General features: G+C 47.8%; 52 protein-coding genes (2 of these 52 running past the window's edge). 29 read left to right on the top strand and 23 right to left on the bottom strand.

Annotation, left to right across the window (positions count from 1 at the left end):
• Together G441_RS18165 and G441_RS19240 are read right to left on the bottom strand one after the other, a co-directional pair.
• Positions 1-372, bottom strand: the 5' portion of a protein-coding gene (locus G441_RS18165; protein WP_240485096.1) for an acyltransferase. The gene continues 285 nt to the left of window position 1, outside the view; only the first 372 of its 657 coding nucleotides appear in the window; its start codon is at positions 370-372; the stop codon falls past the left edge of the window.
• Between the two features lie 97 nt (positions 373-469).
• Complete coding sequence (locus tag G441_RS19240) at positions 470-4,960, bottom strand: glycosyltransferase (RefSeq protein ID WP_051275403.1); 4,491 nt, start codon at positions 4,958-4,960, stop codon at positions 470-472.
• Between the two features lie 187 nt (positions 4,961-5,147).
• Between G441_RS19240 and G441_RS0107165 the strand changes: the two genes are divergently transcribed.
• Complete coding sequence (locus tag G441_RS0107165; RefSeq protein ID WP_026375717.1) at positions 5,148-6,923, top strand: immunoglobulin-like domain-containing protein; 1,776 nt, start codon at positions 5,148-5,150, stop codon at positions 6,921-6,923.
• Positions 6,924-6,930: 7 nt separating this feature from the next.
• On the opposite strand, the gene G441_RS18155 is transcribed toward G441_RS0107165, so the two are convergent.
• The 6 genes from G441_RS18155 to G441_RS0107135 are packed head-to-tail and all read right to left on the bottom strand — an operon-like array spanning position 6,931 to position 13,821.
• A complete protein-coding gene (locus G441_RS18155) occupies positions 6,931-8,790 on the bottom strand; it encodes a glycosyltransferase family 2 protein (protein WP_084407293.1) in 1,860 nt (619 codons plus the stop codon).
• 18 nt (positions 8,791-8,808) lie between these two features.
• Entirely contained in the window at positions 8,809-10,215 is a 1,407-nt protein-coding gene (locus tag G441_RS0107155) for a KpsE/RkpR family capsule polysaccharide export protein (protein ID WP_240485095.1), read from the bottom strand.
• 17 nt (positions 10,216-10,232) lie between these two features.
• Positions 10,233-10,880 carry an ABC transporter ATP-binding protein gene (locus tag G441_RS0107150; protein WP_026375715.1) on the bottom strand — a complete coding sequence of 216 codons (648 nt, stop codon included), beginning with the start codon at positions 10,878-10,880 and terminating at the stop codon, positions 10,233-10,235.
• Entirely contained in the window at positions 10,877-11,662 is a 786-nt protein-coding gene (locus G441_RS0107145; RefSeq protein ID WP_026375714.1) for an ABC transporter permease, read from the bottom strand. Before G441_RS0107145 ends, G441_RS0107150 begins: the two co-directional genes overlap by 4 nt.
• A gap of 3 nt (positions 11,663-11,665) precedes the next feature.
• Complete coding sequence (locus G441_RS0107140; RefSeq protein WP_084407292.1) at positions 11,666-13,495, bottom strand: polysaccharide biosynthesis/export family protein; 1,830 nt, start codon at positions 13,493-13,495, stop codon at positions 11,666-11,668.
• The gene (locus G441_RS0107135; RefSeq protein ID WP_026375712.1) at positions 13,492-13,821 is read right to left on the bottom strand and encodes a hypothetical protein; all 330 of its coding nucleotides are present in this window, start codon (positions 13,819-13,821) and stop codon (positions 13,492-13,494) included. Before G441_RS0107135 ends, G441_RS0107140 begins: the two co-directional genes overlap by 4 nt.
• Positions 13,822-14,203: 382 nt before the next feature.
• On the opposite strand from G441_RS0107135, the gene wecA reads away from it, so the two are divergent.
• From wecA to galU, 5 genes are all read left to right on the top strand, one after another.
• Positions 14,204-15,274, top strand: a complete 1,071-nt coding sequence (gene wecA / locus G441_RS0107125; protein ID WP_026375711.1) for a UDP-N-acetylglucosamine--undecaprenyl-phosphate N-acetylglucosaminephosphotransferase — start codon at positions 14,204-14,206, stop codon at positions 15,272-15,274.
• A gap of 145 nt (positions 15,275-15,419) precedes the next feature.
• Positions 15,420-16,310 carry a glycosyltransferase gene (locus G441_RS0107120; protein ID WP_034474656.1) on the top strand — a complete coding sequence of 297 codons (891 nt, stop codon included), beginning with the start codon at positions 15,420-15,422 and terminating at the stop codon, positions 16,308-16,310.
• Positions 16,307-17,182, top strand: a complete 876-nt coding sequence (locus tag G441_RS0107115) for a glycosyltransferase family 2 protein (RefSeq protein ID WP_026375709.1) — start codon at positions 16,307-16,309, stop codon at positions 17,180-17,182. The genes G441_RS0107120 and G441_RS0107115 overlap by 4 nt, the downstream gene beginning before the upstream one ends.
• A gap of 51 nt (positions 17,183-17,233) precedes the next feature.
• Complete coding sequence (locus G441_RS0107110; RefSeq protein ID WP_026375708.1) at positions 17,234-18,574, top strand: UDP-glucose dehydrogenase family protein; 1,341 nt, start codon at positions 17,234-17,236, stop codon at positions 18,572-18,574.
• Position 18,575: 1 nt separating this feature from the next.
• Complete coding sequence (gene galU / locus G441_RS0107105; protein WP_026375707.1) at positions 18,576-19,466, top strand: UTP--glucose-1-phosphate uridylyltransferase GalU; 891 nt, start codon at positions 18,576-18,578, stop codon at positions 19,464-19,466.
• Between the two features lie 35 nt (positions 19,467-19,501).
• Here galU and G441_RS0107100 read toward each other — a convergent pair whose 3' ends face one another.
• The 7 genes from G441_RS0107100 to queF all read right to left on the bottom strand — a co-directional run bounded on the left by G441_RS0107100 (position 19,502) and on the right by queF (position 27,424).
• Positions 19,502-19,804, bottom strand: a complete 303-nt coding sequence (locus G441_RS0107100) for a ComEA family DNA-binding protein (RefSeq protein ID WP_026375706.1) — start codon at positions 19,802-19,804, stop codon at positions 19,502-19,504.
• Between the two features lie 173 nt (positions 19,805-19,977).
• Positions 19,978-20,985 (bottom strand): isocitrate dehydrogenase, encoded by a 1,008-nt coding sequence (locus tag G441_RS0107095; protein ID WP_026375705.1) that lies wholly within the window; start codon positions 20,983-20,985, stop codon positions 19,978-19,980.
• Positions 20,986-21,245: 260 nt separating this feature from the next.
• On the bottom strand, positions 21,246-23,009 hold the full coding sequence (locus tag G441_RS0107090) for a hypothetical protein (protein WP_026375704.1): 1,764 nt from the start codon (positions 23,007-23,009) through the stop codon (positions 21,246-21,248).
• A gap of 18 nt (positions 23,010-23,027) precedes the next feature.
• Positions 23,028-23,402: a DUF3192 domain-containing protein gene (locus G441_RS0107085; protein ID WP_026375703.1), complete on the bottom strand. Its 375-nt coding sequence runs from the start codon at positions 23,400-23,402 to the stop codon at positions 23,028-23,030.
• A gap of 103 nt (positions 23,403-23,505) precedes the next feature.
• On the bottom strand, positions 23,506-24,864 hold the full coding sequence (gene ppnN, locus G441_RS0107080; protein WP_026375702.1) for a nucleotide 5'-monophosphate nucleosidase PpnN: 1,359 nt from the start codon (positions 24,862-24,864) through the stop codon (positions 23,506-23,508).
• A gap of 7 nt (positions 24,865-24,871) precedes the next feature.
• Positions 24,872-26,482 carry a GGDEF domain-containing protein gene (locus G441_RS0107075; RefSeq protein WP_051275400.1) on the bottom strand — a complete coding sequence of 537 codons (1,611 nt, stop codon included), beginning with the start codon at positions 26,480-26,482 and terminating at the stop codon, positions 24,872-24,874.
• Between the two features lie 93 nt (positions 26,483-26,575).
• Positions 26,576-27,424 (bottom strand): NADPH-dependent 7-cyano-7-deazaguanine reductase QueF, encoded by an 849-nt coding sequence (gene queF / locus G441_RS0107070; protein ID WP_034474655.1) that lies wholly within the window; start codon positions 27,422-27,424, stop codon positions 26,576-26,578.
• Between the two features lie 53 nt (positions 27,425-27,477).
• On the opposite strand from queF, the gene syd reads away from it, so the two are divergent.
• Positions 27,478-28,044: a SecY-interacting protein gene (gene syd, locus G441_RS18150; RefSeq protein WP_051275417.1), complete on the top strand. Its 567-nt coding sequence runs from the start codon at positions 27,478-27,480 to the stop codon at positions 28,042-28,044.
• On the opposite strand, the gene G441_RS18145 is transcribed toward syd, so the two are convergent.
• A complete protein-coding gene (locus G441_RS18145) occupies positions 28,000-28,311 on the bottom strand; it encodes a hypothetical protein (RefSeq protein ID WP_156896300.1) in 312 nt (103 codons plus the stop codon). The genes syd and G441_RS18145 overlap by 45 nt on opposite strands.
• A 166-nt stretch (positions 28,312-28,477) precedes the next feature.
• Between G441_RS18145 and G441_RS0107055 the strand changes: the two genes are divergently transcribed.
• On the top strand, positions 28,478-28,840 hold the full coding sequence (locus G441_RS0107055; protein WP_026375699.1) for a DUF3192 domain-containing protein: 363 nt from the start codon (positions 28,478-28,480) through the stop codon (positions 28,838-28,840).
• 160 nt (positions 28,841-29,000) lie between these two features.
• Positions 29,001-29,642: a GNAT family N-acetyltransferase gene (locus tag G441_RS0107050; RefSeq protein WP_026375698.1), complete on the top strand. Its 642-nt coding sequence runs from the start codon at positions 29,001-29,003 to the stop codon at positions 29,640-29,642.
• A 576-nt stretch (positions 29,643-30,218) separates the two neighbouring features.
• Here the strand turns inward: G441_RS0107050 and G441_RS0107040 are convergent.
• Positions 30,219-30,521 carry a DUF3301 domain-containing protein gene (locus G441_RS0107040; RefSeq protein WP_051275399.1) on the bottom strand — a complete coding sequence of 101 codons (303 nt, stop codon included), beginning with the start codon at positions 30,519-30,521 and terminating at the stop codon, positions 30,219-30,221.
• Positions 30,521-31,570 carry a DUF3549 family protein gene (locus tag G441_RS0107035; RefSeq protein WP_026375695.1) on the bottom strand — a complete coding sequence of 350 codons (1,050 nt, stop codon included), beginning with the start codon at positions 31,568-31,570 and terminating at the stop codon, positions 30,521-30,523. Before G441_RS0107035 ends, G441_RS0107040 begins: the two co-directional genes overlap by 1 nt.
• 142 nt (positions 31,571-31,712) lie before the next feature.
• Between G441_RS0107035 and G441_RS0107030 the strand changes: the two genes are divergently transcribed.
• The 3 genes from G441_RS0107030 to G441_RS0107020 are packed head-to-tail and all read left to right on the top strand — an operon-like array spanning position 31,713 to position 33,253.
• Entirely contained in the window at positions 31,713-32,051 is a 339-nt protein-coding gene (locus tag G441_RS0107030) for a YqcC family protein (RefSeq protein ID WP_205622163.1), read from the top strand.
• A 2-nt stretch (positions 32,052-32,053) separates the two neighbouring features.
• The gene (truC, locus tag G441_RS0107025) at positions 32,054-32,800 is read left to right on the top strand and encodes a tRNA pseudouridine(65) synthase TruC (RefSeq protein ID WP_026375693.1); all 747 of its coding nucleotides are present in this window, start codon (positions 32,054-32,056) and stop codon (positions 32,798-32,800) included.
• Positions 32,801-33,253 (top strand): flavodoxin, encoded by a 453-nt coding sequence (locus G441_RS0107020; RefSeq protein WP_026375692.1) that lies wholly within the window; start codon positions 32,801-32,803, stop codon positions 33,251-33,253. It begins immediately after the preceding gene.
• A 26-nt stretch (positions 33,254-33,279) separates the two neighbouring features.
• Here the strand turns inward: G441_RS0107020 and dapD are convergent, their stop codons facing one another.
• Genes dapD through G441_RS20010 form a run of 4 tightly spaced genes read right to left on the bottom strand, consistent with a single transcriptional unit; the run spans position 33,280 to position 37,764 of the window.
• Positions 33,280-34,104 carry a 2,3,4,5-tetrahydropyridine-2,6-dicarboxylate N-succinyltransferase gene (gene dapD, locus G441_RS0107015; protein ID WP_026375691.1) on the bottom strand — a complete coding sequence of 275 codons (825 nt, stop codon included), beginning with the start codon at positions 34,102-34,104 and terminating at the stop codon, positions 33,280-33,282.
• Entirely contained in the window at positions 34,092-36,740 is a 2,649-nt protein-coding gene (glnD, locus tag G441_RS0107010) for a [protein-PII] uridylyltransferase (RefSeq protein WP_026375690.1), read from the bottom strand. The genes dapD and glnD overlap by 13 nt, the downstream gene beginning before the upstream one ends.
• A 57-nt stretch (positions 36,741-36,797) precedes the next feature.
• A complete protein-coding gene (gene map / locus G441_RS0107005; protein ID WP_026375689.1) occupies positions 36,798-37,592 on the bottom strand; it encodes a type I methionyl aminopeptidase in 795 nt (264 codons plus the stop codon).
• Positions 37,593-37,638: 46 nt separating this feature from the next.
• Positions 37,639-37,764: a hypothetical protein gene (locus tag G441_RS20010; protein WP_276201940.1), complete on the bottom strand. Its 126-nt coding sequence runs from the start codon at positions 37,762-37,764 to the stop codon at positions 37,639-37,641.
• A gap of 140 nt (positions 37,765-37,904) precedes the next feature.
• On the opposite strand from G441_RS20010, the gene rpsB reads away from it, so the two are divergent.
• From rpsB to tilS, 17 genes are all read left to right on the top strand, one after another.
• Entirely contained in the window at positions 37,905-38,636 is a 732-nt protein-coding gene (gene rpsB, locus G441_RS0106995) for a 30S ribosomal protein S2 (RefSeq protein WP_026375688.1), read from the top strand.
• 111 nt (positions 38,637-38,747) lie between these two features.
• Entirely contained in the window at positions 38,748-39,620 is an 873-nt protein-coding gene (gene tsf, locus G441_RS0106990) for a translation elongation factor Ts (RefSeq protein WP_026375687.1), read from the top strand.
• Positions 39,621-39,924: 304 nt separating this feature from the next.
• Positions 39,925-40,665, top strand: a complete 741-nt coding sequence (gene pyrH / locus G441_RS0106985) for a UMP kinase (protein ID WP_026375686.1) — start codon at positions 39,925-39,927, stop codon at positions 40,663-40,665.
• A 57-nt stretch (positions 40,666-40,722) separates the two neighbouring features.
• Positions 40,723-41,280: a ribosome recycling factor gene (gene frr / locus G441_RS0106980; protein ID WP_026375685.1), complete on the top strand. Its 558-nt coding sequence runs from the start codon at positions 40,723-40,725 to the stop codon at positions 41,278-41,280.
• A gap of 87 nt (positions 41,281-41,367) precedes the next feature.
• A complete protein-coding gene (gene uppS, locus G441_RS0106975; RefSeq protein WP_240485099.1) occupies positions 41,368-42,081 on the top strand; it encodes a polyprenyl diphosphate synthase in 714 nt (237 codons plus the stop codon).
• A gap of 50 nt (positions 42,082-42,131) precedes the next feature.
• Positions 42,132-42,995 carry a phosphatidate cytidylyltransferase gene (locus G441_RS0106970; protein ID WP_026375683.1) on the top strand — a complete coding sequence of 288 codons (864 nt, stop codon included), beginning with the start codon at positions 42,132-42,134 and terminating at the stop codon, positions 42,993-42,995.
• A complete protein-coding gene (gene ispC / locus G441_RS0106965; protein ID WP_026375682.1) occupies positions 42,995-44,179 on the top strand; it encodes a 1-deoxy-D-xylulose-5-phosphate reductoisomerase in 1,185 nt (394 codons plus the stop codon). Before G441_RS0106970 ends, ispC begins: the two co-directional genes overlap by 1 nt.
• Entirely contained in the window at positions 44,176-45,525 is a 1,350-nt protein-coding gene (rseP, locus tag G441_RS0106960; protein WP_026375681.1) for a sigma E protease regulator RseP, read from the top strand. The genes ispC and rseP overlap by 4 nt, the downstream gene beginning before the upstream one ends.
• A gap of 55 nt (positions 45,526-45,580) precedes the next feature.
• Positions 45,581-48,076: an outer membrane protein assembly factor BamA gene (gene bamA, locus G441_RS0106955; protein ID WP_026375680.1), complete on the top strand. Its 2,496-nt coding sequence runs from the start codon at positions 45,581-45,583 to the stop codon at positions 48,074-48,076.
• A 62-nt stretch (positions 48,077-48,138) separates the two neighbouring features.
• Positions 48,139-48,654 carry an OmpH/Skp family outer membrane protein gene (locus G441_RS0106950; RefSeq protein WP_026375679.1) on the top strand — a complete coding sequence of 172 codons (516 nt, stop codon included), beginning with the start codon at positions 48,139-48,141 and terminating at the stop codon, positions 48,652-48,654.
• A 136-nt stretch (positions 48,655-48,790) separates the two neighbouring features.
• Entirely contained in the window at positions 48,791-49,237 is a 447-nt protein-coding gene (gene fabZ / locus G441_RS0106945; RefSeq protein ID WP_026375678.1) for a 3-hydroxyacyl-ACP dehydratase FabZ, read from the top strand.
• Positions 49,238-49,240: 3 nt separating this feature from the next.
• Positions 49,241-50,011 carry an acyl-ACP--UDP-N-acetylglucosamine O-acyltransferase gene (gene lpxA, locus G441_RS0106940; protein WP_026375677.1) on the top strand — a complete coding sequence of 257 codons (771 nt, stop codon included), beginning with the start codon at positions 49,241-49,243 and terminating at the stop codon, positions 50,009-50,011.
• Positions 50,012-50,014: 3 nt separating this feature from the next.
• Complete coding sequence (lpxB, locus tag G441_RS0106935; protein ID WP_026375676.1) at positions 50,015-51,172, top strand: lipid-A-disaccharide synthase; 1,158 nt, start codon at positions 50,015-50,017, stop codon at positions 51,170-51,172.
• On the top strand, positions 51,166-51,747 hold the full coding sequence (gene rnhB / locus G441_RS0106930) for a ribonuclease HII (RefSeq protein ID WP_026375675.1): 582 nt from the start codon (positions 51,166-51,168) through the stop codon (positions 51,745-51,747). Before lpxB ends, rnhB begins: the two co-directional genes overlap by 7 nt.
• Positions 51,747-55,211, top strand: a complete 3,465-nt coding sequence (dnaE, locus tag G441_RS0106925; protein WP_026375674.1) for a DNA polymerase III subunit alpha — start codon at positions 51,747-51,749, stop codon at positions 55,209-55,211. The genes rnhB and dnaE overlap by 1 nt, the downstream gene beginning before the upstream one ends.
• Before the next feature lie 57 nt (positions 55,212-55,268).
• Positions 55,269-56,225 (top strand): acetyl-CoA carboxylase carboxyl transferase subunit alpha, encoded by a 957-nt coding sequence (accA, locus tag G441_RS0106920; RefSeq protein WP_026375673.1) that lies wholly within the window; start codon positions 55,269-55,271, stop codon positions 56,223-56,225.
• A 29-nt stretch (positions 56,226-56,254) separates the two neighbouring features.
• Positions 56,255-57,565, top strand: coding sequence for a tRNA lysidine(34) synthetase TilS (gene tilS, locus G441_RS18140; protein ID WP_051275398.1), 1,311 nt, complete (start codon positions 56,255-56,257; stop codon positions 57,563-57,565).
• 49 nt (positions 57,566-57,614) lie between these two features.
• On the opposite strand, the gene G441_RS0106910 is transcribed toward tilS, so the two are convergent.
• Positions 57,615-57,671 carry the final stretch of a GGDEF domain-containing protein gene (locus G441_RS0106910; RefSeq protein WP_026375672.1) on the bottom strand. 834 nt of this gene lie beyond the right edge of the window, so the window shows 57 of its 891 coding nt (coding positions 835-891); the start codon falls outside the window, past its right edge; the stop codon is at positions 57,615-57,617.

The raw sequence follows: 57,671 nt of genomic DNA, 5'->3' as shown, positions 1-57,671 counted from the left end.
CCCCCATGAAAACAGACAGTCTTTGCCGATAGTCAGTGATTCATTGCCATCATTCATTTGCACTTCCATACCACCACAACTCAGATTACGGCCGATAGTGATAATTTGATGGTTGCCTCGGATTGACACCAACTTCAGATTATTAATGTGCTTGTTGCTATTACCTATACTAATGCGTTTTTTATTGCCTTTAAGATTAATAACCAGTTGATTGTATGACAGTGTGGCGCCTAATGTGACTTTATTGTTATTGCCTGCAATGACAATCTTCGAACGATTGAATACGCACTCATCGTCGATGAGTATTTCATTATTTTCGCCCTGATCGTCAATTGTTAATCCCTTAAAATTGGGTATATTTTTATTTGTCATATCAACCAGTTTATACACACTTTGTCGTGCTTTTGAGAGTATTTTTTTCAATCAATTACAACCTGCTTCACACCTTGTTGAATGCGCATTTACCTGATTAGGATAAACGCTGCTGCAGTGTTTCCAAGTCTATGTGTTCTACATCATCAGTGACTTTTATTTCAGAATTTAATACTAAACGGCAGTTAAAACCGATTTGTGCATTTCTGTGGCATAAGTCAATGATTGACGAACGGGTATCACCCAGGTCGGTTGCAAATCCTTTGAGTTTATTAAACGCCGTTCGCTGAATTAACACACAGGCCTGGTGGACCGCAGAAACCGTGCCTGTGCCACCTAGTTTGCGCGAATTGTAAATATCAACAACCTCGCCTTCTTTGCGCTTGATGCGCACGCCAGATGCAACGAAGTCATATGCCGTATTGAGTACCGTAGGGCCTGCAATCGTGGCCAACTCGTCCTGATGCATACCGTCAACAAGCATATCTAGCCAGTCACTGTTAAAAAGCCTTACATCCTCAGACAGTAAACACACCAGCTCTGACGTACCGGCTTTAATAAAGGCGTTGAGGTTCTCTATCGACATTGCGCCTTTGTACGTATGAAATGACACTCGAGAATCATATTTTTCGATTAGTTCATTTCTGGTCGATTCGTTGATGCCCTGATCATCAGGAAGGAGCACTGACAGGCTAAATGGTGCATACCAGGTTTTCTCAAAAATGCGTGCCACGTATTCTGCAATCTGGGAGGCTTGCCTCTCTACAGGCAATACAATCTCTACAGGGGTAGACAGTTTGTTTTGTTCAGCATTGTGTTTGTACATATGGAAATAGGCATCCAGCCATTGATTACCCTCCATAAAGTGGTTACTAAACCCGTATTTCCAAAACACGTAGGGTAGGGAAACCTGGTCACGAATGCTGAATGCGTCGAGTTGCTGCCACCACAATGAATTTAAACGCTGTACCTCCTGGGAAGCCTGTATACGGGCAATTTCAGCCGTTTCGAACAGTCCTGCGTCAGCAGGCATGCCTTCTATACGATAAAACTCAACCTGTTTGGCAAGAATCTCAGCACCGTCTTTCTGGGCGAGGGCGCACGCTTCCTGCTCTTCATACACGCAGGCTCGCTTTACATGTCGATGCAGCGAGATGTAGTGCTCAGATAAATTATTCTCAATCAATTCATTGATATTACGTCCGCGTAATTTTACGCTTCCATCTATCCACAGCGATATGTCATAACCAATCAAAAACAGATGACTGAGAATTTTAATCATGCGCGCGTTTTTGGTTGTGTTTTCAAAGCGCGGTGAAACACACTTCACAGTGAAAACGTCGGACGTTATGTCAGGGTTGTCGGTGAAGCACACATAGTCCCAGTCAGGATTAATATACTCTGGTACTTTCAGGTGGTCGTAGTTACCGAATATGGCCGTGTATACCACTTTCCTGTTACCCGATGATACTTGCATAAAGCTTTGTATGTCCTTGCCAATCTGCGGCAGACATGGCTCAGCCTTCCAGGCGGCAATCAGATTCTCGATTTCCTCTTTGCCGTGCTTTTTATCCAGAGACTTTCGCCCACCTACTGTAAGTACTTTCCTCACTTCCTTGGTATAGCTTTTTGATTTAGCGTGGAAAATATAGGTGTCATCGGCGACGCGAATAGTGAAGCCAGCCTTTCTGGCCCGAATGGAGAAGTCGTCTTCCTCGCCATAGCCTGTTGGGAAGTACTCCTCGTCAAGCTGACCGATGGTATTGATAACATCCCGCTTTATGACATAGCAAAAGCCGTTCACTGAGGGCACACTCGGATATTGACGTGTAGAGACTGTCTCTACTAATTGTCCCATCAATTCAATGGAATAGCCGGCGGGGATTTCATTTACCAGCCAGCCGCCGTTCTCGGTATCTTCGCGAACGGGAACGGTCTGCCAGCTCGCCGCATTAGAGAGTGGCCCGACAATGCCTGTCTGTTTGTCAGAATTAAAGCAGCACAGGATCTTTTCTAGCCAGTAGGCTGTGACGATAGTGTCGCTGTTCAGTAATACGACATAGTCACCTTTACTTTCAGCGAGTCCACGATTTACGGTTTTGGTAAACCGTAAATTTTGCTCATTTCTGAGCAGCGTAAAGCCTTTTTCTTGCTGCTCGCTGATAAGCCAGTCTCGCGTGTCGGTTTCACTACAATCATCAATCACAATCAGATTGAATGGCACGGTTTGATTGCTATACAGAGAGCTAATGCAAGCCTTTACATCATCCAACGCATTATAGACGGGCAGGATGATATCAACGCTCGGCCATGTATCCGTGGCCTTAATGTAGTTCGGAGCCGGTCTGACAACGCCATTCGGCGATCCAGCTGGGACCGTAGCAGGCTCTTGTATATGGTCGCTGGAGCTGCTTTCAGTTTGTATCTGTGCTTTGCGTTGTTGAGTGATTTTCTCCGCCTTTCTGCGTGCCGCTATGGCGTCGTAAAAGTCTCTCAGGTGGACAACGTAGTCCTTTATGTCTCGCTCATGCTCGCCATGCGTCGCAACAAAGAAACGTCCCTTGGGATGAAACGTTCGTTTGCCGCTCAACGCTTCATCAAACCCAAAGTACAGAAAGTGCTCTAATGCACAGGAGAACTTTCCAGCATCCACTTCCACTTCCACATCTTCATTGGCTGCGTAATAGCCTTGTTCATCGAACTGCGCAACGAAGGTCATAGGTACATGCTTCGCGACGTCTATTGCTTTGAGGAATTTGCGGGTCGCCCTCTCCATTTTTCTTGACAGGAATGACGCGGAGAATCTGTCGACTACACTTCCGCGACTATCGCCTGTTCCATACTGTTCTGCGGCTATCGTCGAGAGTGGCTTAACGATTAACTCAATCCATTGGGCAGTTTTCTCATTAACCAGTTCCTGTTTGTGCTCGAGCGCTGTTAGCTGCTCAGACAGTTCAGATACAGTTTGCTTGTGTGCTGACTTAAGCTGGTCTTTTATGGTCTGCTTATCACGCTGGAATTCAGCAATAAGTTGTTTGGCTTTGGCAGCGTGTTTGTTATTCAGCGTAGCAACTGCATTTTCAAACTCGCTGGTTTTGTTGGTTAGTTTGTCACGCTGTGAAGCGAGAGCAGTTTCAAATTCCTTTGTTTTTTCCGCTAACTTCGATTGCACGCGCTGTATAGAGATATGAAGATCTTCAATCTCACACTCTTTACTGGCGAGCTCAGCTTGCATTGTCTGGATATGTTCATTCAGTTTTTGAATCTTATCGTCTTGTTGTCTGATGTCGTCGGTCAGCGCATCATTAGCCGACACCAGCTCTTTCTCATTCTGTTTGGACTGGCTCAGTTGCTCTTTTAGCGTCGATAACTCACTTTTCAGTGAGGCACATAATTTCTCTGCGTCCTTTTTCTCCTGTTTGATCTCATTAAGCCTGACCAAGGCCTGCTTGAGGTCGTCATTTTCTTTGCTAAGTTTTGAGATTTTAAAGTCAAAATGTTTAGCATCAATTTCACTGACATTTAGTTTGTGCTGTAGCTGCCTGATACTGTCTTCAGCCTGCTTAGCTCGGTCGACTTCAGTGCGAATACGCTCGTCTTTTTGCTGTATCGCATCTTGAAGCGACTTATTTTTGTCGTTCAGCTGAACCAGCTGCTGTTCGGCGTCCTGATACTTTTTGTCGCGCTTCTCTGCCTGGTTTTCAGCGTGCTGAAGCTTGGCAAAGTAATCGTCTTTGATGGCTTTGTATTTTTTCCTGTCGTCAAAGACCTGAACGAACAGATTCTTTTTATTCTCGTTATAGAAGAAGGCCTTGAGATGCTCTAGGTCTCGTGCTGCCTTATCGAGCGATTTGGTATCGAGTTTTCCACTTTCATAGGCTTTGTTGATTGCTTCTATAAAGGTGGGGATGTCCGCCAGATTGTTTCTTGACTGGTGATAGTGACGTAATTTTGCATCGATAATATTGTCACGATCCAAAGATGATGAAGTACTTACGCCAGTGAAATTGCGTATATCTGAGGTAGTGTTGTCAAAATCGGTCAGTAACCGGTGGTATGACACCAGACAGCGTGGATAGTCTCTGCTATAGCGCTCTGCTTTTGACATATGGTCAGCCCACAGTGCCAAGCCATTCTGCAGACTCATGCCGTTGCGGGCTTTAAGGGATTGAGCCACTTCTGCCGGGTGGCGATAGGCCAATACAACCTTGATATCTATATCAAGCGCTTTACAGGCTTCTTCCCATATGGGAAACAACAGACATAGCCTGGGGTCTTTCAGACCAAACTGTTGAAAAATGCCGAACTCACTTTCCAGAATTTTGGTTGCCTGGCGGACAAGACGTTGGCGTTTGTCTGGATCAAAATCATCGACATCAAAAAACACACTGTCCCAGCCATGCCCCTCAGTAACGAGTAGTTCCTCGTTAAAGGCCTGCAGCGCTTTATTTTCGAAATAACCTTTAGGATTGTCCTCAGTCGCAGGCAGCAATGCTTCACCGAAACTTACGCCTAGATGATGAAAAGTTGAAGCAATAGCTGAAGTGCCAGAACGATGCATGCCTAAAACAAAATATGCAGTTCTCATGTAGTAAATCCTTGGACTTGAAAAGGTCAAAATAGGCGAGATTCAAGGTGTTTCATAGCGCGTTACGAATGACAACACTTAACCGCGCAAGGATAAACAATTGGTGTGGGGCATGCAACCGAGTTAGGCATATGTGCTGGGTTTTCTGTCACCATAGCCTATGGTAACGTGACGCTAAAAGAAGCGAATGTATTTCTTTACAGGGACGAGAATCTACTATGAACATGCAGCGGTTATTATCGGTCATTTTCGCAATTTCGGTCATCTTTGGCTGTGGCGGAGGAGCGGACGGACAGACAAGGCAAGATACCGTAGCACCTACTTCAGTCTAAACCCTGACACTCGATCATATGAGCTAGCTGTCGGCGACCCTATTCCAACGATAACCGCCACTGCAACTGATGACGTAGATGGCGATATTTCCAATCGCATTATCGTGTCTGGGGATAGTGTAGATAACTCTTCAATAGGCACTTATATCCGACATTATGATGTGTCAGATAGTGCGGGTAATGCCGCTGAGAGAGTATCGGTTACTTTTACTGTTATTTCACCTGTCAACTATACGTTCAGTTTTGGTGGGAATGTGGTAACAGACGGAATGGTCGAACTGGTTGAAGCATCAATTGTTGAGATAGCGCTCGTTGAGCGAGAAGGAGACTATTATCCGCTACCGGTTCTGACGCAGGTGGCAGGCGAGAAACTAAATTATGCCAGTGGAGCCTACTTTGGTTACGGCGGTAAGCCTTTTAAAGTCAGAGACGGTAACAAAACGTTTAATATCTTCGAGACTACTGTTTACGCTCAACTGCCACATGTCGACGGTGATGCTATTGCTACCCTGGAAGTCGAATTTGAGGATGCAGAAGGCAACGTGGTTTTTACCGATTACATCGATATACATATTATCGATCAGGGTGTCCCCGTTCCCGAAAGTGGGCTTTACGCGACGTCGTTTTCCACACTCCAAACTGGAATCACCATTGCGTTTAATACTATCGAGGAAGAGAACCTGTTTGGCAGCCCTACATATACCCAAGTGTACGGTGTTTCACTTGATGAAAATGATCGTGCGACCTCATTTATTTACGGGCTAAATGAAGGCATCAACGACACGATAGCTGACCCTGCATTGGATGGTACGCTACCACAGAATCTTACTATTAAAGATGGCATTACGATTGATAACGCCCGCAATCTGGCCATTATTCCAAGAACGAAAGTCGACTATAAAGATGCGATCGGTGAAGTCGATACTGCTGAGGTAATCAGTGTTCCAGGAGGCACATGTAATTACTTCAATAGCACTTTTATGACCGACGAAGGTACGGTTGATGGGGAAGGCGCGCTTATTCAGGAAGCGCGTGGATTTTGCGACCTTGTGGTGCACGAAGAAACAATAGACAGAGCCGCAAGGTCGGATACGGTCGTGTATCGTTATGATGATATTGAACACAGCGTTGACGTGATACAGGTCGATACCGATGGCACCGTTACAACAATCAATTCCTTATTACTGGATAGTGCATCGAAAGATGGGTTTACTATGGTGCTGTTCAATGAATCCGGCATCGTGTTTCAGAGCATTTCAGATCCTGAACTACATTTCATCTATACGTTTCCAAGTACATGGCAGCGTTGGCCATACCAGCTAAATCAGCCTTACTTTGAAGCGCCGTTTGAATTCAGAACAACATCAGTCACCGACATACTTGTCAAACAAAATCCGTTTGGTGATGTGTTACTTATCGCGCACGGCGATGAGTCCTTCGTCACAGTGTTACGAAATATTCGCTCGGCATCGAGGTTTGAAGAGCGCCTCACTTTTCCTGAGCGAATATCAAGGATCGACTATGGGGAAAGCTATGCAGACTGGCAAACTCTTAATTTTATTATTTTCTCTGGAATCGATGCTGATTTTGTCTATACCCGACGCGATGAATTAAATGACGAGTATGATTAACGAAACATTAATTGGGCGTTTCACTAAATGCTGTCAACTCAATAGTGGGGGCAATTACGGTTTCGCTGTGGGGAGGAAGTAATGGACTAAAGAATGGATCGGTATAACCCCGGGTGTGCCACTTTCTTTGCAGTTTTTTTAGCTCTCGACGGTAACGCTGCTGTTTCTCTGGCTCAAGGTCGCTGCCACGGCTGACCGACTCATAATGAATTAGCTCGGCTTCAACACACAAAATATTTTGATAGCCGAGCTTGTCAAGTTTCAGGCAGAGGTCAACATCGTTATAGGCAATGGCAAACTCACGTTCATCAAGACCGTTCACTAGATTAAACTTATGTTTTTCAACCACCAGGCAAGCCGCCGTGACTGCTTTTACCTGTTGTGTACTGCATAGTCGGCCCAAATAACCGCACGTCTCTCCGTCTTCGAAGCGATGTGTATGTCCTGCGGCATGCCCCATACCAATTGTCAGCCCAGCATGCTGAATGCGACCGTCAGGGTAAAATAATTTTGCTCCTACCGCGCCCACATTTTCCTGAGCTGCCCAGGCCATAAGGTCGTTCAGCCAATTATGCGTCTTCACTTCAATATCATCATTTAGCAATGCAATGTAGTCTCCGCGAGCATGATGTACAGCAAAATTATTGATTGCGGAGTAATTAAATGGGTGGGGATAACGTAGTACAGTGATGTGAGAGTGATGCAATGAGTCAAAATAACGCAGCGCTTCCTCGGTCTGACTGTGGTTATCTACAATGATGATTTCAAACTCCGGATACTGGGTGAGCGCCAGAATACTTTCTATGCATCGTTTCAACAGTGCGGTGTTATCTCTGGATGGAATAATAATCGAGACAAACGGTGCCGGGCTGGGCACATCACCAGTGAGTTTGCATATTCCATTATCGTCTGTGTGCTGTGTGATAAGGGGCCATGGAAGTGGAGCGGTAGTGCGGGCATTGACGACTTGCCCATCACTACACAGTAATAGTTGCGGTATATGCGCAATGTCATATGGCCTATCAGATGCAAGCCGCCGAAAGATGTGAAACAGCGTCAACCTATCACGAATTGTTTCAATCGATATTTGTTTCAGAAACGACGTGCTCACAAACAGTGCCGGTCCCACATAATCAGCACAGTACAAAAAGGGTAGGTTCAAGTCTGGTTTAGCAAAGACTTCTCCACGTGAGTTGATGTGATCGCTGTATACAAAGGCTGGACGTGTAGCCTGGGACAATTTGTCCAGATAATAGTTAAAGCTGTGTTCAGTAGCAGCATGGAGTGTAACTGGCTCATCGCTTAGCAGAACATAATCCAGTTGATGCCATGCCTCAGCGTCATTTAGTTTATTGAATCCAAGGACTGCTACTTTTACTTTTGGGCGTTGAAGGTTTTTCAGTAACTGTTTTAGCTTAAAAAACAAATCTAGCTCAGCGTCAGCAATCATATTTAATGTGTGATTGACTATCTGCCCATCGCCGAATAAGAGTCGTTTCGCCAGTCTAATGTTTGTTTGCGTTGTTCGATTATCTTGAATAAACAATCGACCTGTCGAAAGTAACCGTCCAGCTAAACTGCTGATAAGGGCAATCGAGACTATCTTCCCTGGTCCTCTCAATTGCAACGTTGCCTTCTCAGTGACTTTGAGTTTTCGCTTTTTCACTCCACTAACGGGTTGTCCGAGAGAAAAGTGAGTTTGACGACTTTCCTGTGTCACGAGTAACAACTTGGTCTGGTCTGTTATTTCTCTAACGGAAATCTCATACCAACCACGCTCAAGCACCTGTGGATTGGTTTGCGCAATATTCTTTCGTGCAAACCATTTGGAGCTGTGAGCAAGCCATCTGGCGAGGTTCCTGATCATCTGGCCGCTTTACCAGGCTTAACTCAACTCGCGGATGGTCGCCGCGATAATGCGCCCGATAGCATAAAACATGAGTAGCACAACTGCCCAAAGCGAGAGGTTATATACCACTCTCGGGTAGTTTGCCTCTTCTGCTAATGCGGGACGTTGCACTGTCACCAGATATTGCAACTGTCGCATGGCTTCAATACGGTTTTTCTCAAGATTAACCAATGATGCCGTGTAGGCTTGAGTCGCGATTTCGAGCTGAACACGAAGCTCGCTGAATTTTGCCATGATCCCGGCAATGGACGTTGTTTCATCCGTTGAATTAGTGGGCGTGAGTCTTCGTTTCTCTTCACTGAGTTGTGTTTCTAGTGCCTGTATTTCACGTTTAACCGCCAGCACTTCCGGCGCATTGCTACTCATCACTTGTGTGAGTGACGACAGCGTGGCGCGCTTCTGTGACAACATCGCCTCAAGATTGAATGCGATTTGTTGCAGTGCCGCGCCTTCAGTAGTCGGATCCAGCAGGTTATAACGTTCCTGAAATTGCAGCAGTGTCTTCTTTGCGTCAGCAAGCGTGTCTTCTGCTCGTTTATGCTCTTTGTTTATGAACTCCACCTGTGCGTTAGCCAATTCCTGATTAACGTTATTGATGAACCATTCCGCTCTTTCAATAATGGCGCCATTAAGCTGTTGTGCATAATTCGCGGTGAACGCCTGTGTTTTTAATGAAATAACCATGGATGTCGGGTCAATGACAACGTCTATTTTGTTCAGGTAATACTCGAAGAAATCTTCCCTGCTACTCCACCCTGATAAGCGGCTGAAAAAATCGGCATGCTCACTGTTTTCATAGTGCTGTCTTAGCGCGAGGTTGTCATCAAGATAGCTGAGCATGTCATAGGATTTGATGTATGCCGAAACCAGTTGCGTATCATTGTCGCCTGACGACAGTCCCACGCCGGAGAGTAATAGGGCGCTTGGGTCTGAGATACTCATTGAGTCTGGTTGCTTCACGATGAGCAGGCTTTCACTTTCATATCGTGGCGATGCCCACATCACCAAATACAGGGCGAACACTACCCAGGGCAGAAGCACAATGAGCTGGAAACTGCCAAAGCGATCGATAAGTCGTGTTACTTTTTGTGATTCAAGTGTATCCTCATCGTGCCCTAGTGCAGCCGTATGCTGGGACCTGGTTGACTGTACATGCATCATGTCGGGATCGGATTGTTCTAGCTTGCGGGCAAGCTCAACCATATGATCGCCTATCGCTTCATTTTCCGGTGTGAGATTATGTGCTCGTTGCCACAGGCGATACGCCAGCGGCATATCGCTGTCTTCTTTTTCTTTTGCCAGTGTCGAGATATATTCCGGATCGTTCCACTGCTCCTGAGTGGCTTCACTTCTTAGTTCTCGCAGTTTTTCTTTAAGCGACATAGGTAAACAGGTTCCGGTTAGCGCTGATAAATACTGATTGCATGTTCAAGATCCTGATAAAAATCCAGCTGCTGATTTTTTATGGTAATTGCACTGTCACAATACTGTCGAATTTCTTTCATCTCGTGACTGACCATGATCACATTAGCGTTGCGACTTATTTCAAGCAACGCCTGCTGTGTTTTACGTTTGAATACAGCGTCACCTACAGCGGTTAACTCATCTATCAGATAAATATCAAAATCGATGCTGATACAACACGCGAAGGCGAGACGGGCACGCATGCCCGATGAGTACTGCCTGACTTCAAGATCATACTTGCTACCCAGTTCGGCAAATTCCTGAACGCGATTCTCATACGCTGTAAGGTTCCTGATACCGTTTACACGGCCAATAAAGCGGGTGTTCTCACGTCCGGTCATCTGCGGATGTACGCCCGACGTCAGCGACAGGGGCCAAGACACGGTTTTTTTGGTTCTTATCCTACCTTTGTCCGGATATTCACTTTTTGCCAGCATCCTGAAAAGTGTAGACTTTCCGGCGCCATTAGAACCCAGTAACGCGATGTTATGTCCCTCAGGTATAGTAAAGTTGAGGTCATCAAAGACATACTGGCGCCCCAACTTGGACGGGTAATATTTCGTCACCCCGATAAGCTCGATCATCGGCTCAACGTCCGTTTCCAGGTAAGCTGGTAGCAGGCCAGAGCAAAAAACGTAAAACAAAGACTCATAATTGCCAGATAAAACAGACTCACACCAGCCTGTCCATATCCTTCGTAAGATGAAAAACGAGCCAGTTCAATGGCATGCAGAACGGGATTCCATGTTAACCAATGCCAATAAGCTTGCGGAATGTCCTGTAAGCTAAAAAACACTCCTGATATGAAAAATAGAGGACGAGTGATCAGGGTTCTGACTTTATCAAGTTCTGGTACAAACGCTGTACCGATACCAAATAACAGGCCAATTGCTGCGGAAAAAATCCATAATGTTAGAAAAATGGTGATCATCAGCAATCCGTCATCCAGATTAAAGTCTACCTCAATCAAATATATCGCAAGCAGCAGAAGTGCAAACACGCCTATTTTTGACATCAACTCTATCAACATGGCGGCCAGTACACTGCTTATTGGCTGTACCTGCCTGAATGCATATAAGGGTTTATCCTTCCTGAGACTGGTTGCTGTGCTGTTTATTGTTTCCGTAAATAACCTGATGAATAACAGTCCATACAGCATGAAAATAAAGATAGGGATGCCATGCACCTCGTTACCGCTGATACGACTTCTGATCAGGGACAGCAATAAGATGTATAGCAGCGGCTCCAGCACCAACCAGCTAAGACCAAATTTGTCGTTGAAACGGCTCTGCAATTCGCGAATAAATATGGCGAAGATGACATCTTTCCAGACCGTCAGAACATTTCTGTCGAGCGGTTTGGTCATGGTTTAATCCAATACCACGTTCGCAGCGACCGCTATCTGATAGATTATCTGGGTGATATCTTTAATGGCCTGGAGCGCTTTATCATCAATGCGAGGCAGAACCAGTATCTGGTCTCCCGGCACGATATTGTGTGATTCATCACTATCAAGCCAATATCCAGCACTGTGCTCTACAAAGGTCACCAGCCCATTGGCTTTTATGATGATGATCCGTTGATGATCGGCTCGCTCGGAGAATCCTCCCGCCCAGGCTACGTAATCCTCCAGGTCGGCGTTTGGGTTGTACACTACCGCTTGAGGCATAAGTACTTCACCACCGATCTGCACCAAGTCGGTTTTAAGAGGAATCACTATTTCATCATTCTGCTCAAGCAGGATATTCGCAACAGCGCCGTTATCACTTATGACTACACGACCGAGAGGTTCGACTTGTTTGGCCCGTTGTACAAATGCAGACACAAGTTGTGCTTCCTCAGCACGGATGGCTCCTTCTCCGGTCGATTGTATGGGTGCGGTGTATACGCTGCGTTCCAGTCGATCAAGCGACTGCGTGATGAGTTCTTTCTGCTGATCTGCAACGCTTTTTCTGAGCAGGTAAATGTTATCGATATCGGCTAACGCTGGGTCGACTTCTATATGATCCAGCAAATCGTGAAGGCGTGTCGATTTCGTTACGGTGTAATAAGATGGCCCCAAGTGACTACCGGAAATTTTAATATCATAAACGTCAGCATCCCAATCATCGGTATAATTTATTTTGTCACCATTCTGTAATGCGAACTGACTGAATCTATCAATCGGCATGTAAACAGAAAAGGGCCCGTCTTTGCGGTTTCCAATGACGCCTACATGGCTCATATTAGGCAGTGGGATGGCGTATGTGGACAGTTGTTCGCCCGTTGTTGCGTTTTCTATCAGTTCAAACCGAAAGCTGTTTCTTGCGCCATCGATAACAGTCACCGTTGGACCTAGAGGCGTGACGAGCACAACGTCTTCATCTTTAAATACGATATCTGGCATCGAACCACTTTGCATAAACTCATAGAGATCAACGTTGAGTATGGCCTGACCGTCCCGCATCACTTTTATATTTCTGAAGCTTCCTCTGTCAAAGTCAATACCGCCTGCTCGCTTCAGGTAATACAGCAAACTGTCATTCGCCATGCCCGCATATTGCCCAGGTCGAATAACCGGACCTGCCACAAACACATTGACTGGAGTGGCATTGAGCAGATTCACGTAGATATTGACGCTGTCGTTATAAGTCTGACGAATCTTGCTGGTGATGAGCGCACTGATGCCGCTCGCGGGCGTGTCCTGAACGGCAATAGGCCCAATGTTTGGAATAAATACGTTGCCCTGATTATCAACAGTGAGAACATCAGAAAAATTGATCCCTCCCCACAGCCAGACTGATAGCTTGTCACCTGGTGCTATCATATAGTTGTCGTTAATCTGCGACGTACGTTCACTTTCATAACCACCTGCAAACAAGGTCGCGCCATATGGGGCAGGTGCGCTACTGTCAATGACTGGCAGTAAATCGCGCGCGTTTAGTTCACCCGGCAACAGAAGGCCGTTTCTCGGTGCCTGTGTATATTGTCCAACACTCTGTTGCTGAACGGCGGGCAAACTTTGTGGCGATAAGCTTCGTGATTCAAGCGCTGAATTGGTGATGACAGGACTCTGTTGTTGTTGAGCTCGGAATTGCAACTGGTTAATCGCATCCTGAGCAGATTGAGCGAACACTGATTGACCGCATGATGCAATTAAAGTGAAAAGCAATGACGCACGCATCATGCATTGTTGCGTAAGAATAATGGCACGTTTCATAAGCTGATATCGTCTACATTGCGAATAAGTTTAGACACTTCGAACCACCCTGATGGATCTCGGCAAATTCGCGTCTCTTGTTGAATTTCATCTTCGGGCTTTTGCAAGAGAAAGCATGTAAAACCGCGAGCAGATGTATAATCACTGTGGGCAATAAACACGTTATTGCCGATATTAATGACTCTGTTTTTTTCAGGTGTAGAGGGTGTGACAGCGATGTAGTCAGCACGCTTCACTTCGGTGACAAGGTTCACATCTGCAGTCACAAGCGGTGGCTTGCTTGCACAGCCTTGCAATAGTGCAAAGGCGCAAAGTGTAGTCAACATGAGAGTAGGGCGCATTTGTTATTGTTATCCCATTCAATCTAAATAAACGGCTTACCGAACAATTATTTGCGAGTATACCTCGTTACAAATCCGTCTGCGACCATTGCACCAACGAACGACATGTCTCTTTTTTGCGACATTTTTGTGCAAATTTATCAGTTATAACAATTAATTCGTCATCGCGACTGGCATCTTCTGGAGCGACTTTGTTATCATGCACCGCAAATAATAAAGAGTTGCATGCGAAACGCCTATAGCTGCGCAGCGTAAGCAGTGTTTTTTTACCTTACAAGCAATTATGATACCTTGTGGCGTTGTAATTGCATAATGGCGTTAAACTGAGTTTGCAATCGCAAAATTAAAAGATGGATTCTCTACATTTATGATCGATAACCTGCAGTTGGTGCCCTTATTCACTGCCTTTTTCGTCGCGCTTATTCTTCTCGTCGTTATGACACCACTGGCGCATCAACTTGGATTAGTGGACCATCCCTCAGGGCGTAAACAACATTCTGGTATTGTGCCCCTGACGGGCGGCGTAGCAATGTTCCTCGCTGTGTTGATGGCCAGCCTTGCGACAGACGTCTGGTTGAAAAATGACCCATTGTTTTTTACTGCTGCGGCCTTCATTGTGTTGCTCGGGATGCTCGACGACAAATTTGATCTGAGCGCCAAAGGGCGTTTGGTGTGTCAATTTGGCGTTGCCGCGATAATGGCATGGAGTGCACAGAATTACATTACGTCGCTGGGAAACATCGTTGGGTTTGGAGAAGTTAACTTAGGACTGATAGGTTATTTCTTCACATTGATATGCGTCGTTGGGGTGATCAATGCGTTCAACATGATAGACGGCATTGATGGTCTTGCCGGTGGCATGAGCCTGATTGTGCTTCTGAGCGTCGTTTTACTTATCGTGCTGTCAAACAGCACTAGCTTCATCATGGGGCCCCTTATCATTATTGCTGCGCTTATTCCTTTCCTTGCCTTCAATCTTTCCTGGAAAGGATTCAAAGGAAATAAGATATTTATGGGTGACTCAGGCAGCATGTTCATCGGCCTCACCATTGTATGGCTGTTGGTAGAGTACACCCAAGGTGGAGAGCCAGTAATGAGACCAATTACTGCGGTGTGGTTAATTGGGTTGCCATTGATGGACATGGCAGCCATCATGTACCGCCGTGCTCGAAAAGGTCAATCTGTCCTTCGTCCAGACCGTAAGCATCTGCATAACATTTTCATGCGAGCAGGTCTGTCTCCTACCGCATCTCTGATGGCGATCCTGTTGTTAGGAGCACTATATGCCATCATTGGTATCACTGGTGAATTGTTAAACATCCCAGAATACGTCATGTTCTGGTCGTTTATTATGCTTCTGGTGGTCTACAGCGTGATCATTCAGAATGTGTGGCGTATCATAAAAATGCTGAAGTCTTTCACATTTTACAGGCTGTGAGTTTAACTGCACTATTTTAGAGCGGTTGAAGTCGGTCATATCACCAAAATAGAGATTTATTTCTCTAAATCTGCTATCTTCCAGCGCGTTTTAACTCCAAGATTACGCATTCGTTTTCTTTGGTTAGCAGCGGACTCTTTATTACGTGAAATCATACTCGACACTATCTGATACGTCATATGACGAGTTCTACGATGTCGTAGTCGGTATGGCAGTGTACAGTGGTGACCGTCTTGAGTGGCTGCAAAGTGCCGTCGAGAGTATCCTGTCACAGACGCACTCGTCAGTGTGCCTTAGCGTTATTATTGATGGTCCGGTAAACGATAAAATAAGTAAATATCTCGAGGAAACTGCGAGTACCGATTCGCGAATGCGGTTGTTCGCGCTAGATGATAATCGTGGCCTCAGCGCATGCATGAATGTAATTATTGAAGCTGAGCTTGCCCGCCAATCTCCCGCACCGTATTTTTGCCGCATGGATGCTGACGATATTTCATTTTCGGAGCGGATTGAAAAGCAAGTCAGTTACTTACGTGAGCATCTGGATGTGTGCGTGCTGGGTAGCGGTTTAGTTGAAGTCAACGAATTAGGTAGAATCGTAGGAAGCAGAGAACTTCCGGCTAACCATGAAGATATCATTCGCATGTTGCCAAAGCGCTGTTCATTAAATCATCCAACCGTCATGATAAGAACATCAGTATTTGAAAAAGGGTACCGATACGACGAGTCATTGCGTAATACACAAGACTATTTTCTGTGGGTGGACCTTGCAGCTGCAGGGTTCAGATTTGCCAATTTAAAGGAAAAGATGTTGTCTTTTCGACGCGTCAATGACTTTTACAAGCGCCGAGGGTTGAATAAAACGTTGAATGAGTTTAAAGCACGGTTCTACGCTATGCGAAAACTCAAACATTTTACAATAGGTAGCGTTTTTTATGCCTTGTCCGTGCTAACACTACGCATAATGCCCTCGAAAATCATTAAATTAGCGTATAAACTCGATCGCCATCTGTTAAAGAAAAGATCTGAGCGATGAAAACTGGCGCCGTAATCGTACTGTTTAATCCTGATGTTGAGTCTGTCTCCAGGCTTCTTACTGAGGTTGAAAAACAAGTCGATGTCGTGTGCATAGTCGACAATTCGCCGCAGCCTGCCAAACTCTGCCTGCAATTTGATGGCTTAAACTACCACCATTTCCCTAACAACGTTGGTATCGCCGCTGCGCACAATATTGGGTTACGCGATCTGATGCTTTCAGATTGCCAATATGGTGTGCTATTCGACCAAGACAGTGAAATATCGGCTAACTTTGTTGTTAACCTCATCAACTCTATGCAGGTCGCGCAACATGTAGGCAAACCATTACTTGCCATTGGCCCTAAGATAATCTGCTCATTTTCCGACCGGCGAGTAAGGCCGAGAGTGCAGAAGGCAATCTATAACCATGAACAATTTGAATGTGTCAGTCAGATTATTTCGTCTGGAATGCTGATTGAACTGGATAAGTTGGATTCAACAGGACTAAAAGAGGAAGGCCTCTTTATAGATGGGGTTGATCATGAGTGGTGTTGGCGCGCAAAACAGCAGGACTTGTCTGTGGGTATAGCCAAAAACGTTGAGATGGTGCACAGGCTAGGTGATTCGAGAAGCCAATTTGCGGGTGTCACCTATAAGGTTGGCTCACCCATCAGACTCTATTATCAATTTAGAAATATACTTTTACTGGTCAGAAGAAGTTACGTACCAAAGTACTGGAAGATGCGAAATCTATGCGTGATGCCAATACGTCTTTTGGCCAATAGTATTTTACAAGAAAATCGCCGCGAAAGACTGAAATATATGCTTAAGGGAATATGGGACGGTCTGCATATGCGTGACGGCTCATATGCTGACAACTGGAAAAGATAAGCCCTGTGATACAGGGAATATAAAAAATTGGTGTTATATGTGGGGTAAAGGATGAAGGTTACCGTATTTGGGATTGGCTATGTTGGCCTGGTGCAAGCGGCCGTTCTTGCTGAAGTAGGACATGATGTTGTTTGTGTGGATGTTGACCAGACCAAGGTCGACAATCTCGAAAAAGGCATCATCCCCATTTATGAGCCCGGTCTGACACCACTGGTAAAGAGCAATTTCGAGGGCGGCAGACTGACGTTTACCACCGATGCAAAGAAAGGTGTCACGCACGGTGAGGTGATTTTTATTGCGGTGGGTACGCCTCCTGATGAAGATGGTTCAGCAGATCTCAAGTACGTCCTTGCCGTGGCATCTACGATTGCTGAGCACATGCAAAGCCACAAGATTGTTATTAATAAATCAACGGTTCCGGTAGGCACTGCTGACAAGGTACGCAGCAAAATCGCTGATGTGCTAAAAGAGGCTGGAAAGTCTGTCACTTACGACGTGGTCTCTAACCCGGAATTTTTGAAAGAAGGTGCCGCGGTAAATGACTGTATGCGACCTGATAGAATTATTCTCGGTACCAGCAGTGAACGCTCAGAGAAAAAGCTGAGAGAACTGTATGCGCCATTTAATCGCAATCACGATAAGGTGATTGTGATGGATATCCGCAGTGCTGAACTCACGAAATATGCAGCCAACTGCATGCTGGCAACAAAAATCAGCTTTATGAATGAGATGGCTAACCTGGCTGAACGCTTTGGTGCAGATATTGAGCATGTCAGACGCGGTATCGGTTCAGACCCGCGCATTGGCTATCAGTTTATTTATCCGGGCTGTGGTTACGGCGGCTCATGTTTCCCTAAAGATGTGCAAGCGCTTATTCGTAGTGCAAATGGGGTAGGGTATACACCACAAATACTTGAGTCTGTTGAAGCGGTTAATTATCGCCAGAAAGAGAAATTGTTTGAGTACATTCAACGCCACTTCAATGGCGCATTGCAAGGTAAAACGGTGGCCCTGTGGGGACTGTCTTTCAAGCCGAATACCGACGACATGCGCGAGGCGTCAAGCCGAGTACTGATGGAAAAACTCTGGGATGCTGGCGCTATCGTGCAAGCCTATGATCCTGAGGCAATGGAAGAAACCCAGCGTATCTATGGTGCCCGTGAGGATCTGAAATTAACTGGTACCAAAGAAGCGGCACTGTCAGGCGCCGACTTTCTGGTGATCTGCACAGAATGGCAGGCGTTCAGAGCGCCAGATTTTGAACACATTAAACAATCGCTGAAACAACCGCTTATTTTTGATGGACGGAATCTATTTGAACCGGCTTTGATGGTGGAATATGGTTTGCATTACTACGCCATAGGTCGAGGTTTATCAGTACAGGAACAATAATATGAGCCAAGTAAAAAAGGCCGTGATCCCGGTCGCTGGATTAGGCACCAGAATGCTTCCCGCCACTAAGGCAATCCCAAAAGAGATGCTGCCGGTGGTGGATAAGCCACTTATTCAATATGTGGTAAATGAATGCGTTAATGCAGGCATCAAAGAAATCGTGCTTGTCACGCACGCCAGTAAAAACAGCATCGAGAACCATTTCGACACGTCCTTTGAACTCGAAGCGACGTTGGAAAAGCGTGTAAAACGCCAGCTGTTAGAAGATGTACAGGCCATCTGTCCCAAAGACGTTACTATCATGCACGTTAGACAGGGGGTTGCCAATGGGCTTGGACACGCCATTCTGTGTGCTAGACCTCTGATCGGCGATGCGCCGTTTGCAGTTGTGCTGCCAGACGTGATCATTGATGATGCGGCGTCGAACCCTAAAAAAGATAACCTGGCGGATATGGTTGCCAAATTTAATACCAGCCGCGTTAGTCAGGTGATGGTTGAACAGGTTCCGCAGGAAGACGTGACCAAATTCGGTATCGTCGATTTGGAGGGCGCCAGCATTGACCCGGGTACGTCGGCGAAAATTTACGCCATGGTCGAGAAGCCAAGCCTTGACGAAGCCCCCTCAGACCTCGCAGTAGTCGGTCGCTATGTGTTGTCACAGGCTATCTGGGATCTGCTCGAATTTACCCCGCCTGGAGCAGGTGGCGAAGTTCAGTTAACAGATGCCATTGCCGCGCTGATGAAGGTTGAGCAAGTTGATGCCTACTACATGAAGGGAAAAAGTCATGATTGTGGCAGTAAGCTTGGCTACATGAAGGCCAACGTGGAATACGCACTACGCCATCCTGAACTCAAAGACGATTTCGCTGCCTTTCTGAAAGCATTTCAATAATAATAACGCTCCCTGACCAGTCAGGGAGCGCTTACTTACACTGTCAGGTACTGACTCAGTTTTCGCAGAGTCTTCTCGCCAATTCCTGTCACATTTGTGAGCTCTGTCACGCTCGTAAAACTTCCAATGGCATTACGATACTCAATAATCGCTGCGGCCTTTGCAGGGCCTATTCCTGGCACAGATTCCAGCTGAGACTGCGTGGCATCGTTAATGTTTAGCTTGACGGTTACCGCACTGGACTGCGTGACAGGAGATGTCTGTGCGGCTTGACTGTGATACACAACACCGGCACTGAGTAACGTTAATAACATCAGTGGTGCAATCGATTTCTTCATATGATTCATCCTTGTATTCCTCTAGGTTCCATGAAAGATGCAAAGCTGCATCGTTTGCAACTGTAGCGGTGGGAATAGAGTCCGTAAAGATCAGAAAAAGTACAGCTTTACGCTACGCAAATAAAAAGCCGGGCCTCTTAGAGCGCCCGGCTTATCATCACAAATAAGCTCACTTATAGTCTGTCAAGCAGCGCCTGAGTGAAGTCAGTGGTACCGTGCTCGCCACCCAAATCTCGGGTAGTGCGATCGCCGGTTTCGATGACGTCTTTTAGTGCCGCGCGGATTTTCTCTGCTTTATCACCCATGTTCAGGTATTCAAGCATTTGCACTGAGGCAAGGATCACAGACGTTGGATTGGCTAGGTTTTTACCGGCAATATCAGGCGCAGAGCCATGTACTGCTTCAAAAATCGCGCAGTCTTTACCGATGTTAGCGCCCGGCGCCATGCCCAAACCGCCGACCAAGCCAGCACACAAATCTGACAGAATGTCACCAAACAGGTTAGTGGTCACGATGACATCGAACTGATGTGGGTTCATCACTAACTGCATGCAGCAATTATCAACAATCATTTCTGCAGATTCGATATCTGGATACTTCTCGCCAATCTCACGAGCCACTTTCAAAAATAAGCCAGAAGTCGATTTGAGAATGTTGGCCTTATGCACGGCAGTGACCTTTTTACGGCCTTCACGGCGTGCCAACTCATATGCGAAAGTGACGATGCGCTCAGCACCTTCGCGAGTAATTTTACTCATCGCTTCGGCTTCGCTACCGTCTGCTGATACGACCTGTCCAAGTCCAGAATACATACCTTCGGTGTTCTCACGAATGGTGATGATATCAATATCTTCGTAACGCGCCTTGGTGCCTTTGAATGACAATACTGGACGCACATTGGCATATAGCTGGAATTGCTTACGCAGGCTTACATTGATTGAGGTGAACCCTTCGCCAACTGGCGTGGTCAGTGGACCTTTTAATGTCACGCGATTTTTTGCAATCAGGTCCAGGGTGTCCTGGGGCAATAATTCGCCATGGTTTTCCAGTGCTACCAGTCCTGCATCAGCAAACTCGTAATGAAAGTTACAGCCTACTTTGTCGAGGATCTGCAACGCAGAATCAATAATATCAGGACCAATTCCGTCACCTTTTATGACGGTAATCGATTGTTGAGTCATGTCGAATTCCTTATGGATAAAGTTGATGCCGTATCAGCAACACGAAAGCACAGGTTTACGGCACATTAGGACGCTCAGAAACGGGGCGCGAGTTATAGCATTAGCACGCTCGGATTTCCAGCTAAGCGAGTCGTAAACCGTTGGGGCTGCCCAAGCGGGGCTACCGATTAAACTTTCAATTATATCCGAGCGCGGCAGTAATGCGTATTTATTGCCGAGATAAACACTATTCATCCTGGCTATAGGGTTTGATATCTTAGTCAAATCGGGCAGCGTGCTTGAGCCTCTGCTGCGCTTTGTTGTGCGAAAGTCACTAATGACGTTTCAGTTAGATTAAAAATCTGTCTGGCCTGAGCGAGATATTCTTCTGTCATTACACATGTCGGCTGATCAGGAAAAAATAATTGCCGTGACAATGCCAACGCCGTTCCTACGCAGGTGCAAACTGTACGTAGAGATGGAGGTAACTGTTGAGGCAACGTGGCGTGCTGCTGAATGGCGATTAAAAACGTACGCGGCTGGTGCCACGCCAGCGCAAGTGAGTGGGTGTGCTTGGCAAGCCCTTGTTGGTCGTTAGATTCAACAAGTTGGCATGCATCAAACAAGCGCCCTGTTGAGGGCTGCCAGTTAGTCGCGACTTTGAGACTGGGATGGGTAAAAAGCGGTGAGCAGACAAACAGAGTGAGTAAACTGATTTGCTCCGCAAGGTAGTGCATAGACTGCACCTTGTCAGTTGCCACATGATGCGCCAGTCCCGCTGCCATGTAAGTGGCGAGCTGCGTAAATTGATTAACGTGAGGACGGACGGGGAAGTGGTGCTGATTAAGCCGGTGCGACAGTGCCCGCTCGGTCAAAATACTCACTGTGCGTTCAAAGCCGTGCATCATCAGACTTTGTCTGACAGTCCTGGCCGGCAGCTGCAGGCGACTGATCTGGGTCGCCGAATCTTGTATATAGCTGGCAAGCAACGGCTGCCGCTCGATCAGGTCGCTCAGTTCTGAGGTATTCACGCTAGGTTGTTGGACCTTATCCTGAATGTTGAGTAAGTCTGGTGGCGGTGACGTGACTTTAAACGTAGGTTGTGCCACAGGCCTTCTCAACGAATCGTTTAAAGCGTCTGTTTGCCACTCCTGATTCCACCACTGGTCCATCACATGCCAACCGCGAGGTGGTGAAGTCTTATAAATTTGTCTTATTGATGGCCAGCGATTTATCGAAACGGTTTCAGTATTGCTCTCCATGTTAAAAGGGGCTGCCTTTACCGCTTTGTCAGTAACTCGTGTGATGATAACGGGTATCTGCCCCTCCTCAGTACGGTGGTTCAGGATGCTGCCCGGTGGCAGTGTGCCAGGAAAATCAATAAGCGAATTGATGAGATGCATGCACTGAGCGGGCAGTGCCAGTGCGATTTGTTTCAGCGCGGCAAACATGGTCATTTGCGGCGCTGGAGTATTGGCGGTGATTGGTAAAGACAGGGATAACGCTATCAGTACAATTTGCTGATGGGTCGTTAAATGCGCTGGCCAGCCATCTGGCCGCAACCTTGAGGGCTCTATGTAGTGAGTCACTTCCTGACTCTGTAACCAGAGATGATGACCGGTTTTCTGCAACGCCAACTTGAGCCGTTTATCATCAACGGTGGGTATCGTTGAACGTTCTCTACTTAACCAGTCTTGCCACGCTTTTTGAGGTGATATAACACAGGTCAGCGCAGCGCACACTAACTGTTGAGTCGCGGTATCGTTTAGATGATTGCGTATTGCCACGGTTGCCGTCAGTATACAGACGTTTAATGACAACTGAGATAATGTTTGGACATTGGCTTTGGGTAAGAGTATTTGTGCGAAAAGCGGCTCTGGATACTGCTTTAATTCAGTTATAAGCTGCGCGGAAAATTGTCGCGAGGCCTGGATATGTTTAACACCAAAGGCGTGCTGGTGATGTAAGGTAACCAGCGCAGTCAACTGGCTGTATAGGCCTTTAATGCGCTGCGCATGGCAATGAGGCTTGTCGGCTGCACTCACAATAGACTGATGTCGTCGTTAGCTATCCTGATAGGTTTGGTAGGCATCGTCACCCCACGCAATAAGTACGTCGTTTTTGAAAAGCAGTGGCGTACATTCATCCATTGTGGTGATGCCATCAGCAGTCTTGTGCTGAGTTCGATAAAACATTACCTGCAGCTTGTCACCGCTGCTGATTTTGGCCTCTGTGATGTCCGGTGCACTCAATAACTGCATCACAGAGTCGCGACTCGCGCCTAGTTCCAGGGTGCCAATTTTCACTTTGTTATAAGCTTCACGGTCTTCCCAGTCCATGTTATCAGGTGAATCCGGGAACAGGCTCATAACGGATATGGCGAGGCCAATGTACACAATAAAGCCTGCGATCACGTATTTAACTACTTTAGTATTCATCTTGCCTGTCTCTTATGCTTTGCTCTATTGTAACGCAGTCAGTGGCGCGTCAATGCACATTTAACGCGGATCCTGCCATACTTGTCGTATCTGATACAGCACGTTATCGTGTTATTTCGTAACAAGGTACGTACGTACTGCCTGGTAGCTTCATTCTGTGCTGCAGAGCAAACGAACGCAGAAGATTGTCCATCATTTCCATCAGGCGGGGTTCTCCGGACAGTTGGAAAGGCCCTTTCTCACGAATTTGCCGAATTCCCTCACCTTTCACATTGCCAGCAACAATACCTGAAAACGCTTTACGCAACGCAGCAGCAAGCTCTGCGGTGGGCTGTTCTGTGTGCAAGTCTAACTCTGCCATTGAATCATGGGTGGGCACAAAAGGGGCCTGAAATGATGGGGCGATTTTCAAAGACCAGTTAAAGTTAAATGAGTCGCCCATTTCTCTGCGGTATTGCTCAACCTGTTCCCGTTCCGTGCTGATGTAGTGCGCGACAGCAGAAGGATCATCAATAATAATTTTATATAAACGTTGCGCCTTTTCACCTAGTGTATTGGCGACAAAGGTGTCAATAGAATGAAAATAGTCAGCACTCTCTGCCGGTCCGGTAAGAACGATAGGCAGACGCTGTTGGGCATTTTGCTCATCAAGCATAATGCCGAGAATATAAAGTAGTTCTTCCGCTGTGCCCACGCCGCCGGGGAAGATCACTATGCCGTGTGCGATGCGCACAAACGCTTCGAGGCGCTTTTCAATATCCGGCATGATCACTAATTCGTTGACTATCGCATTAGGCGGTTCCGCGGCAATAATACTCGGCTCTGTCACTCCCAAATAGCGACCAATGCGATAGCGTTGCTTGGCGTGGCCTATCGCAGCGCCCTTCATTGGCCCCTTCATCGCACCAGGACCACATCCGGTACAAATGTTCATTTCCCGTAGGCCGAGCTGATAACCTACGTCTTTTGTGTATTCATACTCGCAGGTATTGATGGAGTGGCCACCCCAGCACACTACCAGATTCAGGCGTTCGCCACCCGATATGGCATCTGAATGGCGCAGGAAATCAAACACCATGTCAGTCTGATTACCAAACTGGGCCAGGGAAGACATGCGTCGCATGTCATATTTTATGCCCATGTAAAGCAAATCCCGCAAGACCGCGAAAAGGTGCTCATGAACACCTTTTATCAACTTACCATCTACAAAAGCATCAGGCGGCGGATTGACCAGTTCAATTTTCACACCTCGCTCGCGTCGAACGAGGCGAACGTCAAAATGCTGGTAGGGGCCAAATACCTGTTCGGGATCATCTTTTTCAACACCGCTGTTGAGCACGGCCAGGCAGCAGTTGCGGAATATCTGGTAGAGATCGCTGTCGGTCGAATTTTGCAGCAGGTCAACTTCCCACTGGGACAATTGGCTCATCCATCCTACGGGGTTTAATTGTACTGTCTGCATAATAACGCTAGTCCTTGCTGATAATGACGAGATTGCGACCGCTGTTTTTCGCCTGATACAGGTTTTTATCAGCGCGTTCAAACACGTCTTCTACCGTCTCTCCTGAATTGAAGCAGGTTGCGCCGAACGATGCAGTGATGGTGACTTTTTCCTGTTTGAATTTGAACGGCAATTTTTCAAGCTTTTTGCGAATGGTTTCTAACGGTTTGTGCAAATCCTCAAGCTTGGTATCCGGGAAGAGCATAACAAATTCTTCCCCACCCCAACGGGCCAGAAAGTCTGTACTGCGCAGGCAGTCGCCAATATGCTTGGCGAGAATTTTCAGTGTTTTATCTCCTGCGGCGTGGCCGTACTTGTCATTAATCGACTTAAAACGGTCAACATCGACAATGGCCACACACAGTGGACTACCGGTTCGTTTGTGACGGGCGTATTCGGTTTCCATACGTTCATCGTAGGCGATACGATTAGCGACTTTGGTCAACGGGTCAGTGTGGGTTTCAATCCGCTGATCGATCAATTTTTTGCGATAAGTGTTAGTTTGTTTTTCGAGCCTTGTCAGCTGTGATTGCATTTCACTGAGCAGTTTTACAACCTTAAGCTCTTCTTTCTGGTCAGCCTTTTCTTGCGCGTTCAGGGTGCTGGACAGTTTTGCCAGATAGTCATTCGCCTGCTCTTTGAGTTTTTGCAGATCATCAGAGTCTGTCACCATGTCGCCAAAATCACTCAACTGGGCACGAATTACCTGAGTATTTTCCTGTTTCGCCTCGAATGCGGCCTTGGTCGATTTGACAGAATCTCCTACCGTAGTTTGCATACTGATCAGAGACTGATGCATTTCACGCACGAATTTGTCGGCTAGTTCCGCTTCTTCAATTAAATCCCTGACGATGATTCGAAGCAGCAGTAAGCAACATTCCAACAATTCTGTCTGGCTGATGCCGTCGAGGATCCGTTGGCGGATCTGTTGCAGCTGTTTGTCTTGCTTGTTGGCCTGGAAGAATTGCTCAACTAACGCCTGCAATTCTGCGGAAATCTGGGCATGCAATTTAGCATTGCCAGCCCGGCTCATTTTGTCAATTGGCGCAGCTTCGGTGACCTCTTGCTCATCGTCACTCGCTTTAGACGTTGTCGTGACTGGCTTTGTGGCTGGTGCAGAGCGCAGGTTCTTCAGCGCACGCTGGTACAGGGCAAGGACACTCTCAAACTGCGGCGTTGAACTAAATGCAGATTGCATGTTGCCGCTTAGCTTATTTAAAAAACGTGTTGCTTCGACGCGAATATCTTCTGATACCGAATCGTCACCCTGCAATTTTTTAATTGCACTTTCCAAAATGCTAAGCGTGTCGGTCGTATGCTTACGAAAATTCTGACTGCTCTGCATCAGCATCGACGTCAGCTTCTTGATACTTACGGCGGCAAACGTGTAATTGGGATTGCCGGACAGGTGGCCACGCAAGGTTTGCAACTCTTGGTCGAGTTCCGGAAACGCACCGTCGTAAAAGTTAGTTAACCTGACCAGAAACTGTGAGAGCAATTCATTTTGCTGTTTCAGCGATTTGAGCTGCTTTTGCTCATAGCCGCCGGCTCCGCTTGTTGGCCGTTTACTTTGATTCATCCGTCTTTCTGCTCACGCACTACCGCATTTTTCATAAAAGTATAGCGGCAACTATTTGTCTTGTATTGTTATTTCCGTTAAGTGCACTAAACGTCATTGACGAGCCAGTCTTCGCGTGTCCGGGATTGCCTCGAAATTGCTTCTGAACGGATTAATATCGAGTCCGCCCCGTCGCGTGTAACGAGCGTAAACACTCAGCTTTTCCGGCTTACAATAAGCACTGATATCGTGAAAAATACGTTCCACACACTGTTCGTGAAATTCGTTATGCTGGCGGAATGAAATGAGATATTTAAGTAGCGAGCCGTGATCTATTTGTGGACCCTGATAATGGATTTGTACGCTGCCCCAATCCGGTTGGTTGGTGATTAGACAATTGGATTTAAGCAGGTGGCTGACCAGTGTCTCGCTAGCGAACTGTTGACTCTCAATCTTTAACAGGTCGGGACGAAGTTGATAATGTTCGACCTCAATATCCAGATTATCGATGCAGGTACCGTTAAAGTTATCGATGGTCTGGCCAACAAAAGTGTCAACATCGAACAGCGATACATCTACTGGTAAGCCCGCACATGCTGAGAGATCACGGACCAGCGTATCGACCACGTGTTGTTTATCTGCAAACCGAGTTTGAATAAAACTATTTAAATACAACTTAAAGGACTTTGATTCTATCAGATTGGCAGAGTCTGCCGGAACGTCACACTGCATGATAGCGACACAAGGCTTACCTCGCTGGTTAAGCCAGCTTAACTCGTAACCTGTCCAACGATCTGTCCCTGTGAACGGCAAACATGCACCAAACTCGAACTCAGCACGGTTGATACTTCGAGGCACGGCTTGTAATAACGACGGGTCATATTGATCACTGTATTCCACAGGTTTTCCCAGACTCAGGCTATTCATCACATGCCCTGATTCATTTGCTAATTTTTTTGTCATCAAATGGGCTCACTCGTTACAATGCGCGCATTGTAACGGCAATGGGAAGCAAAATGCCAAATTCTATCGACCAGGCGCTGGATAACTTATTCGACATGTTTCTTTCCACTGCACCGGAATCATCACGCCTTGTGGAGTTTGACCCGAAATGGCCCTCACCTTGTTACCAGAGCAAAGGTAAAACTGGCGAGCATGTCATCTGGACGCCTGTGCTTTGTGAGCCTTCATTGCGCCTGAGTAATGTAGAAGCCGGAATGGATATTCAACTACACGACGATCTGCACCGTTATTTCGGACGCTATTTTAGCGACAATCTCGACTTGCAAACTGAGCGTGGCAACTTGCAGCTGCTGTTTGCCTGGAATGAATCTGATTTTGATCGCCTGCAACAGAATATTATTGGTCATCTATTGATGAAACAACGCCTTGAACAACCGCCCACGGTATTTTTCGCTGTGACCGACGAGGAAGATTTTATACTGACCGTTGATAATGAAAATGGCGCTGTCATGCTCGAACAGGTTGGACTTCCGCCCACCGAGCAACTGGCTCCTGACCTGGCCACTTTTATTGGTTCACTCACGCTGCCTGAGCAAAAGATCATCGATTTGAGCCTGTAATGCCGTGATGGCTTGCAGCGCATTTTCCATCTGCTGTTCCAGGTTTGTCAGTCGTTGTTCAGTAGTCATAGGCAGCGACTCAACAAAGCTGTGTTCACTGCTGCGAACACTGTTCGGATCCTCCTGCCAGCGCTTCAGTACTCTTATGACCTCAGGCAGCGGTAGCGTTCTGTCACTTTTATTTCTAATTGTCGCAACGCTGGGAACTTTCCCCTCGCTTTGAAGTTGCTGACACAGCGACACAATGTAATCAGTGAGATTATTCATGATCTGGTCAAATTCACTAGAAAATAATCTTACTCGCAATTCTAGGCAGGTCAGTGGACTGAGTAAAATATATAAACCCATGTAAAACAGATAGTTACGAAGTTGGCCCCATATTTGAATAGCGCAAGGTAGGTTTACGTAACTGACATTAATGAAAGGATAAAAAATGAAAAAAACTCTGGGTGCTTTACTGATTGGTGGTTCAGTGTTGTTGAGCGGCTGTGTAATTTCAGTTGGTGGTGATGGTGTAGATGGATACCACTCAGATTGGCAGAAAACCGAGCGTGACAACCGTGAGGCCATTGCAAACTTTGCAATCGGTATGAGTGAAAAAGACGTGAAAAGGCGTCTGGGAACACCTGACTTCTCAGAGCGTATGGTCAAACAACAGGACGAGTACCAGATCCTTTATTATCGTACTCAGCGTCAACACGACGATGGCATCACTACCAAAGATGAGTGCACACCTCTGATCATCAAAAATGGTGAGTTAGTAGGGTGGGGTGACGCGGTCATGGCCTCGCTGTAAAAGCATTCTTTTGTTCGGGCGTATCCCATGCTGGTGCGCCCATTTTCCTCAAAAAATCACTCCGTTAATGAATTGTTAACAAGCGCACTAAACTGCGATACATTGAAGTATAAATATCAGGTGAAGCGAAACACTTCGTCCCCACGCAGGAGTTTTTATTATGGCCATTGCTGCGCACGCCCATGTCAACGTAGAAAATATCAAAGCCATTTACCTTACCGCTGAAGATCTGAAAGTTGCTGCGTCTATCCTGTACAACGCCTATTTCGATGATCCGCTGTTTGTGGATATCTTCGAGTCCGAGCGTGAAGGCTATGAGAGCCGTCTGCGCTCGGCAATCAGAGAAGAATTAAACGCTTTCTGGGTTGCCAAACAACCCATGGTTGGTCTGTTTGATGATGAGCGATTGCTCGCTGTTGCTTGTCTTACGGGCCCTGATTCGGCGTTTGGGGCAGGAAGATACTGGCACTGGCGGCTGAAAATGCTGTTGACTGCGGGCTTTTTCGGTACTCGACAAATGCTGGAGAAAGAGGAACTGGTACGTCAGAAAATTCCTGCCGAAAATTTTCACATGTTGTCGTTTATTGCCGTCCATCCCGACCTTCAACACCATGGCCTGGGGCATGTACTGATGCGCGCAATCGACTCCGTATTACTTGAAGATCATAAGAGTGAAGGCGTGGCGGTATATTGCACGTTGCCCAAGTGTCTGCCGTTTTTCGAAGACGGTGATTATCATTTGATTGATGACCTGCAAGTCGGCCATATCACCGGTCAGGTGATGTTTCGAAAGCGCCCGTGATATGCATGTAAGTCTTTTGTTATTCATTCTGTAAGAGATATCTTACAAGTGTGTAGGATAAGCTTATTTTGTCGCTCAGGTCATGGACGTACAAAAATCATAACGCTTTGGTTTTTAATGAAAAATTAAGAAATCAGTAGGTCGGGAACATGAATTTGGCGATAAATGAACAGCAACACTGTGGTGTAAGTTTGTAATTGCTATATCTTTGTAGATGTCACAGGGATACACGACGGGTCAGGAAGACACACGGACGACTTTACGGACAAGCAATGGAATGTTCTTACCGCGCTGGAAAGCGGTGTTAGGGAGAAGGACAAGGTTGGGACACCTTTGGGACAACTTCAGGACGAAGAATGCTGTGGGTAGGAAGGACAGCGATACGAGGACAACGGAACAGGACCTATTCAGGAAGAATAGCTCGCTTAGGAAGAGTGAGATAAAAAGGAAAGGGGCGTAACGGATTTTATCGGGAAGATTTTATTGCAACGGAACGCTGAGAGGGACGCTCAAAATTCTATAAAGAGGCAGCGCATAGCGCTGCCTTTTTCCGTCTCAAGAGCAGTCAACTGGACACTAGTTAATTCTGTGCGGTGGGATGTCGATGCCCGTTACCGTGTTGTCCAACAAAGTGATGTGGCCGGTGTAGCGGTCTTCTCCATTGCCTGAGAATTCAAATGCATACTCTGCCTTCCAGGTTATTTTGCCTCGCCACGTCGTTAAACGGGTTTTTATCCTGGCAATAGAGATAAGTTGTAGCTGGTGCGTATCACAATATTGTTTAAGATATGCATGGGCCGTTTCAGCCAGCGCGCGAAGCTTCCAAAACTGTAAGGCAATAGCGCAGATGCAGGCTAGCAGTAATATCTCAAACAGCATCAGGCTTTACTTCTTGTCACAGAAGAGGCACCACTATTGCTAAATAACGAGCCTATCGCTTTTGACATCGCATCGGAGCGTTCAGGGTTGCGTATCGCCCCAAGCATGTTAGTGCGAATATCAGGTATGGCAACCAGATCGCGGTAAAGAGGTGCAAACCATCGGCCATCGTCCACGCTTGCGCATGTTTCAAGAAAATGTGCCAGCAAAGCATTATCACCAAATCTGTGCCAGTGCCGCCCCGCAATAACGGTCAATAAATCTGCCCCGCGCAGTGCGGGCTCATCCAAAAGTTTAGTAATAAATGCGTTGACCTCGCGGTTATCCTCAGACTGAGTGAGCGCGCGTAATATTGCCATTTGTATGCTGCTATCGGATTGCTCACGGGCCAGGTTAAGTAAGGTGCTGGTCAGGTCTGAAGAGACGGGGTAGTGCTCCATCGCGCCAAGCAATATGTTCAAAAATGCCGGAGAAAGAGAAGGTAACGCTTCAACAAACCGCTTTTGCCACTGTTGTTGAGGCATTTTAGCTGCCAGATCAGCAATGCCCTGATGCGCGAGTGTTCGCCAGTCAATCACACTGGGTGATTGTAAATAGTGTTGTACCGCAGCGAAATGTTGTGATTCAGGCAGCTTTAACGTCGCGCGACTAAAGCTATTAAAGTCTGCTAATAGTGATTGAGATGGAACGAAGCTATAAGGATTATCAGGCAATCTGGCCTGGGTATCGTTTTGCGGCTCAAACGTGTCGCCTAATGCATCAATTATGATCTGCAAAAAGTGCTGCCTTGATGCACCGACTACCCGACTTTGTTCATCGATAGGCAGCTTAATAAACCATACGTAATGCTGAGCTGATTGAGAGCGGTTAAAAAATACAATACCGCACCAAAGATGGCCCTGACGTGGCCGGGGGACGGGCAGGCTGCCATGCTCGATGTCCAGAAACGTTTGGCCATCCAGTTCGCTAATGGTGCGTCCCATATCAAAAACCCGATATTCGGTACCGGCATGCAGGAGAAATTCACTGATTGTCGAGATTTCGCTCATATTTACTATTTGATTTCGTTACAATTGACTGCTGTGCCGAGGCTCATAGAGTTGCGCGGCGAATGCACGCCATTTGCTTTGCTTGAATGGCGGCAAGTATATCGTAAAATTTGCCTGCATACCTGCTTAGGAGAGTGTCTGGGTGTCCAACCTACCTGCCCACCATCAATTGTCAGCACTATTAACCGACCTTACTGCGGCGCTCAGGTGTGCTGGTTTGTGGTCTGAAAAAACGCCCAGCGCACAGGCTTTGTCCAGCCCTCTGCCTTTTTGCTGTGATTCGCTTGCTTTCGAACAGTGGCTACAGTTCGTATTCGTGCCGCGGTTACAGCATTGTATTGCACACAATCATCCCTTGCCAGAGCGCAGTGCCATACTACCCATGGCCGAAGAAACGCTGTCGTCACGACAGGGTAACAAGCACATTTTTACGGTGCTCGCCTGCATTGATGACTATATCAATAGCCAGGCAGACACGTAGCCATGAGTCTCACTATTCTCTATCAGGATGAAGACATGGTTGCCGTGCACAAGCCTTCGGGTTTGTTAGTGCACCGGAGCCTCATTGATAAACGTGAAACTCAGTTTGCTATGCAGATGGTCAGAGACCAGATTGGACAACATGTTTACACGGTGCATCGACTCGACCGGCCCACCAGTGGTGTGTTGCTGATGGCGCTATCGAGTGAAGTGGCCAGACAGCTAACCGAGCAGTTTAGCGAGCGGACGGTGAATAAAACCTACCATGCGATAGTGCGTGGCCATACGCAGCCTGAACTTACTATTGACTATGCGTTGAAAGAAAAGCTGGATAAAATCGCCGACAAGCACGCGCGTCAGGACAAACCTGCGCAACCCGCGATAACCGAGATGCAGTGCCTTACAACATTTGAATTACCCTTTGCCGTAGGACGCTACAGTAGCGCTCGATATTCATTGGTAAAATTGTGCCCGCACACGGGCAGGAAGCATCAGTTAAGGCGCCACATGGCACACATCAGCCATCCTATCATGGGTGATACCACTCACGGTGACGGTAAACACAATGCGTTTTTACGAGCTCAATTTGGATATCAGGGACTAGCACTATGCTGTTCTAAACTGCAACTGTTGCATCCGCGTAAAAAGACCCCACTATTGATTCAAACCGAGTTGGACAGCCGCATGCAAAAGCTTATTGCTGCATGGGGAATGGAACGCTCAGCACTCAGACGTCTTTGGAGTAATTAAATGGCAGATATCAGTATCTTTGTCGGATCAGTGTATGGCAACGCACAGCATGTTGCCGAGCAGGCACAGCAAAAATTAGAAGAGCATGGATTGGAAGTGGATGTTTTTACAGATCCGGATATTGATAACTTTACCAACGCCAATGCGGTTGTGGCGATAAGCTCTACAACAGGGCAGGGAGATTTACCCCCTAATGTGGAACTTTTCGTATCAGATCTGCGCGATACCTTTCCTCTGATGAATGGCAAGCCTTTCGCTGTCGCCGCGTTAGGAGACAGTAGCTACGGTGACACCTATTGTGGAGGCGGACGCCAGTTTTTTGAGTTATTTACGGAATTACAGGGTAGCGCGGTGGCTGACATGCTTGAGATAGACGCCTGTGAGACGTTGGAGCCTGAAGAAGAAGTGGTGCCCTGGCTGGAAGGATTGATCCCCGCACTTACCAAGGCATAACCGAAAATATGACGACGGTGCTGATATTACTCAGCACCGCGTAGTAGCGCATTGATGCCGACTTTTGCCCGGGTTTTCGCATCCACTTTTTTGACGATAATGGCCGCATACAGGCTGTAAGATCCGTCTTTTGATGGCAAATTGCCCGGCACGACCACAGCACCCGCTGGCACTCGACCATAGTGCGTCTCACCCGTTTCACGATCGTATATTCGCGTACTCTGACCGATATAAACACCCATTGAAATCACCGCGCCCTGCTCGACGATAACGCCCTCGACAATCTCAGATCGGGCACCGATAAAGCAATCATCTTCAATGATAGTGGGGTTTGCCTGCAGAGGCTCCAATACGCCGCCAATGCCAACGCCCCCAGATAAGTGCACATTCTTACCTATTTGTGCGCAGCTACCCACTGTGGCCCAGGTATCCACCATGGAGCCTTCATCGACAAATGCACCGATATTGACATAAGAAGGCATGAGTACCACATTTTTGCCAATGAAGCTGCCGGTGCGAACCGCCGCCGGTGGCACCACACGCATGCCCTCGGCCCTGAATTTATCTGCATCATAATCGTCAAATTTCAGCGGCACTTTGTCGAAAAAACGGCTCTCGGCACCATCAATGACCTGATTGTCATTGATTCTGAAGTACAACAGCACGGCTTTTTTAAGCCACTGGTGTACCACCCATTCGCCGGCTATTTTTTCAGCGACGCGCGCCTGGCCACTATTTAGCAGCTCGATGGCATCTATCACGGCTGATTTGATCACTGGATCGACGCTGGATGCAGTGATATCTGCGCGTTGTTCAAACGCATTTTCGATAATATTTTTTAGTTCTGACATGCTTCATCCTGGGGTTCGGACTGATCTAATAGCTGAATAAGGCGTTTTCTCAATTCGACCAGTTGGTTCTGATCCAATGCCGTATCCTGTTCATTGGTAATAATAAAAAGATCCTCAGCGCGTTCACCGATGGTGGAAATCTTGGCCATCTTCAGCGAGATATTCAGATCCACAAAAAGATGCCCAATTTTGGCAAGCATGCCCGGCGCATCGAGCGCTTCAAGCTCAACCAGCGTGACATCTTGATGGCTACCGTAAAAACGGACTTTGGTTTTCACATCCAATTGTTTCATCTGGCGCGACATCTTGCGCTGATTGGTATGGGAGCGACCTGGTTTCTCCAACTGTGACACGATAGCCTGCTTCAGGCTTTTCAATCGACTGGGTGATGTGATCCGCTCGCCATCATGTTCGAGGATCACAAACGTATCGAATGCAAAGCCATCGGTGGTACTCATAATTTGTGCATCATGGATGCTGCAATTACGACTATCCAGCACCGATGCTACCTGAGCGAACAATGCGTGGCGGTCACGACCGTAAATAATGAGCTCGGTGCCGGATTTTGAGATGCCGGGATTCAGATCTACGACCAATAATTCCTGATCTCTTACATCGGCATCCAGGATCACATTGGCATGCCAGACCAGCTGTTGTGGCTTAAAGCGCGCAAAGTAATCATTGTCCATGCGCTGCCAAAACGTGTTCAGACGCGCTTCATCGGTACCGTTTTCTAACAGCACTGCGCGCGCTTCAGCTTTGTGTTGGTCAACACGCTCCTGCAACGTAAATTCACACTGTAAGCCATTGTCCAAGGCTTTTTGTGTCATTAAGTAAAGCTCACGCAATAATGAAGCTTTCCACTCATTCCACAAATTATCATTGGTTGCACGGATATCGGCGAGCGTAAGTGCGTAAAGATGATTTAGATGATTATGGCTACGCACTTTGGTCGCAAAGTCTGCAATGACCTCTGGGTCGTAAATGTCTCGTCTTTGTGCAACAACGGACATTAGCAGGTGGTGCTCTACCAGCCATTGCACCAGGCTGGCATCTTCTTTACTGAGATCGTGACGCTGTGCAAAATTAGCGACATCTTTGGCGCCAAGTTTGGAGTGGTCGCCGTTCCTACCCTTGGCAATATCATGAAATATGGCAGCCAAAAAGAGCAGCTCGGGTTTGTCTAAGTTACGTACTATCCTGCCACTGCGAGGAAACTCTGTATTATCCTTAGAAAAGTAATGGTAGACATGCTTGACCAGACGGTGCGTATGCTCATCAACGGTGTAGGCGTGGAACAGGTCAAATTGCATCATACCAACAATATGATCCCACTCGGGCAGGTACGCCTGCAAGATGCCATGTTTGTGCATAATGTCCCAGCCCAGACCAAAAAATGCCGGCTGTTTCATTAGCTGCATAAACAACTGTCTGCATTCCATGCGCTCACAAAAATACTGATGCTGAAATTCACGCCTCGCATTGCGTAACTGGCGCAGGCAGTCCGTGTCCAGACCTCGCGCATCCGGTGTTTCCGTGACCAGTAATAAAAACTGTAAAATCGACTCTGGTTGGGCGAAAACGTTGTCATGAGATGGGCTAATCAGACCGTCATTGAGCATGAAGTCCTGATTGATCTGAACAGACTGTTTGACCTTTAAAGACAAAATGTCGGCTTGGAAACGTTGCAGTAACATGTCATTTAGCTCGCGCACGCGTCGCACAATACGGAAAAACGATTTCATCATGCGTTCAACCGATGCTTTGCCTTCACTACCGTACCCGAGCATTTCAGCGACATCGGTCTGATAATCAAACAGCAGGCGATTTTCGCTTCGCCCTGCGGTCATGTGTAAGGCAAACCTCAGACGCCATAGCGCTGAGCGACACTCAATCAGCTCATTGTATTCGCTTTCGGTAAAGTACCCATGGCCGACCAATAATTTCCCGTCGAACACATTGAAATGCTTTTTTGCCACCCAGCCAATCGACTGAATATCCCGCAAACATCCGGGATTTTCCTTTACATTCGGCTCAAGGTTATAGGAGGTGTCATGAAATTTCGCATGACGGGCACGTTGCTCTTCCAGTTTAGCGACAAAGAAATCTTTGCTGCTCCAGAACCTCGGACTATGGGTCCGCTCGTTAAGTTCAGCAAGGGTATCGTGACAGCCAGCCAGGTATCTCGCTTCGACCAGATTAGTCGCAATAGTGATATCTTCTTTGGCAAGCTTTATCGTTTCTTTGATCGTGCGAACCGACTGACCAACATCCAGACGACTGTCCCACAGCAACGTGATGAATTGGCTAATCTTGGCCGTCACATCGTCATTGATGCGCCTGCGGCTTAGTATCAGCAAATCTATGTCAGAATAGGGTTGTAGCTGCCCCCGACCGTAGCCGCCCACAGCCACCAAAGCGAGGTCTTTGACCTGGTCCAGTTGCAGGAGTTTCCATGCATGTCGCACCAGTGCGTCGATAAACGCGGCCCGACCGGTCACCAGTGTATCGACTTCCATGCCGTCAAAATCGGCCCGTAACCACGCATAGCTGTTGTCGACACATTCTCTGAAGGCCGCAGTGTTATCGATGCTATTGATACGTTTGATCTGACCAAGAAGACTATGCAATGACAACGCCTTACCTCTCTCTTTGCGCCATTCCTGCTGATGCTATACACCAGCTTGTAAACATCAGCTGTGTGAAATGATTCGTGGGATCGTCTCTTCGTCGCGATGCGTCAGAATCTCAACACCGTCATCTGTCACCAGCAGTGTATGTTCCCACTGCGCGCTCAGACTGCGGTCTTTGGTCACGACGGTCCATTGATCTGGCAGTAGTTTAGAATACCTTTTACCCGCATTAACCATCGGCTCGATGGTAAAACACATGCCAGGTTCGAGTGCCTCGCCAGTACCCGGGCGTCCGTAATGCACTACCTGAGGCTCTTCATGAAAGTTTGCACCAATACCATGTCCACAATATTCTCTGACGATAGAGTAATTATGTTTTTCGGCATGCTGCTGAATGATGTGGCCAATGTCGCCCAGTCGCACGCCCGGACGCACCATTTCGATTGCCATGTACAAAGACTCTTGTGTCACCCTGATAAGCCGCTCAGCCATGATGCTGGGTTTACCAACGACAAACATCTTGGAGGTGTCACCGTGATACCCCTCTTTTTTTACCGTGACGTCGATATTGACAATATCACCGTCTTTGAGTTTTTTATCTGATGGGATCCCGTGGCAAATGACGTGATTGACCGAGGTGCAAATCGATTTTGGGAAAGGGGGGTGGCCATAATGCAGCGGAGCGGGAATACCGCCCTGTACATTTACGATATGGTCGTGACAGATAGTATTTAACTCATCAGTGGTCACGCCTTTTTTCACATGCTCACCAATAAGCGTCAGGACTTCTGCAGCGAGCCGTCCGGCGACGCGCATTTTTTCGATTTCTTCAGGTGTCTTGATAATCGCAGCCAAAACTCAATTCCAATGCAATGACAGATATAAACGTAAAAAACGGCCGTTATGGTAACGTGTCATGACAAATATGTATATAAATCGACAACGCCACACGTAACGCGTTTTCTTGAATAAAGTTGTCCGACATGATATAAAGCGCGCGCTTTTTGCCGGGGTCTGTAAATTTCATGTAGATTCCTAGCTGAAATGCACCGTATTTATATTTAAACAACACACATACATCGACACCGCGTTCGGGGTGTCTTGCCAAGATTGGCGGGATCGAACAAGGGGATGTATGGAGGCCTAACCCCAATTGAGGACAATATAATGGCAAATGTTTCAATGCGTGACATGCTGCAAGCCGGCGTGCACTTCGGTCACCAAACTCGCTACTGGAACCCGAAGATGAAGCCTTTCATTTTCGGCGCTCGTAACAGAGTACATATCATCAATCTGGAAAAGACGGTTCCTTTATTCAACGACGCGCTGTCTTACCTGTCAGGCGTAGCGTCTAAGAAAGGTAAAATCCTGTTCGTCGGCACCAAGCGTGCAGCCAGTGAAGCCGTTAAAGAAGCAGCAAATCAGTGCGACCAGTTTTATGTAAACAAGCGCTGGTTGGGCGGCATGCTGACTAACTGGAAAACAGTTCGTCAGTCAATCAAGCGTCTGAAAGAGCTTGAGCAGCAGAGTCAGGACGGCACGTTCGAGAAGCTGACTAAAAAAGAAGCGCTGATGCTTCAGCGTGAAATGGACAAGCTTGAGAGCAGCCTGGGCGGTATCAAAGACATGGGCGGTCTGCCTGACTGCTTATTCGTTATCGATGCAGATCATGAGCACATTGCTGTTAAAGAGGCACGTAACCTGGGTATTCCTGTGGTTGCTGTTGTTGATACCAACTCTGATCCAGACGGCGTTGACTTCATTATTCCTGGCAATGACGACGCGATCCGCGCTATTCAGCTTTACCTGAGCGCCGCAGCAAGTGCTATCAGTCAGGGTCGTGAACAGAACCTGGAAGTACAAGCTGAGCAGGACGATTTCGTAGAAGCTGCTGAGTAATCATCGCAGCGCAACAACCTTTCTGAGGTTGCGAAGAAAATATCGTTCAGGGGGCTGTTTACAGCCCCTTTACTTTACCGAATCGATTAACGTTTATTGAGGATTATCAAAATGGCAGTGACTGCAGCACTGGTAAAAGAACTCCGCGAGCGCACTGGCGCGGGTATGATGGATTGTAAAAAAGCTCTGGTTGAAACCGACGGTGATATCGAGCTGGCAATCGAAAACATGCGTAAGTCTGGTCAGGCGAAAGCCGCTAAAAAAGCCGGCCGAATCGCTGCTGAAGGTGTGATTCTGACCAAAGTGTCTGGCGACAAAGCCAGCATGTTAGAATTGAACTGCGAAACCGATTTCGTAGCCCGTGATGAAAACTTCCTGGCTTTCGGTAACATGCTTATCGACCTGGCTGCTGAGAACAACATCAGTGATATGGACAGCCTGAACGCGTTAGAAGTTGATGGCGAATCTATCAGCGTTAAACGTGACAACCTGGTCGCGAAAATTGGCGAAAACATTTCACCTCGTCGCGTAATCAGTGTTGAAGGCGGCAATCTGGGTGCTTACGTACACGGTGGTCGCATCGGCGTAATCGCGATTCTTGACGGCGGTGATGAAGACTTAGCCAAAGACGTAGCAATGCACGTAGCAGCCTCAATGCCTCAGTACGTTAAGCCTGAAGACGTGCCGGCCGAAGTGGTTGAGAAAGAAAAAGCTATCCAGGTTGAAATCGCTATGCAATCTGGCAAGCCTGCCGATATCGCAGAGAAAATGGTATCTGGCCGCATGAAGAAATTCACTGGCGAAATCAGCCTAACTGGTCAGCCTTTCGTTAAAGATCCTTCGGTTAGCGTAGGTGCATTGCTGAAGAGCAAGGGTGCTGACGTGATCAACTTCGTTCGTTTCGAAGTGGGTGAAGGCATCGAGAAGAAGAGTGAAGACTTCGCTGCTGAAGTTGCCGCTCAGATGGCTGCCAACAAGAAATAATTGCACGCGTGGCTTTTGCCACCTAGCAATGTCAGCTACACTACGGGCACCTCAATTGAGGTGCCTTGTTGTGGGTGGAGTAACCTTTCCAGCGTAAAGGCTGAAACGTATCGAGTGATGAGACGTTTAACAGCTCGAACATATGACGCTTGAAACGTTACTGCATCAGGGCAACAGACGTGAAGCATGACGGGAGTGCTATCGCGGTTAATGCGCTAGCAACACCCATCCGGGCTTAGTCTGGTTTTCGTGTTTTGTCCCTGTCATGTATGTTGTTTATGGTTCATGAAGGAAAGCCCATTCAATGAGTATCACGCCTAAATCTGCATATCGACGAATTCTTCTTAAGCTTAGTGGCGAAGCCCTGATGGGCGATGAAGGGTTTGGCATCGACCCGAAAGTGCTTGACCGTATGGCTCAGGAAATTAAAGAACTCGTTGAACTGGGCGTGCAGGTCGGTCTGGTTATCGGTGGCGGTAATCTGTTTCGTGGCCAAGGGCTTGCTGAAGCCGGAATGAACCGAGTGGTAGGCGACCATATGGGGATGTTGGCAACCGTGATGAATGGTTTAGCCATGCGTGACGCCCTACACCGAGCATTTGTTAATGCTCGCCTGATGTCCGCTATTCCGCTTAATGGTGTATGTGATGCCTACAACTGGGCCGAAGCGATCAGTTTATTAAAGTCGGGGCGCGTGGTAATTTTTGCTGCGGGCACGGGAAATCCTTTCTTTACGACCGACTCTGCCGCTTGCCTCAGGGGCATAGAAATCGAAGCAGATGCTGTTCTGAAAGGGACTAAGGTCGATGGTGTATTCAGCGACGATCCGGTGAAAAATCCAGATGCAGTATTACACAAACGGCTCAGTTATCAGGAAGTGTTAGAAAAAGAACTTAAAGTCATGGACCTGGCTGCATTCACGCTAGCCAGAGACCATAGCCTACCCATTCGAGTCTTTAATATGAACAAGCCCGGCTGCTTGCGTCGCGTTGTGCTTGGTGAAGATGAAGGTACACTGATAGATAAAATGGACGTACTTGACTAGATGGTTTAACCGCAAGGCATTCATGTTAGGCGCAAATAAAAACAAGAGGAAAATGACGTGATTGAAGAAATTCAGGCAGATGCTGAACAGCGTATGGAAAAAAGTATCGCTGCGTTAAAAAGTCAGTTCAGTAAAATCCGCACAGGGCGCGCGCATCCCAGCCTTCTGGACAGCATTCATGTATCTTACTATGGCGCAGATACGCCGCTTAAGCAGGTGGCCAATGTAGTAGCCGAAGACTCTCGTACGTTGGCGCTTACTGTATTCGATAAAAGTGCCATCCAGGCCGTTGAAAAGGCCATCATGCAATCTGATCTGGGGCTAAACCCAATGAGTGCGGGGACCACAATCCGCATTCCCTTACCACCGTTGACAGAAGAGCGTCGTAAAGACCTTATTAAGGTTGTGCGAGGCGAGGCGGAACAAGGACGCGTGTCTATTCGTAACATCCGCCGCGATGCCAACAGTGATGTGAAAGAACTGCTCAAAGAAAAAGAAATCAGTGAAGATGAAAGCCGGGTCGCGGAAGAAAATATTCAGTCAATCACTAATGACTTTATTAAGAAGGTTGACGCGATGTTGGTTGATAAAGAAAAAGAATTGATGGAAGTGTGATTGACACAGAATACCCACATGCAACAGCAGGCGAGTGAGACGTCAGCATCAGAAGATCATCAAGGTTCTGATGCAAGCGCAGACAATATGCCCAAACACGTTGCCATTATTATGGATGGCAACGGACGCTGGGCGAGGCAAAAAGGTAAAATACGCACCTTTGGTCACAAAGCCGGCGTTGATGCCGTGCGTGAAGCGGTAAAATATGCACGCAAGAATGGTATTCAGGCGCTAACACTGTTTGCTTTCAGCAGTGAAAACTGGAAGCGTCCTGCTGAAGAAGTCAATGTGTTAATGGAACTGTTTAATCTAGTATTGAACAGCGAAGTAAAACGTCTTAACAAAAACGGCGTACGGCTAAAAGTGATTGGTGATACCCGTCGTTTTGATACCAAACTGGTTGAAAAAATCGCTAAAGCAGAGCTGCTCACTGCGGCAAACGACGCATTAACGCTCAATATCGCCGCTAATTATGGCGGACGCTGGGATATTGTCGATGCCGCCAGACAGTTGGCAGAGGATGTCGCTGAGGGAGTGCTTCAGCCATCCGACATTGACGAAAGCACGTTTGACAACCACACGTCGCTGGCATCACTTCCTGACCTTGACTTGTTGATCCGCACTGGCGGCGAACACAGGATAAGTAATTTCCTGCTTTGGCAATGTGCTTATGCAGAGTTCTATTTTACAGACGTGTTGTGGCCAGATTTTAATGAGTCGACGTTTGCCGCCGCGGTAAAAGATTATGCTGAACGGCAGAGAAGGTTTGGTTTAACCGGCGAGCAGGTTGTGACAAACTAACGCGTCACCCCTGTCAGCTAATTACAATAAATACAGAAGAAACGACAGATATGCTCAAACAACGGATCATCACTGCGCTGATCCTCGCCCCACTGGCCCTGATTGCCATTCTTTTCCTCCCACCGCAGGGCTTTAACATTGTCATTGCGCTGGTCGTGGCACTTGGCGCGTGGGAATGGGCAAATATGTCAGGTATTCATGCGCGTCCAGCCAAGGGACTTTATACGCTATTCATCATAGCTTGCTGCTTTGGCCTCAGTGCCACGGTACCGGAGGGCATGGTCTGGTATCAGGGGCAGTTGAACAGCACCTATCAATATGTGCTTGGTAGTGCTGCAGTATGGTGGCTGATTTCGCTGTTCATGATTATCGCATACCCCAAATACAGCGCGTTTTGGCAGCGTTCAAATCTCATACGTAGCGTGTTTGGTGTGCTGACATTAGTGCCAACCTGGGTGGCAGTGGTCACCCTGCGAACCAGCTTATATGAAATTGACCCCTATTATGGTGCTTCGCTGATTTTTTACGTACTCGGTATCGTGTGGGCTGCAGATATAGGCGCATTTTTTGTCGGGGTAAAGTTTGGACGTCACAAATTGCGCCCTCGCGTATCACCAGGAAAAACGCTGGAAGGTTTGTTGGGAGGCATTGCAGCGTCATCGGCAATCATTGCCTTTGCGGCGTTACACTATCAGGTGGAGCCCTCGAGGATCTGGCTGCATCTGCTTATTGGCGGTCTGACAGTCGGCGTGTCAGCGCTTGGTGACCTGAATGAAAGTATGTTTAAGCGCTGCGCCGGGATCAAGGATAGCGGCAAGCTGCTGCCCGGTCACGGTGGTGTACTAGACCGCATTGATAGTCTTACCGCTGCATTCCCGGTATTCGCCTTCTGTTACGTCACCTGGATGGCCTGATGCAAACCATCACCGTGCTGGGCGCGACAGGCTCAATTGGATTGAGTACGCTGGATGTGGTGAATCGTCACCCTGACCGTTATCGGGTTTTTGCGTTAACGGGAAATCAACAGTACAAACAATTGATTGATCTGGCCAAGCAGTGTGCTGCTCGCTATGTAGTGATAGCTGATGAGAGCTACTATCCGCAGGCTATTGAGTATGCCGGCGAGGTATCCTTAGGTGCTGACGTTCTAACTGGCTCTCTGGCCCTTCAACAAGTTGCCAGTGCCGCAGAAGTTGACTGTGTAATGGCGGCCATTGTGGGGGCCGCTGGCCTGTTACCGACACTTGCTGCGGTAAAAGCGGGCAAACGTGTTCTGCTTGCCAATAAAGAGTCACTGGTCATGTCGGGTGAATTGTTTATGCAGGCTGTCATCGATCACAACGCAACGCTATTACCGATAGACAGTGAACATAACGCTATTTTTCAATGCCTGCCGCAAGATTTTACCCGAGCGCAGCTGACGGATTCGGGCATCTCAAATATCTTGCTGACCGGCTCTGGCGGTCCGTTTTTGCATATTCAGGAGTCTGAGTTGGTGTCAGTAACACCTCAACAGGCATGTGCTCACCCTAATTGGGAGATGGGACGTAAAATATCGGTCGACTCGGCGACCATGATGAATAAAGGGTTAGAGTTCATCGAAGCCTGTTGGTTATTTGGCTTGCAGGCGGATGACATTAAAGTCGTTTTGCACCCTCAGAGTGTGATCCATTCGATGGTGCAATATATTGATGGTTCGGTTATTGCGCAAATGGGGAACCCTGATATGCGCACCCCTATCGCTTACGGTCTGGCCTATCCGCACAGAATCCATGCCGGCGTTGATGCGCTGGACTTTTCTTCAATCAGTGCGTTCACCTTTGATAAGCCCTGCCCGCAGCGCTATCCAAATTTGTATCTTGCTATTGACGCGTTTAAGCATGGACAGTATGCCACAACGGCGTTGAATGCGGCGAACGAAGTGGCAGTAGACGCGTTTCTGGCAGAGCAAATTAAATTCACCGATATCGCGTCAATCAACGAATCCGTACTTAATTCAATTGAACCTGTACAGCTGACAAGCATCCAAGATGTTATTGAATTTGACGCGCAAGCCCGCAGCGTAGCGCGCCGTATACTAACAGGGATCATGGCATGATTGCATTTGTCTGGAGCCTGATGTCGTTTATCGTCGCCTTGGGGATCCTGGTTGCTGTCCACGAGTGGGGACATTTTTACGTGGCCAGGCGTTGTGGCGTGAAAGTCGAGCGCTTTTCGATTGGCTTTGGGAAACCGCTTTGGCGCACTCATGACAAACATGGTACTGAATTCGTTATCGCTGCGATCCCGCTTGGTGGTTATGTGCGCATGCTGGACGAGCGTGTGGACCAGGTGAGTGAGGCCGATTTACCCTATGCATTTAATCGTCAATCGGTGGGCAAACGCATTGCAATTATCGCTGCCGGACCGTTGACCAATTTTATTTTCGCCATTTTTGCATTGCTGTTGATGTATCTGATTGGACTACCCACAGTAAAACCAGTGATTGGTAATATTGAAGCGCAATCAATCGCGGCCCAGGCAGGGCTTCCTGATGCAGGGGAAATCACAGCGATAGGTGGCCAGCAAACCGCCGATTGGGAAGACGTGAATCTGGAATTAGTGTCGCATATTGGCAAAGATGCTATGCAGGTAACGGTGCTCAGAACTGAAGGTTATACTCAGGATTACACACTGGATTTGCGCGACTGGTCGTTTGACCCTGACAGCCAGTCTGCGCTGGCCAGTCTTGGTATTCAACGGTTCACCCCTGACGCAACAACTGAGATTACCTACGTCGCTGAAAATTCAGCCGCACAGCGAGCTGGCTTCAACGTTGGCGATAAAATTATTGCCATGGATGGAACTCTGCCGCAGAACTGGCAACAAATAGTAGACTATGTCAGCGCTCGACCCGGGCAGATGCTCAGATTTGAGGTCGGGCGGGGTGGAGACATCGTATCCCTTGATGCGACAATAGGTACGCGAGAAAACGATCCGTCAATCGGTTATTTAGGATTGGCGCCGCGTTATGAAGAGTGGCCTGAGGGTCATGTATTCATTCACCAGTACAATCCCATAAGCGCGCTACTGAAAGCGACAGATAAAACCTGGCGCTGGATGACATTAAGCGTTGAGATGATCGGAAAGTTAATTACCGGCGATGTGTCGGTAAAAAACTTGAGTGGTCCTATCTCAATTGCTCAGGGCGCGGGGGTGAGTGCAGGGTACGGGTTAGTCTATTTTTTGAGTTTTTTGGCATTAATCAGCGTGAATTTGGGAATTATTAACCTTTTGCCCTTACCAATGCTTGATGGTGGCCATCTACTCTATTATTTTATAGAGCTTTTAACCGGACGGCCCGTGCCAGAGTCCGTGCAGGAAGTGGGATTTAAAGTGGGTGGAGTACTGCTATTGATGCTGATGTCCATTGCCATTTTTAACGATATCGCACGCCTGTCATGAGCGAGAACAACGCCAGTACGCATAAATAACGTGCGCTCAGGAAGAATATTAATAAATGAAGTTTAGACAGTTAGTTGTAGCAGGTTTGCTACTGTCCAGTGCCAACGCCTTTATTCCAAATGCTGCCGAGGCAAGTTCAGACGCAGAGTTTGTTGTTCAGGATATTCGAGTCGAAGGTTTGCAGCGTGTCGCATTAGGAGCGGCGCTTACCTATTTGCCTGTTCAGGTGGGCGATACTATGAACAGCTTCCGTATCACGCAGTTGATCCGGTCACTGTACAGTTCGACTCACTTTGAGAGCATTGAGATCTTACGCGACGGAAGCACGCTGGTGGTGCGCGTCCGTGAACGGCCTACAATCAGTAACATCATCTTTGAAGGTAATGATGACATCAAAGACGAGCAGTTGCAGCAGAGCCTGGACGATAACAACATCCGCGTTGGCGAGCCGCTGGATAAAACGTTGCTCACCGGTATTGAAAATGGCCTGAAAGACTTTTTCTACAGCATTGGTAAATACAATGCTGACGTCACCGCAATTGTGACGCCTCTACCGCGCAATCGTATTGACCTTAAGTTCCTGTTTGAAGAAGGGGATGCCGCCAAGATTGAGCAAATAAACATTGTTGGCAACAAAGTGTTTCCCGACAATGAGCTGCTTAATCAGATGGAGCTGAAATTTAATACGCCATGGTGGGACCTATTGTCTGAAACCCGTTATCAGAAGCAAACGCTGACAGGTGACATGGAAACCCTGCGCAGCTATTACATGGACCGAGGCTATCTGCAGTTCAATATCGACTCCACTCAGGTATCGATGACGCCGGAAAAAGACGGCATTTATATCACCATGAATGTCAGTGAAGGAGAGCAGTATAAGATCTCTGAGGTGGAACTGGTCGGTGATCTGCTAGGTTACGAAGACTATCTAAAAGCACTTATGCCACTGACACCGGGTGAACTCTACAATCAAGCCCTGGTTACCTACAGTGAAGAATTTATTAGTAAGTACTTGGGACGCTTTGGCTACGCCTATCCGGACGTAACAACCATCCCTCAGATTAACGAAGACGACAAAACCGTTAAGCTGACCTTGTCGGTTGACCCTGGCAAACGTATTTACGTGCGTCGCATCAATTTCAAAGGCAATAACATTACCGCTGATGATGTGCTGCGTCAGAACGTCGTACAGATGGAAGGCGCCTGGTTATCTAACGCGTCATTGGAATCTTCAAAGAATGCGTTATCGCGTCTGACCTATATGGAAGAGGTCGATTTTGAGACCGTGCGACTACCCGGTGAAGACGACAAGGTTGATATAGACTTTACGGTAAAAGAACAGCCATCTGGTTCATTTAATGCGGGTATCGGTTACGGTGACAGAACGAAACTAAGTCTACAGGCGGGTATACAGCAGGACAACTTCCTGGGTACCGGCAAGCGCGTGGCCTTTAATGTCAGCACCGTGAGGTTCCAGCAGACCGCACAGATCTCCTACACCGACCCATATTTCACCATAGACGGTATCAGTCTCGGCGGGAGTATCGGTTACTCTGAATTTGATGCGGGTAATGCAAACCTAATCCAGTTCAACAGTAAACAATGGTCATTGGGTGCCAACATTGGCTATCCCATTAATGAATTCAACCGGATTAATTTCGGTCTGACTTACAACAGTGTCGAGCTGTCACAAGTCTCTAACTATGAGCAGACGCAGCGCTTTTATAATCAGTTTGCTGATCCAAATGATCCGGATGCGCCAATTGACTACAACAGCCTAGTAGCGGCTGTGAGCTGGAGCCGGACGACGCTAAACCGCGGTATTTTCCCTACCGCCGGTTCATCACAGCGGGCGTCAATAGAGGTTACTGCGCCAAGTTCAGATGTGAATTACTATAAAGCGATCCTTGATGCTCGCTTTTATTTCCCATTAACCAATGACCAGCGTTGGTCAGTGTTGGCCAGAGCACGTTTCGGCTATGGTAATGGTTTCGGCGATATTAATGGTAATGACCAGATTCTGCCGTTTACCGAGAACTTTACGGCCGGTGGTAGTGGTACACTGCGTGGATTTGAAAATAATACTGTCGGTCCTCGTGGTGTGCAGCGCATACCAGGGAGTCCGATTACAGGTCCTAATGGCGAGCAGATCTTGCCTGGGCCTGAGTTTGACACCATCTTTATTACACGGCGCTCGCTGGGTGGTAATGCGATGGCGCTTGGTGGCGTGGAGCTGATAGTTCCTACACCGTTTGTTGAAGAAGATTTTGATAATTCAGTGCGTACCAGTTTCTTTGTCGATGTGGGCAATGTATGGGACACTGAGTTCAATTACGATCTGTACAAAGATCTTGAGTTTGATGTGCGTAACCCCGATGATCAGGCATTGTTAGATTACAGTGACTGGTCGCTGTTCCGTTCATCTGCTGGTTTGTCTATCCAATGGCTGTCTCCGATGGGGCCTATGGTGTTTAGCTTTTCGCGCGCCATTCAGGAGAGAGACGGCGACGATGTTAGATTCTTCTCATTTAACATTGGCCAGACATTCTAATTATAATACGACGCAAGACGTGCAGATTACGTTTTCACTAAGTTAAGTAACAGGAGTTTCCTTTGAAACGATTTGTCAAAACACTTGCCGCAGCAGCGGTAGTCAGTAGTGCAGTGATGGCCACGCCGGTTATGGCAGAGCAGAAGATTGCAGTTGTTGATGTGCAGGGCGTATTCCGCTCATTGCCGCAAGCCGCAGAGATTGCTCAGAAGATCACAGATGAGTTCAAAGAGCGCACAGAGGAACTGCGCAAAATTGAAGGCGACGGTAATTTTCTGGTAGAAAAACTGCAGCGAGAAGCGCCCACCATGAGCGAACAGCAGCAGCAGGAACTGCGTGATCAAATCATCGCTTTACAGCAGCAGCTTCAGGAAAAAGGTCAGCCTCTGCAGCAGGAAATCCAGCAGCGCAGAAACGAAGAACAGGGCAAGGTGCTCGGTCTTATTCGTCAGAGCATTGAGCAAATTGCTGCATCACAAGACTATGACATGGTGCTGAATGCCAACGCGGTTATTTACGCTAAGCCTGATGCTGATATCTCAAACCAGGTGTTAGAACAGGTTAGCAAGATTAACTAAAGAGCAGTCACTGACGGGGTAATACCAGTTGGTATACCTCGTTGGTCAGACTTGTTTTTTAGGGATAACGGCGTATCTTGAGCGGCTTTTAGTACTGACTAAGCCCTGTGCAGCTTAAGTCCAAGGAGTGAGATCGTTGAGTTCGCAATTACATCAGGCAGACATTCAGGAAATCCTATCGCTGCTGCCACACCGTTACCCGTTTTTATTGGTCGATCGCGTTACCGAGTTCGAACCGGGTAAGTCAATCAAGGCCTACAAAAACATCACCATTAATGAGCCATGTTTCAATGGTCATTTTCCTGGCAAACCCATTTTTCCGGGCGTACTCATTCTTGAGGGGCTTGCACAGGCAGCCGGTTTACTCGGATTCAAAACGATGGGTAACTCAGATCAGCTTTACCTGTATGCAGGTATAGATAACGCGCGCTTCAAAAAGCCTGTTGTGCCCGGCGATCAACTTGAGTTCCATGTTGAACTGGTTAAGGAACGACGCGGTATTTGGAAATTCAAGGGAGCCGCACTGGTCGATGGCGGCGAAGTGTGTAATGCTGAATTTATGTGTGCAATGAGAGAAATATAACTCGTGATCCATCCTACTGCGATTATTCACCCTTCAGCCAAGCTGGCAGATAATGTCAGTGTCGGCCCGTTCTCGCTTATCGGCGAGAATGTGACGATTGGCGAAGGATCGGTCATCGCCTCGCATGTCGTTGTCAAAGGCGAGACGATTATTGGTAAACGCAATAAGATTTTTCAATTCTGTTCAATCGGTGAAGACTGCCAGGACAAAAAATATGCTGGCGAGCCTACCCGACTCGACATCGGTGATGACAACGTATTTCGCGAGGGCGTTACCGTGCACCGCGGCACAGTGCAAGACGATGCACTGACTCGAATCGGCTCCAGAAATTTGTTTATGGTTAATGCGCACGTCGCCCACGATTGTAAATTGGGCGATGACAACATCATGGCCAACAATTCAATGATTGCCGGCCATGTTCACCTTGGTGACCACGTGATATTGGGCGGTGCTACAGCGGTGCATCAGTTCTGTCATATCGGTTCACACAGTTTCACTGGCGGCGGTGCCGTGATTTTGCGCGATATCCCACCCTATGTAATGGTTAGTGGCACCAAGCACATTCCTCAGGGCATCAACTCTGAAGGCTTAAAAAGACGTGGTTTTGACAGTGCGACAATCATGCAGATAAAGCGTGCCTATAAAGTACTGTATAGAAGTAACCTCAGAGTCGATGAAGCGGTCAGGGAGCTATCAGAGATGGCTAAAGACACGCCTGAAGTTGGTTTGCTTGCCGAGTTCGTTGCTCATGCGCCGCGCGGCATTATTCGCTGATTAATGCCCTCCAAATCTTTAAAAATTGGTATCGTTGCCGGCGAGGCTTCAGGCGATATTCTCGCTGCCGGTGTCGTCGCCAGCTTAAAAAAGCGCTTTCCTAACGCACAATTTATCGGCGTGGCTGGTCCCAACATGCAGGCACAGGGAGTACAGAGCCTGTTTGATATGGAACAGCTGTCGGTGATGGGACTGGTTGAAGTGCTTGCAAAACTTCGTCACCTACTGGCATTGCGAAAGCAGGTCATCCATTATTTTCTCAATGACCCACCCGACGTCTATATTGGCGTCGATGCGCCCGATTTTAACTTAACCGTTGAAAAACATCTCAAGCAGGCCGGCATTCCTACGGTGCATTATGTCAGCCCTACCGTCTGGGCGTGGCGTGAAAAACGTATCCATAAAATTGCCGCGGCGACGGACCTGGTACTAGGGCTGTTTCCATTTGAACACGAGGTTTATGAGCGCTATGGGCTTGGCTACCGCTTCGTTGGCCACACTATGGCAGATTTGATACCCATGTGTCCTGATAGAGAGGCAGCCCGTGAAGCATTGGATATTGCGCCAGACGTGCCGCTGATTGCGCTGTTACCGGGAAGCCGTGGTGCTGAAGTGAATAACCTGCTGCAAATTTTTGTCGACACCGCGCAGCGCCTCAGCGACAACATTGATAACCTGAATGTCATCATTCCTGCGGTCAATCCTCGCCGACGTGAACAAATTGAGCAGATCCTTGCACAGTGTTCCACCAGTCTGCCCATTCATATTACGGATTTACCCGCTCGACAGGCGATGATTGCTGCAAACGCGGTGTTACTGGCCTCAGGGACAGCGACACTGGAAGCGATGCTATGCAAACGGCCGATGGTAGTGGCCTATAAGATGAATGCGCTGACCCATATGATGATGAAGCGTCTGTACAAACCTGATTATTTTGCCTTGCCGAATATCCTGGCGAATAAACCCTTAGTACCAGAGTTTTTGCAGCAGGATGTGAATCCACAAAATCTTGCTGACCACCTGCTACCCATGTTGATGTCAGCTGATGAAGCACTCATCGACGCGTTTAATGAGCAGCATCGGCGTTTACAGCAAAATGCGGATGAGCAGGCTGCAGAGGCGGTGGCTGAACTTATTGCTGCGAGGCAAGGAGCGTGTTGATCGCAGGCGTGGATGAAGTCGGTAGAGGACCGCTGGTTGGCGATGTGGTCACCGCCGCAGTAATTCTGGATCCTCTGCGGCCAATAGAAGGCCTGGATGACTCAAAGAAGCTGTCAGAGAAAAAGCGACTGGCACTGATGCCCCTGATCAAAGCTAATGCGCTTTGCTGGGCTATTGGCAGGGCGAGCGTTGCAGAGATTGATAAACTCAATATACTGCACGCAACCATGCTGGCGATGACGCGAGCAGTAGATGGACTGAGTGTTCGACCAGACAAAGTGTATGTTGATGGCAACCGGTTGCCTCAGTGGCACTATCATTCTGAAGCAGTGGTCAAAGGCGATAGCCTCTATCCGCAAATAGCGGCGGCCTCGATTCTTGCCAAAGTAACCAGAGATGCAGAAATGGCAGAGTTGCATGAATTGTATCCCCAATACGGTTTTGCCGACCATAAAGGGTACCCAACCAAGCAGCACTTGCAGGCATTATCGCAACATGGTCCAATTCAACAACATCGCATGAGCTTCAAACCAGTACAGCGCGCTATTCTGACCAACAACAATAATTTTTTATGATGCAAACGCCATTCATTCACCTCCGTGTGCACAGCGATTTCTCAATGCTTGACGGTTTAAATAAGGTCAAGCCTATTATTGCGAAAGCAAAACAGTTGGACATGCCAGCCATTGCGGTGACAGACCAGATGAACCTTTGTGGTCTGGTGAAGTTTTATGGTGAATGTCACAACAATGGTATTAAACCCATTATTGGTGCTGATTTTTGGGTACGAAGTGATGAGGCTGGTGACCAGCTTACCCGCCTGGTGTTGTTAGCGCAGGATAATCAGGGCTACAAAAACATCACCTTGCTGATTTCCAAGGCATATCAGCGAGGCCATATTCAAAATCGTGCGGTCATAGACCGTGACTGGCTGGCTGAGCATGCTGATGGTGTGATCATACTCTCGGGAGGGTTGCATGGTGAACTCGGCCTGGCCCTGTCAAAGGGGAACCTTGCCATCGCACAACTGGTGACAGAGTTTTACCAGACACATTTCCCGGATCGTTGCTACATCGAACTGATGCGCACCGGTCGTGCCGGTGAGGAAGATTATCTACACAGTGCGGTGGAGTGGGCCGAACAATATGGCTTGCCGGTGGTGGCAACCAATGAGGTGTGCTTTATTGAACAGGAAGGCTTTGATGCTCATGAAATCAGAGTTTGTATCCATGACGGCTTCACTCTGGACGATAAGCGCCGCCCAAAACGTTACAGCCCCCAACAATATATGCGCAGCGCTGAGGAAATGGTCGAACTTTTCAGTGATATTCCCGAAGCACTGCAAAATACCGTAGAGATCGCCAAACGTTGTAACGTTACGGTTAAGCTGGGTGAGTACTTTCTGCCCAAGTTCCCTACCGGCGGTATGTCTGATGAAGACTATCTGGTCAAAGTATCAAGAGAAGGGCTGGAAAAGCGACTTGCGTTTCTGTTTCCCGACGATGCAGAACGTGCAGAAAAACGTCCAGCTTATGACGAGCGTTTGGAGATTGAGCTTCAGGTTATCAACCAGATGGGGTTTCCTGGCTACTTCCTAATCGTAATGGAATTTATTCAGTGGAGTAAGGATAACGGCGTGCCGGTTGGTCCTGGTCGGGGCTCAGGAGCCGGTTCTCTGGTTGCCTATGCGCTGGAGATCACCGATCTGGACCCGCTTGAATTCGATCTACTATTTGAACGTTTTCTCAATCCGGAACGTGTTTCGATGCCCGACTTCGACGTTGACTTCTGTATGGATCGTCGTGACGAAGTGATTGACCACGTGGCGGATTTGTATGGCCGCGACGCGGTGTCACAAATCATTACTTTTGGCACCATGGCGGCCAAAGCCGTAGTGCGCGACGTTGGCCGCGTATTAGGGCATCCATACGGGTTCGTTGACCGCATTTCTAAATTGATACCGTCCGATCCCGGCATGACCCTGAGTAAAGCGTTTGAGGTCGAGCCTCGTCTTCCTGAGCTATACGATCAGGATGAAGAGGTCAAAGACCTTATCGACATGGCGCGGATTCTTGAAGGTGTCACCCGTAACGCCGGTAAACACGCCGGTGGAGTGGTCATCGCGCCGACCAAAATTACTGATTTTGCGCCCTTGTACTGTGACGAAGAAGGTCATAACCCGGTTACACAGTTTGATAAGAATGACGTGGAAACCGCCGGTTTGGTGAAATTCGATTTCCTTGGCCTAAGAACACTGACCATTATTCAGTGGGCCATCGATATGATCGCATCGGGCAAGGGTAAGCAAATTGATATCAATGCCATCCCACTGGCGGACCGCAAAAGCTTCGCCATGCTGATGCGAGCGGAAACGACTGCGGTATTCCAGCTTGAATCCCGGGGCATGAAAGAGCTGATAAAGCGGCTCAAACCAGACTGCTTCGAAGATATTATCGCACTTGTTGCGTTATTCAGGCCGGGCCCATTGCAATCGGGCATGGTAGATAACTTTATCGACCGAAAGCACGGACGGGAGAAAATATCTTACCCGGATGCTGAATATCAGCATGAATGTCTGCAGGAAATCCTGGAGCCTACCTACGGCATCATTCTTTACCAGGAGCAGGTAATGCAAATTGCCCAGGTGATGTCCGGATACTCACTGGGTGGTGCCGACTTGTTGCGCCGTGCTATGGGCAAGAAAAAACCTGAAGAAATGGCCAAACAGCGCGCCATTTTTGAAGACGGCGCGAAAAATAATGGTATCGACCCTGACCTGGCGATGAAAATTTTCGACCTGGTTGAAAAGTTTGCTGGCTATGGATTCAACAAATCACATTCTGCTGCCTATGCGTTAGTGTCGTATCAAACCCTGTGGCTAAAAGCCCATTACCCCGCCGAATTTATGGCGGCGGTAATGTCAGCTGATATGGATAACACTGACAAAATAGTGACCCTGGTTGATGAGTGTAATCGCATGGGTCTGACTATTCTGCCGCCGGACCTGAACAGTGGGCGTTATAAGTTCACCGTCAACGAAGATGGTCAAATTGTGTACGGTATCGGCGCGATTAAAGGTGTCGGTGAAGGACCTATCGAGGCGATTATTGAGGCGCGTGAGCAACATGGTTCGTTTAAGGACCTGTTTGATTTTTGCACCAAAGTCGATTTGAAGCGTGTCAATCGTCGGGTATTGGAAAAGCTTGTATTGTCCGGAGCGATGGATAATTTGGGCCCGCACCGTGCGTCAATTATGGCTACGCTACCTGAAGCGATGGCAGCTGCTGACCAGCATGCAAGAGCCGAGTCATATGGTCAAACAGATATGTTTGGTTTGCTGACGACGGAGCCGGAACAGGTCAAAACGGCCTTCGCTGATGTGCCAAAGTGGCCTGAAAAGGTGTGGCTGGATGGTGAAAAAGAAACACTGGGTTTGTATCTCACTGGGCATCCTATCAATCAGTACAATGAGGAACTGAAACACTACATCAACGGCCGTTTAGTGGACTTACGACCAACCGGCAAGGATGTACAGATCACTGCTGCAGGTCTGGTACTTGGCGTACGTGTGATGACGAATAAAAAGGGCCGGCGCTGGGCGATCGTCACTCTGGATGACAAAAGCGCGCGCATTGACGCTCGCTTCTTTCCTGACATGTATGAACAGTTTGAAGAGATTCTGCAACCAGACCGGGTCTTGCTGATCACCGGACAGGTCAGCTTTGATGACTTTTCCGGGGGCAATACAATAACAGCACGTGATGCCATGGACATTGTTCAGGCCAGAGAGAAAAACGCAAAATGTTTAGCCATAGACGTCAGTACAGACTGGTGTAATGATGCGTCAGTGTCTAAACTGCAAGCAATATTGCAGCAATATCAAGGTGGTAGCTGTCCGGTGAGTATGCATGTTGTGCACCCTGATGCCGAAGTAACGCTGGCATTGGGCGCAAATTGGTTTGTGACACCAGATGACCAGCTTCTGCACGATTTAAAACAATGCCTTGGTGAACAAAGCACGCGATTAATGCTGCACTAAGTGTCGCAGTACGAGATTAGAATAAACGCAACATAGCGTCGACCGATTGGGTGATAAATGAGTTTACAGTTTCTGGAATTTGAGCAGCCTATTGCTGAACTGGAAGCAAAAATTGAAGAACTTCGACTGGTAAACCAGGGCGGAGAGTTTGACGTTAGTATTGAAGAAGAGATCACTCGCCTCCGTGAGAAAAGCGCCGAGCTGACTAAAAAAATATTTTCCAATCTCGGCGCATGGCAGGTTTCTCAACTAGCTCGTCATCCTATGCGTCCCTACACCCTGGATTATATTCCCCGTATTTTCACTGATTTTGATGAATTGGCCGGTGATCGCGCATACGCGGATGATAAGGCTATCGTCGGAGGTCTGGCGAACCTGGATAATCAGCCTGTGATGGTCATTGGTCATCAAAAAGGGCGTGATACTCAGGAAAAAGTGCGTCGCAATTTCGGTATGCCAAAGCCTGAAGGATATCGAAAGGCGCTGCGCCTGATGAAAATGGCGGAGCGGTTCAACCTGCCGATCATTACTTTTATCGACACGCCCGGAGCCTACCCCGGAGTAGGCGCTGAAGAACGTGGTCAGAGTGAGGCGATTGCGCGTAATTTGAAAGAGATGGCCGAGCTTACGGTACCAGTGATCTGTACGGTAATCGGCGAGGGCGGCTCCGGCGGCGCGTTGGCAATCGGTGTTGGCGATCGAGTGAATATGCTGCAGTTCAGCACCTATTCGGTCATTTCCCCCGAAGGCTGTGCGTCTATTCTTTGGAAAAGCGCTGAAAAAGCTCCTCTGGCTGCTGAAGCCATGGGCGTTGATGCAGAAAAAATCAAATCGCTTGATCTGATCAATACCATCGTTGAGGAGCCTCTTGGTGGCGCCCATCGCGATCATGACAGTATGGCCGCAAACTTAAAGGCGACGATCAAGCAACAGCTATCTCAGCTGAAGTCCCTGTCAGTAGACGATCTGCTCGCTCAGCGCTACGAACGCATTATGTCATTCGGCTATTGCTAGTCGTTTTAGTGTCGCGTTAGGCAAAGCGAGTGGACCTCTTACGTCATTTACAAGACGCATTAGACTCATTTGCTGGCTCTCCCATCTACGTGGCATACAGCGGTGGTTTAGATTCACAGGCACTGCTGTATGCCTGCTATCTTTTGCGCCGCGAAGGCGTGGTGCATGATCTGCACGCTATCCATGTTAATCACGGACTCAGTAAAAACTCAGCAACCTGGCAGCAACACTGCAAATCACAGTGTGATGCGCTTGACGTTCCGCTCGTAGAGATACCTGTTCAGGTCGCACAGGCAGCTCGGATCAGTATTGAAAGTGCAGCCAGAGACGCCCGATACGACGCATTTGAGCGCGTGTTGCCTGACCACGCACTGCTATTGCTTGCCCATCACGCTGATGACCAGTTAGAAACCTTTCTTTTGCAGCTCAAACGCGGCGCCGGGCCCAAGGGGCTAAGCGCTATGCCGGCGCAGCTTAATTGGTCACAAGGGCGAACGGTTGTCAGACCATGGTTGGCTTGTAACCGGGAGGACATCAGGCAGTTTGCAGATTTCCATGCGTTGCAGTGGCAGGAAGATGAATCCAATGCCAACGAACGCTTCGAGCGTAACTTTATCCGTCACCAGATCACACCCTTGTTACGCCAGCGCTGGCCTTCGATTACCCGCACGGTGTCTCGAAGTGCCATGCTGTGCGCAGAGCAGCAGGCCCTGCTTGATGATGTCGTCAATGAAAAACTCGCTAACATGCAGGGCGAGGATGGTGCGGTATGTTGTCAAAAGCTATCTGCCGTGACGCCCGCCTGGCAGCGTCAACTGGTGCGTGCCTGGTTGCAGGAGCAAGCAATAAAGGCACCGCCGAAGGCACTGCTCGAGCGACTGGACGAACTGCTTGACGCAAAACCTGATGCCAATCCAATCCTGCAGTGGCAGCACTGGCAGCTGAGACGTTATCAGCAGCGATTGTATGTGATTGATAGTCGGCAATGTCAAAAAATGCCCACAGTCCCATTGCAGTGTGTAGACGGATTGACGCTATTTAATGGGGCATTCTCACTACGCACGTCAGGTCCAATGCCTGAATATTTTGCGCACGCCAAGATTGGTCAGGTAAATGAAGCGCTTGTTGTTGAAAGAGGCCAGCAGCAGCGTCCGATGCCAGTCAGAAAGTGGTTGAAAGGCCAGTGTATACCGCCATGGTGGCGTGAGACCTATCCGGTGATCAGCATAGAGAAACAAGCGATCGCCTTTATCAATCAGCATGGTGACATTGTATTTACTGGTGAACACGAGTACCAGGCAGCGCTGACTGATTACCTGACAGTATTGAGGAGCGAGTAGGGCAAGTGCTTGCCGCAGTATGGGCAAGCACGAGACATATTAGCCTTTCCTATGCCGCCATATGGTTGTGTCGTTTTTCTTTCTTCGCCCGGTACATTGCAATATC

The organism is Aestuariibacter salexigens DSM 15300 (assembly GCF_000429145.1).
GTDB classification, from domain to species: Bacteria; Pseudomonadota; Gammaproteobacteria; order Enterobacterales; family Alteromonadaceae; genus Aestuariibacter; species Aestuariibacter salexigens.
Note: the sequence above shows the minus strand (reverse complement) of the source record. Positions and strands in the feature narration are given on the sequence as shown.

Coding starts and splice junctions, on each gene's coding strand:
- G441_RS0107050 (WP_026375698.1), top strand. CDS start 29,001: ATGGCCATTGCTGCGCACGCCCATGTCAACGTAGAAAATATCAAAGCC.
- ispC (WP_026375682.1), top strand. CDS start 42,995: ATGCAAACCATCACCGTGCTGGGCGCGACAGGCTCAATTGGATTGAGT.
- galU (WP_026375707.1), top strand. CDS start 18,576: ATGAGCCAAGTAAAAAAGGCCGTGATCCCGGTCGCTGGATTAGGCACC.
- G441_RS0106970 (WP_026375683.1), top strand. CDS start 42,132: ATGCTCAAACAACGGATCATCACTGCGCTGATCCTCGCCCCACTGGCC.
- accA (WP_026375673.1), top strand. CDS start 55,269: ATGAGTTTACAGTTTCTGGAATTTGAGCAGCCTATTGCTGAACTGGAA.
- G441_RS0107075 (WP_051275400.1), bottom strand. CDS start 26,482: ATGAATCAAAGTAAACGGCCAACAAGCGGAGCCGGCGGCTATGAGCAA.
- pyrH (WP_026375686.1), top strand. CDS start 39,925: ATGAGTATCACGCCTAAATCTGCATATCGACGAATTCTTCTTAAGCTT.
- G441_RS0107150 (WP_026375715.1), bottom strand. CDS start 10,880: ATGATCGAGCTTATCGGGGTGACGAAATATTACCCGTCCAAGTTGGGG.
- G441_RS18155 (WP_084407293.1), bottom strand. CDS start 8,790: ATGATCAGGAACCTCGCCAGATGGCTTGCTCACAGCTCCAAATGGTTT.
- G441_RS0107035 (WP_026375695.1), bottom strand. CDS start 31,570: ATGAGCGAAATCTCGACAATCAGTGAATTTCTCCTGCATGCCGGTACC.
- queF (WP_034474655.1), bottom strand. CDS start 27,424: ATGACAAAAAAATTAGCAAATGAATCAGGGCATGTGATGAATAGCCTG.
- dapD (WP_026375691.1), bottom strand. CDS start 34,104: ATGTCAGAACTAAAAAATATTATCGAAAATGCGTTTGAACAACGCGCA.
- G441_RS0107095 (WP_026375705.1), bottom strand. CDS start 20,985: ATGACTCAACAATCGATTACCGTCATAAAAGGTGACGGAATTGGTCCT.
- G441_RS0107165 (WP_026375717.1), top strand. CDS start 5,148: ATGTATTTCTTTACAGGGACGAGAATCTACTATGAACATGCAGCGGTT.
- G441_RS0107110 (WP_026375708.1), top strand. CDS start 17,234: ATGAAGGTTACCGTATTTGGGATTGGCTATGTTGGCCTGGTGCAAGCG.
- rseP (WP_026375681.1), top strand. CDS start 44,176: ATGATTGCATTTGTCTGGAGCCTGATGTCGTTTATCGTCGCCTTGGGG.
- G441_RS0107115 (WP_026375709.1), top strand. CDS start 16,307: ATGAAAACTGGCGCCGTAATCGTACTGTTTAATCCTGATGTTGAGTCT.
- rpsB (WP_026375688.1), top strand. CDS start 37,905: ATGGCAAATGTTTCAATGCGTGACATGCTGCAAGCCGGCGTGCACTTC.
- G441_RS0107140 (WP_084407292.1), bottom strand. CDS start 13,495: ATGAAACGTGCCATTATTCTTACGCAACAATGCATGATGCGTGCGTCA.
- ppnN (WP_026375702.1), bottom strand. CDS start 24,864: ATGCAGACAGTACAATTAAACCCCGTAGGATGGATGAGCCAATTGTCC.
- G441_RS0107145 (WP_026375714.1), bottom strand. CDS start 11,662: ATGACCAAACCGCTCGACAGAAATGTTCTGACGGTCTGGAAAGATGTC.
- G441_RS0107085 (WP_026375703.1), bottom strand. CDS start 23,402: ATGAATACTAAAGTAGTTAAATACGTGATCGCAGGCTTTATTGTGTAC.
- bamA (WP_026375680.1), top strand. CDS start 45,581: ATGAAGTTTAGACAGTTAGTTGTAGCAGGTTTGCTACTGTCCAGTGCC.
- G441_RS19240 (WP_051275403.1), bottom strand. CDS start 4,960: ATGAGAACTGCATATTTTGTTTTAGGCATGCATCGTTCTGGCACTTCA.
- uppS (WP_240485099.1), top strand. CDS start 41,368: ATGCCCAAACACGTTGCCATTATTATGGATGGCAACGGACGCTGGGCG.
- G441_RS0107155 (WP_240485095.1), bottom strand. CDS start 10,215: ATGTCGCTTAAAGAAAAACTGCGAGAACTAAGAAGTGAAGCCACTCAG.
- G441_RS0107135 (WP_026375712.1), bottom strand. CDS start 13,821: ATGTTGACTACACTTTGCGCCTTTGCACTATTGCAAGGCTGTGCAAGC.
- G441_RS18145 (WP_156896300.1), bottom strand. CDS start 28,311: ATGAATAATCTCACTGATTACATTGTGTCGCTGTGTCAGCAACTTCAA.
- dnaE (WP_026375674.1), top strand. CDS start 51,747: ATGCAAACGCCATTCATTCACCTCCGTGTGCACAGCGATTTCTCAATG.
- G441_RS0107055 (WP_026375699.1), top strand. CDS start 28,478: ATGAAAAAAACTCTGGGTGCTTTACTGATTGGTGGTTCAGTGTTGTTG.
- wecA (WP_026375711.1), top strand. CDS start 14,204: ATGATCGATAACCTGCAGTTGGTGCCCTTATTCACTGCCTTTTTCGTC.
- truC (WP_026375693.1), top strand. CDS start 32,054: ATGAGTCTCACTATTCTCTATCAGGATGAAGACATGGTTGCCGTGCAC.
- tsf (WP_026375687.1), top strand. CDS start 38,748: ATGGCAGTGACTGCAGCACTGGTAAAAGAACTCCGCGAGCGCACTGGC.
- lpxB (WP_026375676.1), top strand. CDS start 50,015: ATGCCCTCCAAATCTTTAAAAATTGGTATCGTTGCCGGCGAGGCTTCA.
- G441_RS20010 (WP_276201940.1), bottom strand. CDS start 37,764: ATGAAATTTACAGACCCCGGCAAAAAGCGCGCGCTTTATATCATGTCG.
- G441_RS0107100 (WP_026375706.1), bottom strand. CDS start 19,804: ATGAAGAAATCGATTGCACCACTGATGTTATTAACGTTACTCAGTGCC.
- G441_RS0107020 (WP_026375692.1), top strand. CDS start 32,801: ATGGCAGATATCAGTATCTTTGTCGGATCAGTGTATGGCAACGCACAG.
- syd (WP_051275417.1), top strand. CDS start 27,478: ATGCCAAATTCTATCGACCAGGCGCTGGATAACTTATTCGACATGTTT.
- G441_RS0107040 (WP_051275399.1), bottom strand. CDS start 30,521: ATGCTGTTTGAGATATTACTGCTAGCCTGCATCTGCGCTATTGCCTTA.